The following is a 57,671-nucleotide window of genomic DNA, read 5'->3' on the forward strand; positions in this document are numbered from 1 at the left end:
CAGAAGTGAAACGCCGTAGCGCCGATGGTAGTGTGGGGTCTCCCCATGCGAGAGTAGGGAACTGCCAGGCATCAAATAAAAGCGAAAGGCCCGGTCGAAAGACCGGGCCTTTTGTTTTATCTGTGGTCTGTCGGTGAGCGCTCTCCTGAGGAGGACAAATCCGCCGGGAGCGGATTTGAACGTTGCGCAGCAACGGCCCGGAGGGTGGCGGGCAGGACGCCCGCCATAAACTGCCAGGCATCAAATAAAGTGAAGAAGCCCATCCTGACGGATGGGCTTTTTTGCGTGTGTGCGGGGTAAAAACCGCAGGGCTGAACGTATTGTGCAGGCCTGATAAGCGCAGCGCATCACGCAATTCCGGCGGCAGATTGCTGGATTCGACGTAACCGCCTTAATCGACTAACAAAAGAACACTGTCTCGATCTACTACACGGATCTCTCCCTCGAACATATCTGAATCCTTTCTCTGCTAATTAAAATCGTGATCTTTCCTGCATAATAATATATAACAATTATATAACATTTAATTCACCAAAAAACACACAACCATCATTGATAAATTCATGCGATCGTTGGCAGGGGTACAATTCTAATGGCTGATAGTAGTGTAACTGAGAACGGGGCGCTGGCAGACGGCGATACCCGCCGTCGTATATGGGCGATTGTCGGAGCATCATCAGGGAATCTGGTCGAATGGTTTGATTTCTATATCTACTCTTTCTGTTCTCTTTATTTTGCTCATATCTTTTTCCCATCAGGAAATACCACCACACAACTCTTACAAACTGCCGGCGTGTTTGCCGCAGGCTTCTTGATGCGACCAATTGGAGGCTGGTTGTTTGGCCGTATTGCGGATAAGCACGGGCGTAAAAAGTCCATGTTGCTGTCCGTTTGTATGATGTGTATGGGATCGTTGGTGATCGCTTGTCTACCGGGATATGAAACTATCGGTACCTGGGCCCCTGCGTTATTACTGCTGGCCAGACTATTCCAGGGGTTATCTGTAGGTGGTGAATACGGAACCAGCGCGACCTATATGAGTGAAGTTGCCGTTGAAGGTAAGAAAGGTTTTTATGCTTCATTCCAGTACGTGACGTTAATCGGCGGACAGTTACTGGCATTGTTGGTTGTGGTCATATTACAGCACACGTTAGAAGACTCTGCGCTCAGAGCGTGGGGGTGGCGTATTCCATTTGCGTTGGGCGCCGTGCTGGCTATTGTTGCGCTATGGCTGCGTCGCCAACTGGATGAAACCTCGAAACAGGACGTTCGCGCGCTGAAAGAAGCGGGTTCCCTGAAAGGTCTGTGGCGTAATCGCAAAGCCTTTGTCATGGTGCTTGGCTTTACCGCCGCGGGTTCGTTGTGTTTTTACACGTTCACAACCTACATGCAGAAATACCTGGTCAATACAGCTGGTATGCATGCCAACGTAGCCAGCGGGATTATGACGGCGGCACTGTGTGTGTTCATGCTGGTTCAACCGCTGTTCGGCGCTTTGTCAGATAAGATTGGCCGGCGTACTTCAATGCTGTGTTTTGGCGCGTTGGCTGCGATTTTCACTGTTCCCATTCTGACAGCATTGCAAAGCGTAACATCCCCGTATATGGCGTTTGCTCTGGTGATGAGTGCCCTGTTAATCGTGAGTTTCTATACGTCAATCAGCGGTATTTTGAAGGCTGAGATGTTCCCGGCGCAGGTGCGCGCTCTGGGAGTTGGCTTATCTTATGCGGTGGCTAATGCCCTGTTTGGTGGCTCAGCTGAATATGTGGCGTTATCCCTGAAGTCTGTCGGTATGGAAACGACATTCTTCTGGTACGTCACCGCGCTGGCAGTTGTCGCGTTTTTAGTATCGCTGATGCTGCATGGGAAGGGGAAAGGTCTGCGCCTCTAGTAATGTGCCAGTTGCCAGACCGCATAGCCGGTAGACGCGCCTGCAACATCCCAGGCGAAGTCCTTCCAGCTCCAGCCGCTCCCTGCGGGACGGCTGTCCCACAGTTCTTTTGACGCGCCCAGGCTGACTGAGAACATCAGGCCGATAGCCGCACTGCGATCGCGGCTGTTGCCCTGATGTTGGGCATATTCATTGCCGGCTGCGGCAAGCATGGCGGAGGCGATGAAGTGTTGAGCTTTGTCTTGCCCACTCCACTGGTCGTTAGCCATGTGGCTGCAGCCAGAAATGGCCAGGATGCTGGTAAGAATGAACAGGCGCACCGTTGCCTCCATATGAAAAACCCCGTCACTGGACGGGGTCTTGATTACAGAATACGGCTAATTAATCTGTCGATACGAATACGGCGTAGTCGACGAATGAGCTTACGCACTTTGACTGGATAGTCAGCAATACTTTGCAGGTCGCGATAGTGCTTAACGACGGTAGTATGCGTACGGATAAGCTCCAGCTCTTTCTCGCGCTGGGGAGTCAGCTCTTGCTTAGGATCGTGGATAAGGATGGCGTTTTCCAGATCCAGACGCCAGGCGCGAGGGTTAAGGTTGTTGCCGGTGAGCAGCATCCATTTATCATCAACCCACATACCTTTCAGATGATAGGTGTTGTCATCATCTTTCCATAGGCGTACGACCAGCTGGTCGGTATTCACGTAATACTGCAATCTGCTCAGGAAACGGCGCAGATTTATTTCATACAGATAAGGCAGCGCGCCGATGATCTTGAATGGCTCATCTTCTGGAATGAAAAAGTCGTTGGCGGTTTTATCACCGACAATGATTTCAACCTTTTTCCCTTCACGCAGCAGTTGAATGATATTGCGCACCAGTATGGCGGGCAGGTTGAAATAAGGGGTACAGATTGTGAGTTTGTGCTCCGCGCAGGGCATAAGATGGAAAATGGTCTTATTTAACAGACTGGATTTCCCAAGGCCCACCAGAGGCGTAACCGAAAGCTGTTCGTTATCAGCATCACCCTGAAAATGGAATGACGCATCACGCAGTTCTTGGCGGTACAGGCGGATATCGTTTTTAATTTCCGGGCTTTTAGGTCGGTTGATATCATCAAGGCGGTTAACGCCGCGACCCTTTATCAGGTTCTGCGTAACCCAATCGAACATGATATCGGCCATTTGCGCATTGCGAATCAACTGATAACGGTCATAGCGATATTTATCATGCTGATGCAGGTAAACATCGTTCAGACTGGCCCCGCTGTACAGGACGCTGTCATCGATAATAAAGCCTTTGAAATGCAGGACGCCAAGCGCTTCACGGGTGTTAATCGGAACGCCATAAACAGGAATATCGATACCAGGGTTTTCTTGCGCCATTCGGCAATACCAGTCAGCATTAGTATTGGATGCCGCAGCCCCAATACGACCGCGCTGAGCTCTGTGCCAGTCGACAAGTACCCGGACATCCAGTTCAGGACGCTGCCGTTTTGCCGCATAGAGAGCGTCAAGTATGCCTTTACCACCGTCATCCTGTTCCAGGTACAGCGCAATAATGCAGATCCGTCGCGTCGCGCTGGCTATTTTTTCCAGCAGAGTCTCCCTGAAATTAGCGGGAGCATAAAAGAAATCTACATCATCAACTGACTGAGAAATCTTGGGTAGTTGGGCAAGGTGTTGTTGATGTTTATTACGCTTAAATTTTGACAACATCACAGTGCATTTCTTCTCTGTTCATTGAAGGGTCCTCTGTGCTATGCAGACGACATAAGCGGGCAATGATACCACCAGTACCCATTAATGTGGTCAACATTTCCAGTACCTTACTCACGATTCCTCACATTGGGCCAGATTAAGCGTTAGCCCAACAATTCCCTCTTCGAGCTGGACGTCAACAACAAACCCGAGTTTTCGGGCCAGGGCGACCATCCCACGATTGTTTGGCATCGTAATACCATTCAAACGTATAAGTCCGTGATCTCGGGTATATGCAATTAATTTTTCCATCAATCGGCGACCCAGTCCAAGCCCTTTGAGATCGGAACGAACCAGTACGGCAAACTCAGCATCTACGTTATCAGGATCCGAGATTGCTCGCGTTACGCCGAGGATCTCTTCGTGATTATCTTTACAACGCACCGCAACAAAAGCCATTTCCCGATCGTAGTCGATCTGCGTCATATTGGCTAAATCTTCGTGGGTAAATTCATTGATCTCACTGAAATAGCGATAATAAAGATCTTCTTTTGTCACTTGAGAAATGAACTGCTGTAGATGAGGTTCATCCTCCGGTAAAATGGGGCGGAACAGACAGCGCTCGCCGTTCTTCAACTCCACCCACTCTTCAAGCTGATGGGGGTAGGGACGTACAGCCAGCCTGCTTTCGTTATCTCCCGCGAAAGGGGCAATATCCAGCGTAACGTCCAGCGCGGTAAATTCTTCGGCGGAGGCCAGCAGAGGATGAATATCCAGACGCTGAATTTCCGGGCAGTCGACGATCAAGTTGGAGACCTGCACCAGAAGTTGGCTCAACCCGGCGATATCCAGCGGACGTAGTGCGCTGCGAGCGCGGATCTTTTTATTTTTGATCCCCTGGATCACCAGATAACGCGCCAGATTCATGTTCAATGGCGGCAAGGCCACCACGGCTTGCTCTTCCGGTCGCCACTCAACACCACCTTCACCCAGCATAATCAACGGACCAAATACCGGGTCGTGTTCAACGACGACGCGAAGTTCTTGAGCACCAGCGCGATTCGCCATACTTTGTACTAATAAACCGTGAATGCGTGCCTGCGGCCAGGCCATTTTTACCCGATCGAAAATTGCATTGGCAGCCTGCTGCACTTCTGTTGCTGTACGCAGGTAGAGCATTACCCCCTGAACTTCCGACTTATGCGGGATATCAGGAGAACGCAGCTTGAGCGCCACCGGGTAGCCGATTTGCTCCGCGATGTGTACGGCCTCTGCGCTGTCGCTGGCGATCCATGTCGGCAGTGTATGTAAGCCATAGGCCTGTAAAATAGGCTGAACTTCATGAGTATCCAGCGACGTTGCGCCTTCTGCAATCGCCTGTTGTAACAGATTATGCGCTTCGGCGGTGTTGGTGGTCAGATTGTCGGGTAGCGCAGGCGTTTCACGCAGTTGCTTCTGGTTACGCCGGTACTCCACCATATGCATAAATGCAGTGATAGTGCCTTCAGGCGTGCGGTAGGTTGGTAATCCGGCTTCGCTAAACAGTCTGCGTGCTTCCTGTGAGGAAAACTCTCCGCACCAGTTGGTCAGCAACGAGACGAATTTTCCTCGGGGATGATGCTTTACCGCTTCAATCAATGCCTGTGCGCTTTCGGTTCCGGGAGCGGCTGCGCTGGGTGAATGAATCACCATCAACGCGTCGAAATCCTGGCTGGCGAGCAAAATATCCAGCGTCTTAACGTAGTGTTCGCTGCTGGCGTCATCACGCAGATCCAGTGGGTTGGCGATATCAACATGTTCAGGCAAGGCATCGCGTAATTTCTGGCAGGTGTCTTCATTCAACGTCGCCAACTTGCCATTTTTTGACCACAGTTCATCTAATGCCAGTGCGGCAGGCGCGGCCCCATTGCTGATGATCATTAGCCTGTCGCCACGTAGTGGACGCATGTGGCTCAAGGTTTCGACTGCTGAGAACAGCTCGTGAGTGTCTTGTACGCGCAGTAAACCGGCGCGCTGAATAGCTGCATCCCACGCAGGGTCCATCCCGGCGCTGGTATGCAGTAAACGCTGCGCTGCAGGGCTGCGACCGCTCTTAATCACCAGAATAGGTTTATTGCGCGAGGCGCTACGGGCGGCGGAAACAAAGCGCCGGGCATCACTTAAATGTTCGAGATACAGCAATATCGCGCTGGTTTTACTGTCGCGTGCCAGGTAATCCAGTAGCTCATCAACGTCGATATCCAGGCTATCACCCAGCGCGATAAAGTAAGAAAAGCCCATTTCTCTCTGCTGTGCCCAGTCGAGTATGGTATTGGACACGGCGGCGGATTGAGAGATGAAAGCCAGCTTGCCGCGCTTAATCGGGACGGGGGAAAAGCTGGCGTTAAGTCCTTGCCAGGGTGCGAGAAGTCCCAGGCTGTTGGGACCCAGAAGACGTATGTTGTAGCGTGATGCGCAGGCCAGCAGCTCCGCGTGCTGCGCCGAGGGAGCTGAGAGAATAATGCAGGTTTTACAGCCTTTCTCGCCAAGCGCTTCGAGTAATGCCCGGTTACGGCTGGCATTGGTGCACAACACGGCGAGATCGGGGCTAAAAGGCAGGCTGTTGATATTGGGCCACGCCAGTACGCCCAACACCGCTTTCCATGCGGGCGTCACCGGTAAAACAGGTCCATTGAAACCGCCAGCAAGCAGGTTACGCATCATCAGGTAACCTGCGCGATTAGGCTTCATTGACGCCCCAATCACCGCAATGGATTTCGGTCGCAATAGTGCTTCCAGACCACGCTGACTCATATCGGCTTCCTTAATGACACCAGTGACCGAATGATTTTAAACGTTTTCTGATGAATCTGCTGTGACGTTTCCCTGATGTTGAGTTTTTCCTGCCAGGTAGCGGGTTTTAAAGCGAGTAAAATGATCGCTTAACCCTTCTGCGGCTTGCGTATCTCCCGCCAGATCCAACAAGGCGATGGCCACCTCGGCTGTGCAATATTGCCCTTCGGCGTGAACGCCACGCAGGTGGTAAGCAGAAAGGCGTGATAAATCAACAGAGATCACCGGCAGGTTATCGAGGTACGGGCTTTTGCGGAACATTTTACGCGCCTCAGGCCAGGTGCCGTCGAGCATGATAAACAATGGGGGCTTACCGGCTGGTGGCGTGAAAATCACTTCACGCTCTTCACCCGCATAGGAGGCCGGGAATACAACCATCGGCTGGTAATCCGGATTTTTTACCAGTTCCAGCAGCGCCTGCGGCGGCTCGGTACGTGACCACTGAAAAGCCGTGGTATCGGGCAGAATATCGGCAATTAAACGCCCCGTGTTGCTGGGCTTCATCGGCTCGGTATCAAACATCACCAGACAAAAGCGACTTTTTGCCTCAGAGGGCGCCAGAGTTGCGCACAAGCAGAGCTTCTGCGGCAGCAGGCAGCGTTGACAGCGGCGAACGCGATTACCTCGGGCAAGGAAAGGACGCGTGGCGCGCGCGAGGCGCTCAGCGCGTAACTGAAGAACAGCGTTATCGGTCATGGGGAAACACGTTGAAAAACGCTATTGTCGCAGAGGTGAAAACGGGGCACAAGATGCGCCCCGTAGAGATTATAATGATTCGTTAAGCCAGCTATCAAACGGGGCTTTTGGTACAGCGCCGTTAAGCATGTCGACGATTTCACCTTTTCTGAAGATCATGATGGTCGGAATGCTGCGGATACCGAAACGGGCGCTGAGTTCACGCTCGGCTTCCGTATTCACTTTAACAAAACGCACTTTGCCGCTACGCTCTTCCGCGACATCTTCAAAAATCGGGGCGAAGTTACGACATGGACCACACCAGGGGGCCCAAAAGTCAACGACCACCGGGAGATCGTCTTTTAACAGTTTATCCAGTGTCTCACCGGTCGCATTGATCACCTCCCCATCAAACAGGTCGTGACCACAGCGTCCGCATTTAGCCGCTTCCTGGACACGATCGTCAGGGATGCGGTTGATAGCCTGGCAGCTGGTACAAACGGTATTCATAACTAACCTCTGGATGAGTGGAGTGGACTTCACGGCATAAACGCCAGTATGTTTCTATTATGTTACATATTATCGGAGAGTCTGTTCTAAACAACAATGCGTTTTATTCAATGAGTACAATAGTCCTTAGCTTTTAAATGAAATAATGGCTAACGACGTGCACATCGGGTAATCTGCGCGCTTCGCGCAGAGCAGGTGGAGAAAAACATGAGCGACGAACTGAAGAACAAAAACGGCAAGGTCAAAGTGATGTACGTCCGCAGTGACGATGACTCGGATAAACGCACCCAAAATCCACGTACTGGCAAAGGCGGCGGTCGCCCCGGTACTTCCCGAGCCGAAGGCGGTCGTCGCCCTGCCCGTGATGAACGAAAGGGTCCGAACAGCGAACGTGGTCGTGAACGCGGGCGTGACCGCGATGTAGAACGCGACCGCAGACGTGAAGATTCACCGTGGCGTACCGTTTCCCGCGCACCGAATGATGACGCAGCGGATAAAGCCGATCACGGCGGTATTAGCGGTAAGAGCTTTATCGATCCTGAAGTATTACGCCGTCAGCGCGCGGAAGAAACCCGCGTTTACGGTGAGAATGCCTGTCAGGCTCTGTTCCAGAGTCGTCCGGACGCTATCGTCCGCGCCTGGTTTGTTCAGAGCGTAACCCCGCGTTTTAAAGAAGCATTACGCTGGATGGCGGCAAACCGCAAAGCCTATCACGTGGTTGACGAAGCCGAGCTGGCGAAAGCCTCTGGCACTGAACACCACGGTGGCGTCTGTTTCCTGATCAAAAAACGTAACGGTACTACCGTTAAGCAGTGGGTCGGTCAGGCAGGGGCGCAGGATTGCGTGCTGGCACTGGAAGATATCGCTAACCCGCATAACCTGGGCGGTATGATGCGTAGCTGCGCGCACTTCGGTGTGAAAGGCGTGGTGGTTCAGGATGCGGCGCTGCTGGAATCGGGGGCGGCTATCCGTACTGCTGAAGGTGGAGCAGAGCATGTTCAGCCGATTACCGGTGACAGCATTGTCGATGTGTTGGACGATTTCCGTAACGCGGGTTACACGGTAGTGATGACCTCAAGCGTGAAAGGTAAACCGCTGTTTACTACCACGCTGCCGGAAAAAATGGTGCTGGTATTAGGGCGTGAGCGTGAAGCTTTGCCAGAAGCAGCATGTTCAGCCGACGACCTGTGCGTGGCGATTGACGGTACGGGCAAGGTAGAAACGCTCAATGTTTCTGTCGCGACCGGCGTTTTGCTCGCGGAGTGGTGGCGTCAGAACAAAGCCTGATAATAAAAATGCCAGCGAATCGCTGGCATTTTTTTACTCGCTTTCTGCGGGTAATACCGGCATCCAGTCAATCGGTTTTTCACCTCGTTGTTCCAGCCATTCATTCGCCAGTACAAAGTGATTGCAACCAAAGAAACCGCGATGCGCAGAGAGTGGTGATGGGTGTGGCGCTTTCAACACATGGTGACGCTGCGCATCAATAATCGCGCCTTTCTTCTGTGCGTGAGAACCCCAGAGCAGGAAAACCACGCCTTCCCGATGTTGGTTAATCAGGCTGATGACTTTATCGGTAAATGTTTCCCACCCAAGGCTGGCGTGAGAATGTGCCTGACCGGCGCGAACGGTGAGTACGGTGTTGAGTAATAGTACCCCCTGGCGTGCCCAGTTTTCCAGATATCCGTGTGTGGGGCGGGTGAAGCCGGGAATTGTTGCTTCCAGCTCTTTGTACATGTTCAGCAACGAAGGTGGAGTGGCAATCCCCGGACGAACAGAGAACGCGAGACCGTGTGCCTGGCCTGGGCCGTGGTAAGGATCCTGACCCAGGATGACAACTTTCACGTCACCAAGCTCGGTAAAACGAAACGCGTTAAACACATCTTTTTGCGGCGGATAAATTGTCATTCCTGACTGACGCTCGCCGGCAACAGTATGCAGTGTGTTAACAAAATAAGGCTGCTGTTTTTCTTCAGCCAGCACATCGTGCCAGGTTAATTCGGTGGCCATCTCGCTCTCCTGCGAATTTTCAATCCCCCTAGCTTAACTGCTTCTTTCGACGTCGCAAAATTCTGTACGTTTCTCAATGGTCTACCCCTTAAAGATAGTTGAAAATTTATGTAAAAAGTTTAGCTGTGTACACGGCGTAAGTTGATGTAAAACAATAAAATCCACCTATCACCACTTTTCATGTGTGGTTTTTATTGATTTGAATCAAAGATTCGAGGGTGTGTGAGGGGTATATATACACTCAAGCAACAATGGTTTTACCAATTGGCCGGATGACGGCCAACCGAGATCAAATAATTTTGCCGGGGAGGCATCAAATGATTACAGGTATCCAGATTACTAAAGCTGCAAACGACGACCTGCTGAACTCTTTCTGGCTGCTGGACAGCGAAAAAGGCGAAGCACGCTGCATCGTTGCGAAAGCAGGTTTCAATGCTGATGAAGTCGTTGCTGTCAGCAAACTGGGCGAAATCGAATACCGTGAAGTACCGGTAGACGTACAGCCGGAAGTCCGCGTGGAAGGTGGTCAGCACCTGAACGTGAACGTTCTGCGTCGCGAAACGCTGGAAGATGCAGTTAAGCATCCGGAAAAATATCCGCAGCTGACCATCCGTGTTTCTGGTTATGCAGTGCGTTTCAACTCTCTGACCCCAGAACAGCAGCGCGACGTTATCGCTCGTACCTTTACTGAGAGCCTGTAAGGCTCACGGGGAATAGCCCCGTTTAGCAAAGAATCAAAAAGCGGAAGATGCCAGTGTGTCTTCCGCTTTTTTGCATCCGTTAGTAAAAGATCCTTACCGCGCAATACACCAACAGCAGCGCCAGAATGATATTCAACTGCCGGCCGTAACGGCGAAAAACGCGCTGAAAAAGATGGCCCGCCAGCGCCCAGCAGGCATTTCCGAAGGTGCCGATCAGCGCCAACAGAATACTCACTCCAATCAGCCAGTGTGCGTCCTGAGTGTACGGTAATACAAACGTGGATAACGCGGTAATGCCGTACAAAATGATTTCACGTTAACAAACTGCAAGCCAAAACTCGCCCAGAAGCTAATCGGCTCTGACCGCAAATCATCGTTTGTAGCCGGGCTGGTGGCGATCTTCAGCGCCAGCCACAGGATATAAGCTGCCCCAGCCCAACTGAGCCAATGGATGATGGCAGGATCCATAACCGCCAGTGAAAATGACGGGCGAAACGCTGCTGGCGTATAAAATGCCGCAGGTTTTACAGCGAGTTAAACAACGTGCGCCCCATCTTTACAGCCACTCAATTGTTATGTCATTCGCGATGCGTTGCTCAGTGATGAGGTCGATCTGGGGGTGTTTTATCGGGTGGGTAATGACGATGCCCTTGAGTTGATGCCGCTTGGCGATCAGTCACTGGCATTAGTTGCTTCGCCGCTGCTCCAGCACGTTAATTTTACTCAGTATAACCAGCACATTCCCTGCAGTTTTATCATTAATGAGCCGCAATGTATTTTCAGACAGCGCTTCGAGGGGCTACTGCGTAAACGACAGATTACGCTGGAAAATACCATTGAGTTATGGAGCATTGAAAGCATTAAGCAGTGCGTATCGGCAAATCTTGGGGTCAGCTTTTTGCCGCGTTTTGCCGTTGAGAGGGAGCTACGTTCAGGGGAATTGATTGAATTACCGTACAGTGAACAACCTGAGTTAATTACGGCATTGTGTGGCTATCATGCCGGAAAAGTCGTTAGTCCGGCGATGCGTGTGTTTCTTGAGTGTATTGAAGAGAGTTTTGCATCACGTGAAAAAATGCCGGGCTAAACGGCCCGGCATTCGGTTTACTCTTTGTCGGACTGCTGGGTAGCAGCTCCGCTCGGCTTACGACGTTTGCCGATATTTTTTGCATCGCGGTGACGTTTTTTCACCCGCGGCTTCTCTTTCTCTTTCGCTTTTTTCTCGGCGCGCTTCGCCAGCACTTTCTTAGATGGTTTACCGTTGGATTTCTCACTTGGCGCGCGCGTGGTTGGACGCAGTTCGTCGATGACGCGTGCTTTCAGCGGCTCGTCAATATAGCGGCTCGCTTTGCCGAGAAGCAGATGGTCGTGCGCTTCAACCAAAGAGATCGCAGTACCTTTACGACCTGCGCGACCGGTACGGCCAATGCGGTGCAGATAGGCATCGCCACTGCGCGGCATGTCGAAGTTAAACACATGGCTGACGTCAGGAATATCGATCCCGCGAGCGGCAACGTCGGTGGCTACCAGCACGTTCACGCGGCCATCGGTCAGGCGTTTAATCGCTTCATTGCGTTTGTTCTGCACCATCTCGCCTTCGAGATAGCAGTTGTTAATGCCCGCCTGGCGCAGCCAGCCTGCCAGCTCGTGCACACGCTCGCGTTTACGTACGAAGACAATCGAGCGGGTCGCTTCCGGCTGTTTTAACAGATGGATCAGCAGGGCAGTTTTGTGCTCGATGTCATCAGCACGGTAGTAAAACTGATGGATCTTCTTGCGTTCGCGGGTGGACGGATCCGCTGAGACTTCGACCGGATCTTCCAACAGACGCTCGGCAAAATCTTTAATCGCATCGCCTTCCAGCGTGGCGGAGAACAGCATGGTTTGCTTACGCCAGCGGGTTTCACCGGCGATATGTTCGATGTCCTGGGCAAAACCCATGTCCAGCATACGATCTGCTTCATCGAGAATTAGCGTCTCAACCGCATGGCAGTCGAAGTTTTCTTCTTTAATGTATTGCAGCAGACGACCCGTGGTGGCAACCACGATGTCCTGGTTTTCGCTAAAGACTTCCATGTGGTTCATGTAAGCCACGCCGCCGGTAATGGTCGCGATATCCAGATGCGTATTTTTCGCCAGCTCACGGGCGTGTTCAGCAACCTGCATCGCCAGTTCGCGCGTTGGCGTCAGGATTAAAATGCGCGGCGGACCGGATTTCTTGCGTGGGAAGTCGAGCAGGTGCTGCAACGCTGGCAGCAAATATGCCGCCGTTTTACCGGTGCCTGTCGGCGCAGAACCGAGTACATCACGGCCATCGAGCGCAGGCGGAATGGCGGCAGCCTGAATGGCGGTCGGGCGAGTGAAACCTTTTTCCTGGAGGGCATCCAGAAGGCTTTCATCGAGTTCAAGTTCGGAAAAAGTCGTTACAGTCATGTTCTACCTCTGAGTGGGGCGCTGATTATAGACGTTACGGCTGCAATCTTCATCTGTTTGTATGGATATACCTTCTCAGGTATTGTTTTTATCCTATGTTATCGTTTTTTTTCCAGGAAGGTTGTTCTTCATGCCCCAGTCTACATCCGTACTGAAACGTAATGGATTTACTTTTAAGCAGTTTTTTGTGGCACACGATCGCTGTGCAATGAAAGTCGGAACGGACGGCATTTTATTGGGGGCCTGGGCCCCCGTTGCGGGCGTAAAGCGGATCCTGGATATTGGTACCGGGAGCGGCCTGTTGGCGCTGATGCTGGCCCAGCGCACTGATGAAAACGTCATCATTGACGCCGTGGAGCTTGATGTCGACGCCGCGCAGCAGGCGCAGGAGAACATCGCGCAATCTCCGTGGATGCATCGCGTGAGTGTTCATACAGAAGATGCGCAACAGTGGATACCGCGTCAGACCGTGCGTTTTGATTTGATAATCAGCAATCCTCCCTATTATGAACAGGGCGTGGAATGCGCTACACCGCAGCGCGAGCAGGCCCGCTATACCACCTCGCTCGATCACCAGGCGTTGCTTACGCTGGCGGCGGACTGCATTACGGAAGACGGTTTTTTTTGTGTGGTGCTACCGGAGCAGATTGGTAACGCATTTACTCAGCAGGCGCTTAGCATGGGCTGGCATCTGCGATTGCGCACGGATGTAGCAGAAACCGAGGCCCGTCTACCGCATCGGGTATTGCTGGCATTCTCCCCGCAGGCCGGGGAGTGCTTTAGCGACAGGCTGGTGATCCGTGGGCCAGACCAACGTTACTCTGAAGGTTATACGGCGCTGACCCAGGCGTTCTATCTGTTTATGTGATGACTGAGCGGCGAGAGAATTGACGGGCCCGCCTCTGGAAGCTGTTCTGGGTAATCCAGCGTGTAGTGCAGGCCCCGACTCTCTTTGCGCATCATCGCGCAGCGGACAATCAGCTCGGCAACCTGCACCAGATTGCGCAGCTCCAGTAGGTTGTTCGACACACGGAAATGGGCGTAATACTCGTCGATTTCCTGTTGCAGCATGGTGATACGGCGCAGGGCGCGTTCCAGACGTTTAGTGGTGCGCACAATACCGACGTAATCCCACATGAACAGCCGCAGCTCATGCCAGTTATGCTGGATAACAACCAATTCATCTGGATTTTCTACCCGGCTTTCATCCCAGCCCGGGAGCGTGCTGACGCCGCGTGCATAAGGCATACGCCTGTCGATATCTTCAGCCGCGGACCAACCGTAAACCAGACACTCCAGCAATGAGTTCGATGCCATCCGGTTGGCGCCATGCAGGCCGGTGTAACTCACTTCGCCGATCGCATACAACCCATCGACATCGGTACGGCCAAAGTCATCAACCATCACGCCGCCGCAGGTATAGTGCGCGGCAGGCACGATGGGAACAGGTTCTTTGGTTAGATCAATGCCCAGTCCCAGCAACTTTTCATAAATCATCGGGAAATGCTGACGAACAAATTCTTCCGGTTTATGACTGATATCGAGGAACATGCAATCTGCACCCAGGCGCTTCATTTCATGATCAATGGCGCGGGCGACAATATCGCGGGGAGCCAGTTCGCCACGCTCGTCAAAATCGGGCATAAAGCGTGAACCGTCCGGGCGTTTCAGGTGCGCGCCTTCGCCGCGCAGCGCTTCGGTCAGCAGAAAATTGCGCGCCTGCGGATGATACAGCGCTGTTGGGTGAAACTGGTTAAACTCCAGGTTGGCGACGCGGCATCCCGCACGCCAGGCCATTGCAATTCCGTCACCCGAGGAAATATCCGGATTGGTGGTGTATTGATATACCTTTGACGCGCCGCCGGTGGCCAGCACTACCGACTTCGCATGGCAGGTTTCTACGGCTTCTTTATTACGATTCCAGATCCAGGCACCGACAACCCGACGCGTTCCCGGCAGACCGATTTTATCGGAGACAATCAGGTCGACAGCATTACTGCGCTCGAGAACCCGGATGTTGGGATGATTTTGTGCCTGGCTGACGAGGGTGGTTTCGACTTCTTTGCCGGTAGCATCCGCAGCGTGCAGGATGCGTCGATGGCTGTGACCGCCTTCACGGGTCAGGTGATAGCTCTCTTCACCGTTAGGCTGAACCTGCGTATCAAATAAGACGCCCTGATCGATAAGCCATTGAACGCAGGTACGGGCATTGCTGGCGACAAATTCCACCGCATGGCGATCGCACAGCCCGGCCCCGGCAATCAGCGTATCTTCAACGTGGGAGTCGATACTGTCGGTTTCATCGAAAACCGCGGCAATACCGCCCTGGGCATAAAATGTCGAGCCTTCGCTGACCGGCCCTTTGCTCAGGACAATAACCTGATGCTTTTCAGCCAGGCGCAGCGCCAGTGAGAGTCCGGCAGCCCCGCTGCCAATGATCAGCACGTCACAGGATAATTCAGGAGTCGTATTCATGATTTTTGTTTAATTTACTAAACAGTGTTTGGTCACCATAGCACCACATTGCGCGATACTGCACGTTTTATTTTTAAACGTGTTGCAATGACTAAACATGAAAGAAAAACATGATGAGGGTGAAATAGGCAAAAATATTTTGTGAAGCAGGCCGTTAGCATCAGATTATGTGATGAAATAAAGTGCCCGTTGGGTTACTCTGCAAGCGGTGAAATGGGCATTTCTGTACAGATAGTGCGTTGATCGGGTTATGTAGACTTATAATGAGAGATAAGACCTGTCTACAACATGACAAACAAAAAACAATGCGTAACGGAACTTTACGAAACTTGAGCACTCTAAGCATTTGCTTGCTCATAGTGAAGCTGATGGAGTGGCGTTTCGAAGGCGCGTGGAAATTTGGTTTGGGGAGACTTTACCTCGGATGAGCGAGCAGTTAACGGACCAGGTCCTGGTAGAACGGGTCCAGAAGGGAGATCAGAAAGCCTTTAACCTACTGGTAGTGCGCTATCAGCATAAGGTGGCGAGTCTGGTTTCTCGCTATGTACCATCGGGTGATGTACCCGATGTAGTACAAGAAGCATTTATCAAAGCCTATCGTGCGCTGGACTCGTTCCGGGGGGATAGTGCTTTTTATACCTGGCTGTATCGTATTGCGGTCAATACAGCGAAGAATTACCTGGTCGCTCAGGGGCGTCGTCCACCTTCCAGTGATATAGATGCGATTGAAGCAGAAAATTACGAAAGTGGCGGTGCGCTGAAAGAAATTTCGAACCCTGAGAACTTAATGTTGTCAGAAGAACTGAGACAGATAGTTTTCCGAACTATTGAGTCCCTCCCGGAAGATTTACGCATGGCAATAACCTTGCGGGAGCTGGATGGCCTGAGCTATGAAGAGATAGCCGCTATCATGGATTGTCCGGTGGGTACGGTGCGTTCACGTATCTTCCGAGCGAGGGAAGCTATTGATAATAAAGTTCAACCGCTTATCAGGCGTTGACGATAGCGGGATACTGGAAAAGGTATTAGGCATGCAGAAAGAAAAACTTTCCGCTTTAATGGATGGCGAAACGCTGGATACTGAGTTGCTCAAAGAGCTGGCTCACGACCCGGAAATGCAAAAAACCTGGGAGAGTTATCACCTGATTCGCGATTCCATGCGAGGTGATACTGCCGACGTTCTCCATTTCGATATTTCCGCCCGCGTAATGGCCGCCATCCAGGATGAGCCGGTACGTCAGACGGCGCCATTGATTCCTGAGGCCCAGCCAGCACCGCACCAGTGGCAGAAAATGCCGTTCTGGAAGAAAATGCGTCCGTGGGCCGCGCAGCTTACTCAAATGGGTGTGGCCGCGTGTGTATCACTTGCAGTTATTGTTGGCGTCCAGCACTATAATGGGCAATCTGAAACGTCCCAGCAGCCCGAAACGCCGGTATTTAATACATTACCGATGATGGGTAAAGCCAGTCCGGTAAGCCTGGGTGTACCTTCTGACGCGACGGCCAGCGGCGGTCAGCAACAGCAGGTACAGGAGCAGCGTCGTCGTATTAATGCCATGTTGCAGGATTACGAACTGCAACGTCGACTGCACTCTGAACAGCTTCAGTTTGAGCAGGCCCAGACACAGCAAGCCGCTGTGCAGGTGCCAGGAATTCAAACTTTAGGAACGCAATCGCAGTAATGAAGCAACTTTGGTTTGCCATGTCACTTGTGGCTGGTAGCCTGTTCTTCTCTGTCAACGCCTCGGCCAATCCTGCGTCCGGGGCGTTGTTGCAGCAGATGAATCTGGCCAGCCAGTCGCTCACCTATGAGCTGTCATTTGTCAGCATCAATAAACAGGGTGTTGAATCCCTACGTTATCGCCATGCCCGCCTGGATAACCGTCCGCTCGCGCAACTGTTGCAAATGGATGGTCCGCGCCGGGAAGTGGTACAACGTGGCAACGAAATCAGTTATTTTGAGCCAGGTCTCGAACCGTTCACGCTGAACGGCGACTATATCGTTGACTCACTGCCCTCCCTGATTTACACCGACTTCAAACGTCTTGCTCCCTACTATGATTTTATCTCAGTAGGCCGCACCCGTATTGCCGACAGGCTCTGTGAAGTGATCCGCGTTGTGGCGCGTGACGGCACCCGTTACAGCTATATCGTTTGGATGGACACTGAGACCAAGCTGCCAATGCGTGTTGATCTTCTTGACCGTGATGGCGAAACGCTGGAACAGTTCCGCGTCATCGCGTTTACTGTTAACAACGGTGTCAGCGACAGCATGCAGACGCTGGCGAAAGCCAATCTGCCGCCGTTGTTGTCAGTTCCTGCGGGTGAGAAAACCAACTTCAACTGGAGTCCGTCGTGGTTGCCGCAAGGCTTCAGCGAGGTGTCCAGCAGTCGACGTCCGCTGCCGACGATGGATAACATGCCGATCGAATCACGGCTTTATTCCGATGGTCTGTTCAGTTTCTCCGTGAACGTAAACCGCGCGATGCAAAACAGCGCCGATCAACTGCTGCGCACTGGACGCCGCACGGTTAGCACCAGCGTGCGAGATAACGCCGAAATCACTATTGTCGGTGAGCTTCCGCCGCAAACGGCGAAGCGTATCGCGGATAATATTAAGTTCAGGGCTGCACAATGATTAAAGAGTGGGCGACGGTCGTCTCCTGGCAAAATGGTCTGGCGACGGTCAGCTGTGATGTTAAAGCATCATGTAGCAGCTGTGCTTCCCGGGCCGGATGCGGGAGCCGCGTGCTGAACAAACTGGGACCACAGACCACACACACCATCGTGGTGCCCTGCGACGAACCCTTGACCCCTGGTCAAAAAGTTGAACTGGGCATTGCCGAAGGTAGCCTGCTCGGTTCGGCGATGCTGGTCTACATGTCTCCGTTGGCGGGACTGTTTCTTTTCGCGGCGCTATTCCAGGTACTGTTTGGTTCCGATCTTGCGGCATTAAGCGGAGCAGTGTTGGGGGGCGTGGGCGGATTCCTGATTGCTCGTGGATACTCTCGTAAGCTTGCTGAACGCGAAGCCTGGCAGCCGGTCATTCTGAACGTTGCTCTCCCACCCGATCTTATTCGCGTTGAAACCCAGCAGTGATATCTTTGCCTGATGGCACTGCGCTTATCAGGCCTACAGCGTCCTCAGATGCAGGCGTAGGCCGGATAAGGCGTTTATGCCGCCATCCGACAAAAGTTTCATCGACTTTGCAAAGTTGTTTCCAGTTCCCGCTATCCTTGCTCTATGAACATTTCCTCGCCTCAGCGTTGTAGTGTAGAATGCGGCGTTTCACTTAAACAGACGTTAAGCTCAGAACAGCGACTTCTCAGAGCCTGCTCAGGCGGGCGTAAGGCACAATAATTACACTATATGAAGAACATACGTAACTTTTCAATCATAGCTCACATCGACCACGGTAAATCGACGCTGTCTGACCGTATTATCCAGATCTGCGGTGGCCTGTCTGACCGTGAAATGGAAGCGCAGGTTCTCGACTCGATGGATCTTGAGCGTGAGCGCGGTATTACTATCAAAGCGCAGAGCGTGACGCTCGATTTCAAAGCATCTGATGGTGAAACCTATCAGCTTAACTTTATCGACACCCCGGGCCACGTTGACTTCTCGTATGAAGTTTCCCGCTCGCTTGCCGCCTGTGAAGGTGCACTGCTGGTGGTTGATGCCGGGCAGGGCGTAGAAGCGCAGACCCTTGCTAACTGCTATACCGCCATGGAAATGGATCTGGAAGTGGTGCCGGTTCTGAACAAAATCGACCTACCGGCCGCCGATCCTGAACGCGTAGCGGAAGAGATCGAAGATATCGTCGGTATCGATGCGACAGATGCCGTTCGCTGCTCGGCGAAAACCGGCGTTGGCGTCACTGACGTTCTTGAACGTCTGGTACGCGACATTCCGCCGCCGGAAGGTGATCCGGAAGGCCCATTACAGGCGCTGATTATCGACTCCTGGTTCGACAACTACCTTGGCGTGGTGTCGCTGGTGCGTATTAAAAACGGCACCATGCGTAAAGGCGACAAAATTAAAGTAATGAGCACCGGTCAGGTCTATAACGCCGACCGCCTGGGGATCTTTACGCCAAAACAGGTTGACCGTACCGAGCTGAAATGCGGCGAGGTAGGTTGGTTGGTTTGTGCGATTAAAGACATCCTCGGCGCGCCGGTTGGCGATACCCTGACGCAGGCGCGTAACCCGGCAGACAAACCGCTGCCAGGCTTTAAAAAAGTGAAGCCACAGGTTTACGCCGGTCTGTTCCCGGTCAGCTCTGACGACTATGAAAACTTCCGTGACGCGCTTGGCAAGCTGAGCCTGAACGACGCCTCCCTGTTCTACGAACCGGAAAGCTCTACCGCGCTGGGCTTCGGCTTCCGTTGTGGCTTCCTTGGTCTGCTGCACATGGAGATCATTCAGGAACGTCTGGAGCGTGAATACGATCTGGATCTGATCACTACCGCGCCGACCGTAGTCTACGAAGTCGAAACCACGGCGAAAGAGACTATCTACGTCGATAGCCCGTCCAAGCTGCCGCCGCTGAACAACATCTACGAACTGCGTGAGCCGATCGCTGAGTGTCACATGCTGCTGCCGCAGGCTTACCTTGGCAACGTCATCACCCTGTGTATCGAGAAGCGTGGCGTCCAGACCAACATGGTTTACCACGGTAACCAGGTGGCGCTGACGTATGAGATTCCGATGGCGGAAGTAGTACTCGATTTCTTCGACCGTCTGAAGTCGACCTCTCGCGGCTATGCGTCGCTGGACTATAACTTCAAACGCTTCCAGGCGTCTGACATGGTGCGCGTTGATGTCCTTATCAACAACGAACGTGTCGATGCGCTGGCGCTGATTACTCACCGCGACAACTCCCAGAGCCGTGGCCGTGAACTGGTTGAGAAGATGAAAGATCTAATCCCTCGCCAGCAGTTTGATATCGCGATCCAGGCGGCCATTGGTACGCACATCATCGCGCGTTCAACGGTTAAGCAGTTGCGTAAAAACGTTCTGGCGAAATGCTACGGCGGTGATATCAGCCGTAAGAAAAAGCTGCTGCAAAAACAGAAAGAGGGTAAAAAGCGCATGAAGCAGATCGGTAACGTCGAACTGCCGCAGGAAGCGTTCCTCGCCATTCTGCATGTCGGTAAAGACAGCAAATAATCTTAAGGAGTTGGCATGGCGAACATGTTTGCCCTGATTCTGGTGATTGCCACACTGGTGACGGGCATTTTATGGTGCGTAGATAAATTCATCTTCGCACCAAAACGCCGGGAGCGTCAGGCAGCAGCGCAAGCTGCTGCAGGTGATTCACTGGATAAAGCAACGCTGAAAAAAGTATCCCCTAAGCCGGGCTGGCTGGAAACCGGGGCATCCGTTTTCCCGGTACTGGCGATTGTGCTGGTGGTACGTTCATTTATTTATGAGCCGTTCCAGATCCCGTCAGGTTCGATGATGCCGACGCTGCTTATCGGTGACTTTATCCTGGTGGAGAAATTCGCCTACGGGATTAAAGATCCGATTTACCAGAAAACGCTGATCGAAACCGGTCATCCGAAACGCGGTGATATCGTGGTGTTTAAATACCCGGAAGATCCGCGCCTGGACTACATTAAACGTGCTGTCGGTTTACCGGGAGACAAAGTAACGTACGATCCAGTGGCGAAAGAAGTGACTATTCAGCCAGGATGCCGTTCCGGTCAGGCGTGTGAAAACGCGCTGCCGGTAACGTATTCGGATGTTCAGCCAAGTGATTTCGTACAGACCTTTGCGCGCCGTAACGGTGGGGAAGCGACCAGTGGCTTCTTTGAAGTTCCGCCGAACGAAACGAAAGAGAACGGTATTCGTCTCTCTGAGCGTAAAGAAACGCTGGGTGAGGTTACGCACCGCATTCTGACCGTGCCAATCGCGCAGGATCAGGTGGGAATGTATTACCGCCAGCCTGGTCAGCAACTGGCAACCTGGATCGTCCCGCCAGGGCACTACTTCATGATGGGTGATAACCGTGACAACAGCGCGGACAGCCGTTACTGGGGATTTGTGCCGGAAGCGAATCTGGTGGGTAAAGCGACCGCTATCTGGATGAGTTTCGATAAGCAAGAAGGTGAATGGCCGACCGGTGTGCGTTTAAGCCGTATTGGTGGCATTCACTAATCACCGATAATCGTTCACGTTGTCGTCATTACGGCGGCAGCGTGAATTATTTCTCGGATAAATTCCCGCAGACTAACGACATCCCTTGTCGTTGTGTATAGAATATTCCCCCGAAGTTTTAGGTTGGCACCGACAGGTTGCCACGGCACACGAAACAGCGTTGGTTTGTATATAAAAGCATGCAGGCGAAGCCAGATGGCTCCGCAAAGTGCGTATATCAGGTCTGTTTCGTGTGCTGAATTGTTGACGCATTCATTTATTGGTATCGCATGAACCCCATCGTAATTAATCGGCTTCAACGGAAGCTGGGCTACACTTTTAATCATCAGGAGCTTTTGCAGCAGGCATTAACTCACCGGAGCGCCAGCAGCAAACATAACGAGCGTTTAGAATTTCTGGGCGACTCTATTTTGAGCTTTGTTATCGCTAATGCGCTGTATCACCGTTTCCCACGAGTGGACGAAGGTGACATGAGCCGCATGCGCGCAACGCTGGTTCGCGGCAATACGCTGGCTGAATTAGCCCGTGAGTTTGACCTCGGTGAATGTTTACGTTTGGGGCCTGGTGAGCTGAAAAGCGGCGGCTTCCGTCGTGAATCGATCCTGGCCGATACCGTTGAAGCCTTGATCGGCGGCGTCTTCCTCGACAGCGATATTCAAACCGTTGAGCAATTAATCCTGAACTGGTATCAAACTCGTCTGGATGAAATTAGCCCAGGCGACAAACAAAAAGATCCGAAAACGCGCCTGCAGGAATATTTGCAGGGTCGCCACCTGCCTCTGCCGTCTTATTTGGTGGTACAGGTCCGTGGTGAAGCACACGATCAAGAATTTACTATCCACTGCCAGGTCAGCGGCCTGAGTGAACCGGTGGTTGGCACAGGTTCGAGCCGTCGTAAGGCTGAGCAGGCTGCCGCCGAACAGGCGTTAAAAAAACTGGAGCTGGAATGAGCGAAGAGAAAACTTACTGCGGATTTATTGCCATCGTCGGTCGCCCGAACGTCGGCAAATCCACCCTGTTGAATAATCTGCTTGGGCAGAAGATTTCTATTACCTCACGTAAGGCTCAGACAACACGTCACCGTATTGTTGGCATCCATACTGAAGGCGCGTATCAGGCGATTTATGTTGATACCCCGGGCCTGCATATGGAAGAAAAACGAGCGATCAACCGCCTGATGAACAAAGCGGCGAGCAGCTCGATCGGTGATGTTGAACTGGTTATTTTCGTTGTGGAAGGCACCCGCTGGACGCCGGACGACGAAATGGTGCTCAACAAGCTGCGTGATGGCAAAGCCCCGGTTATTCTGGCTGTGAACAAAGTAGACAACGTTCAGGAAAAAGCCGATCTGTTGCCGCACCTGCAGTTCCTGGCAAGCCAGATGAACTTCCTTGATATCGTGCCGATTTCTGCCGAAACCGGCTTGAATGTCGATACCGTTGCGGGCATCGTGCGTAAGCATTTGCCGGAAGCTATTCATCACTTCCCGGAAGATTACATCACCGACCGTTCTCAGCGCTTTATGGCCTCTGAAATCATCCGTGAAAAGCTGATGCGTTTTCTGGGTGCTGAACTGCCGTACTCCGTTACCGTGGAAATTGAGCGTTTTATCTCCAACGAGCGCGGTGGTTACGATATTAACGGTCTGATCCTCGTTGAACGTGAAGGGCAGAAGAAGATGGTTATTGGCAACAAAGGGGCCAAGATCAAAACCATCGGCATCGAAGCGCGTAAAGACATGCAGGAGATGTTCGAAGCGCCCGTTCACCTCGAACTGTGGGTGAAAGTGAAATCTGGCTGGGCCGATGACGAACGCGCGCTGCGTAGCCTCGGTTACGGCGACGACGTCTAAACCCATCTTCTGAAACACGGCGAGTATATGGAAGGATGGCAACGAGCCTTTGTCTTGCATAGTCGCCCCTGGAGCGAAACCAGTCTCGTGCTGGACGTCTTCACGGAAGAGTCGGGTCGCGTGCGTCTGGTGGCTAAAGGCGCACGTTCCAAACGTTCTAATCTCAAAGGCGCGCTCCAGCCTTTTACCCCGTTGTTGCTTCGCTTTGGTGGGCGTGGAGAGGTCAAAACCCTACGTAGTGCTGAAGCTGTTTCTCTGGCACTCCCTCTTAGCGGTATCACGCTGTACAGCGGCTTGTATATCAACGAGCTTGTCTCGCGCGTACTCGAGTACGAAACCCGCTTTTCTGAACTCTTTTTCGATTACCTGAACTGTATTCAGGCGCTGGCTGGCGCGACGGGTTCGCCAGAACCTGCATTGCGTCGCTTTGAGCTGGCCTTACTTGGACATCTGGGGTACGGCGTCGATTTTACCCACTGTGCGGGCAGCGGCGAGCCGGTAGACGACACTATGACCTATCGTTACCGGGAAGAAAAAGGGTTTATTGCCAGCGTCGTTATTGATAACAATACCTTTACCGGACGCCATCTCAAAGCACTTGAGTCGCGTGAATTTCCTGATGTCGATACGTTACGCGCCGCGAAACGCTTTACCCGCATGGCGTTAAAGCCGTATCTTGGTGGTAAGCCGTTAAAAAGCCGGGAACTGTTCCGGCAATTTATGCCAAAACGCGCAGTAAAAACAAATAATGATTAACGAGGATTGTCATGGCTGAATTACTGTTAGGCGTCAATATTGACCACATTGCCACGTTACGTAATGCACGCGGTACCGCATATCCGGACCCGGTTCAGGCAGCGTTTATCGTTGAACAGGCGGGCGCGGACGGTATTACCGTACACCTGCGTGAAGACCGTCGCCATATCACTGACCGTGACGTACGTATTTTGCGCCAGACGCTGGATACGCGCATGAATCTGGAAATGGCAGTCACCGAAGAGATGCTGGCGATTGCCGTTGAGACTAAGCCGCATTTTTGCTGCCTGGTGCCGGAAAAACGTCAGGAAGTTACCACTGAAGGTGGTCTGGACGTCGCCGGTCAGCGTGACAAGATGCGCGATGCCTGCAAACGCCTGGCGGACGCAGGCATTCTGGTTTCGCTGTTTATCGATGCCGACGAAGAACAGATTAAGGCCGCTGCGGAAGTTGGCGCGCCGTTTATTGAAATTCACACCGGCTGTTACGCCGATGCGAAAACCGACGCAGAGCAGGCCAGCGAACTGGCGCGTATCGCCAAAGCGGCAACTTTTGCCGCCAGCCTTGGCCTGAAGGTGAATGCGGGCCACGGCCTGACGTATCACAACGTTAAAGCTATCGCACGGATCCCGGAAATGCATGAGTTGAACATTGGCCATGCCATTATCGGACGCGCGGTGATGAGCGGTCTGAAAGATGCTGTGGTGGAAATGAAACGCCTGATGCTGGAAGCGCGTGGCTAATGGCGATTTTGGGATTAGGTACGGATATCGTGGAGATTGCCCGCATCGAAGCGGTAATCTCCCGTTCCGGCGACCGCCTGGCAAGACGTGTGCTCAGCGACAACGAATGGGCAATCTGGGAAACGCATCAGCAGCCGGTGCGTTTCCTGGCGAAGCGTTTTGCAGTCAAAGAGGCGGCAGCAAAAGCCTTTGGCACGGGTATTCGCAATGGGCTGGCGTTTAATCAGTTTGAAGTCTTTAATGACGAACTCGGTAAGCCGCGTCTGCGATTATGGGGAGAGGCGTTAAAACTGGCGGAAAAACTCGGCGTCGCGCATATGCATGTGACGCTGGCCGATGAGCGTCACTACGCCTGCGCCACGGTGATTATCGAGAGTTAGATTCTGCACGTTGCCGGATGGCGACGCGGTTAAAGTTTATCGGCGTGGTGCATCAGCACAAACTTATCCCACAACTGCTCTTCTGTTTCGACATGTGCCGGATCTTTCAAAATAGTATTGGGGATCGGGCACACCTTCTGGCAGGTTGGCGTGTCGTAATGGCCTACGCATTCCGTACACTTGTCGCTGTTAATCTCGTAAATGCTATCACCCATCGAAATCGCCTCATTCGGGCATTCGGGCTCGCACATATCGCAATTGATACACTTTTTAGTGATTAACAGGGCCATCAGGAAACTCTCAAAACATCACAAATCGGGCGGGCATTATACGCGCATTCTTTGCTCAGACCAGTTTTTTTACCAGAGCTTCGCTGTGGCGAATACGTTCCGGAGCATGCTCCAGATCCTGCTGCACCAGAGCCATAAACAGTAAATCAGTGAGCATCATTTGCGCATGAGTGGAAGAAATCGCTGCGCTGCGCGTGGCCTGCTCCTCGGCAATCGTGTACAGACAATGACTTGCCCGTTGCTGCAGGGCATTGGGTGTAAATCCAGTGATGGCGAGGATTTTCGCGCCGGTGCGCAACGTTTCATCCGCAGCCAGGTTGAGCTCGCGGCGCTCTCCGGTATACGAAATGGCCAGCAGCAGATCGTTGGGCGAAAGCGCTTGCACCGTCGCCAGCAGGGCGTGCATATCGCGTTCCACCACCGCGTTAAAACCAATCTTCAGCAACTTCCAGGCAAAATTCTGTGCCACCAGACCCGATGCGCCAATCCCGGTCACGATAATGCGCCGGGCTGAGCGCAACATTGTGACGCTCTCCATCAGTTTTTCTTCGCTGTTGACGTCCAGCGTCGCATGCATCGCCGCCACGTTCTCCTGAATCAACTTTTCCCCCACCAGACGCATAGGATCGTCACCGCGAATCTGATTATGTACCGGAATGGAATGGGGGTTGGGATTGCTGGCCAGCGCTTCGCTGATCGCTAGTTTGAGTGCAGGAAATCCTTTAAAACCCATCTTTTGCGCGAACTTCACCACGCTGGACTGGCTGACGCCCGCCTCTGCGGCCAACTGTTGCGAACTGAGATGACGCGCAGTATCCGGCTGGGAAAGGAGATAATCCGCCAATTTTTTATCGCTTTGCGCGAGGTCCGGGTAACGCTGACGAATGCGAATTAAACAGTTCATGCTGTCTCCTGGCGAAAACGTGATGGCGATTACAAAACAAAATTTCATTCGCCTGGATGAATATAATATTCCATTATGGCAGATTATTATGAATTAAAAATTCCTAAGGAACAAAAAATGAATCTAGGTGCATTAGTTTCAGAAACCCGCAATCCACAGACCATGGACCTGGATGCGCTCTCCACGCTGGAGTTGGTTCATCGTTTTAATCAACAGGATACGCTGGTAGCCGAAGCAGTAAAAGCAACTCTGCCTCAAGTTGCGTGTGCGGTCGATGCGGCAGCTAACGCGCTAAAAGCAGGTGGTCGCATTATTTACATGGGAGCGGGGACCAGCGGGCGTCTCGGGGTACTGGATGCGTCTGAATGCCCACCGACCTTCGGCGTTCCACACGGTCTGGTGGTTGGATTGATTGCCGGGGGACCGGGCGCGCTGCTGAAGGCGGTTGAGGGTGCGGAAGATAACCCACAGTTAGGTGAAGACGATCTACGTGCGCTCAATCTTACCGCGCAGGATCTGGTGGTGGGGCTGGCCGCATCTGGTCGCACGCCGTATGTAATTGGTGGGCTGAAATATGCGCGTTCGGTTGGCTGTACGACGGTGGCTATTTCTTGCAATCCGGATTCCCCTATCGCGCATGAAGCGGATATCGCCATTTCTCCGGTAGTGGGGCCAGAGGCGCTGACCGGGTCAACACGACTGAAATCCGGCACCGCGCAAAAGCTGGTGCTCAATATGATCTCCACCGGGGCGATGGTGAAGTTCGGTAAGGTTTATCAGAACCTGATGGTGGACATGCAGGCAACCAACGTCAAACTGATCGATCGGGCGTGCCGCATGGTGGTTGAAGCCACGGGCATTGCGCGTGAACAGGCGCAAGCGCTGCTAAAGCAGACTGATTTTGACGTTAAGCCAGCTATTTTAATGGCGCTCACCGGCCTTGACGCCGCTGCGGCCCGCGAAAAGCTTGCCGCTCACCAGGGTTTTTTACGCGCGGCGTTAGAACACTAAGAGGTGTATATGGATAAGACGGCGGTGCTGGCCAGCGATATTCTACTGGGTGTTGGCGGAGAGAAAAATATTCTGCGCCTGGAAAACTGTATGACCCGCGTCAGGGTTGAAGTTCAGGATGATGGACAGCTCGATATCCCTCGTCTCAAGCAACTGCCCGGTGTCAGCGGCTACGTGAAGCAGGGCGCGCAGCACCAGATTATTGTTGGCCCCGGTAAAGCGGCCAAAGTGGTGGATGCCATGCGTTCCCTGATTGCCGATGGCGGCGAGCGAGCAGGTGCCAATGATATCGAGCGCACAAAGTCAGAGGCCAAAGCGAAGTACAAAGCGCCGATGAGCGATGCGCTGCGCAAGCTGGCGAACGTCTTTATCCCTCTTATTCCGGCGTTTATCGCCTCCGGTTTGATTACCGGCATTATTAACATCCTTAAGCGCCCGGACATCGTGGGGGATTTTGCGACCCACTATCCGAATATGCTGGGGTTGATGGGCATATTTGGCAGCGCCGTGTTTGCCATTATGAATATTCTGGTCGGGGTGAATACCGCCAAAGTTTTCGGTGGTTCCCTGGCGATGGGCGGGGTTATGGCGGGGATCCTCTCCAGCCCGCAACTGGCACAAATCACGCTGTTTGGCGAAGCGTTGCAGCCGGGGCGCGGCGGAGTGATCGCGGTACTGCTGGTGGTGGCGTTGATGTGTTGGATCGAACGCAAATTCCGCGAGCTGTTGCCAGAATCACTGGAGCTTATCCTTAATCCGCTGCTGACTACCATCATTACCGGCGTAATCGCGATTGTGGCGCTGCAACCGCTTGGCGGCTGGATTTCTGAGTCTATTGCTCACGGCGCATCCTGGGCTATCGATCGCGGCGGTTTTCTGGTCGGTGCCGTGCTGGCAGGAACCTTCCTGCCGTTGGTGCTCACTGGACTTCATCAGGGATTGGTGCCCATCCATGTTGAGCTGGTTCAGGCACACGGTTATAACGCGCTCTTTCCGATCCTGGCGATGGCGGGCGTTGGGCAAATAGGTGCTGCGATCGCGGTTCTGATGAAAACCCGAAATGCGCGGTTAAAAAAAGTAATCAAAGGTGCACTGCCTGTCGGACTGCTGGGTATAGGCGAGCCGCTGATTTTTGGCGTAACGCTGCCGTTGGGTAAGCCGTTTATCGGTGCATGTCTTGGTGGCGCGGTTGGTGGAGCGCTTATTAGCTACTGGAAGGTGGCGACGGTCATCACGTTTGGCATCTCCGGATTACCGCTGGCACTGACGATTGTTGCCGGAAAAGTGATGTTCTATCTGTTAGGCTATCTGGTAGCAGTTATCGCCGGGTTCCTGTTTACCTGGCTATTGGGATTCACTGATCCAGAGGAATAAGGTTTGACCAATCACCAGCGCCGCGTTGTCTTTTTTGATTTGGATGGCACGTTACACCAGCAGGATATGTTCGGTAGTTTTATTCGTTATCTGCTGCGTCGCCAGCCGCTGAACGCGTTGCTGGTGCTGCCTCTGCTACCGGTGATTGCGCTGGCATTGCTGATACAAGGGCGCGCCGCCCGCTGGCCAATGAGCCTGCTGTTATGGGGATGCACTTTTGGTCGCAGCGAGGCGCGTCTGAAAGCGCATCAGGCCGACTTTGTGCGCTGGTTTCGCAGTAACGTGACGGCGTTTCCGCTCGTTCAGCAGCGCCTGACAACCTACCTGTTAAGCTCTGACGCTGACATCTGGCTTATCACCGGCTCTCCGCAGTCGTTGGTCGAGCAGGTTTACTTTGATACTCCGTGGCTACCGCGAGTCAATCTGATCGCCAGCAAAATGGCGCGGGGATACGGCGGCTGGGTGCTGACTCTGCGCTGTCTGGGCCATGAGAAAGTGACGCAACTGGAGCGGCAGATTGGCGCACCGTTGTCTCTCTACAGCGGCTACAGCGACAGTAAGCAGGATAATCCGTTACTCTCTTTTTGCCAGCATCGCTGGCGCGTCACGCCGCGCGGAGAGCTGCAACAACTCGAATAGAGTAAACGATAGCGTCTGTGTATAATGCGCCCGCTTTTATTGGTGGAGTAACCCCTTTGTCAGATGTTGAATTTAGCCACGAATACTGGATGCGTCATGCTTTAACGCTGGCTAAGCGCGCCTGGGATGAGCGTGAAGTCCCGGTGGGTGCGGTATTGGTACATAACAACCGAGTGATTGGCGAAGGCTGGAACCGCCCGATAGGTCATCATGATCCGACTGCCCACGCTGAGATTATGGCGCTGCGTCAGGGCGGCCTGGTGCTGCAAAACTACCGTCTGTTAGATGCCACGCTGTACGTCACTCTGGAGCCGTGCGTGATGTGCGCAGGCGCGATGGTGCACAGCCGTATCGGTCGGGTCGTTTTTGGTGCACGCGATGCGAAAACGGGCGCTGCCGGGTCATTAATGGATGTGCTGCATCACCCCGGGATGAATCATCGGGTTGAAGTGACAGAGGGGGTACTGCGGGATGAATGTGCCACGTTGCTCAGTGATTTCTTTCGCATGCGTCGGCAGGAAATCAAGGCCCTGAAAAAATCCGCTAATCAGTAAATACCAATCAGACTACTGGTCCTCTTTCTTCTGTGCCGAAAATAGCAGGGAAGGGGAGTGCGACAGGTAGTTTGACGACGTCTGAGTCAGAAAGGCTGAAAGCGGAAATTTATCTTTACCCAACAGCTCAGCCGGTGACACCGCCGGGTAATCCTGAGCCAGTTGCTGCGTTTCCTGCGCCTGTTTTTCTTTCTCCTGCAGATACCCCACCAGGCTAATCTGGTACTTACGGATATTTTCCACATAGGCGTAAGCTTCGTGGCCACGCGCATAGCCATAGGTCAGCTTGTTGTAATACGGCTTTTGGCTGAGCAGCGGTAGCCGCTGTTTTACGTCGGACCAACTGTTCGGATTGCCTTTGGTTTTCACCGTTAGCGCCCGCGCATCAAGCATGTGCGCATAACCCATGTTATAGGCTGCAAGGGCAAACCAGATGCGTTCTCCTTCGGGGACGGTATCCGGTACTTTACTCATCATATCCTGCAAGTATCGCGCGCCGCCGCTGATGCTCTGTTCTGCATCGGTACGGTCAGTCAGCCCGAGACTTTGAGCAGTATTTTTGGTCAGCATCATCAGTCCGCGTACGCCGGTTGGAGAGGTGGCCTGCGCGTCCCAGTGTGATTCCTGATATGAGATAGCAGCCAGCAGTCGCCAGTCTATCTCCTGCGCATACTTCTCAAACAGCGGCTTAAGGTCCGGCAACACGCTGTCTACGGCGCGCAAAAAGGTGCGGGTATCGACATAGTCAAAATCATCGCCATGCCCGAGATATTTCTCTTCCAGCCGTGCCAGAGAACCGTCTTCATTCATGGTGTTAAAGAAATCCAACAAGGCGGCAGACAGCGTGTTGTCATCGTCCAGACGACTAAACCAGGTCACCGGCTGTTCGTCAGAGACGTCCAGCGCCACGGCCAGCTCAGGATGCACGCGTTGGTATAAGCTGATGGCGACAGAATCTGCAATGGTGTAATCCAGCTTTCCGGCGATTACATCATCGAGCAATTCGGTGGTGCCCTTTTTGTCATCAACTTTCCAGCTCAGATCGGGAAATTTTTTCTCTTTTAGCTGCTGGAGGTCGTTAACCACCACGTGCCCCGGGGCGATAGTCAGTTGGCTTTCGTTCACGGTGGCAAGCGTGCGCGGGCGATATTGCCCAACCCGGTACACCAGCTGTTGTGAAACCGAATAATAGGTCGGGCCCGGCTGGTAATTTTTCACCCGCTCGCTGTTATAGACCAGGCCTGCGGCTAACAGGTCGGCATTGCCGTTATCCAGGTCGTCAAAAAGCTGGCTGATGTTCTGGCGTACGGTAACTTTTAACTTCACGCCTAAGTAGTCGGCAAATTCCTGGGCCAGTTCATAATCCAGGCCGAATTTTTTGCCGTTGAGGGTCGCGTAAGTTAACGGCGAGTCGATGGTACTGACGCGCAGCTCTCCCCGCGACTGAATGGCGGCGATACGATTTTCGGCTTTACCGAACCAGGGAATAGATGGCCAAAGGGCCGCTGCCAACAACAGCGTCAATATGCCGATGAACAGATAATTAATCTTTAATTTTTTCAATTAGTTAATTCTCTGAACCGTACGTTTTCTCTGCCTGCTGTGGTGCTGATTAAGAAGTGAAGTCGTCATTAATGAACGGCATTTTGCTTAAACTTGCGTCAGTTGGCAACTTATTCAGAAATCTGACCGCATTTGATGATAAGTGACGGTCGTGATTTTATTTCGACGCAAACGGTTTCGTCGGCGCGGTAGATTCTTTATAATGACGCCCGTTTCCCCACTTGGGCACACCGAAAGCTTAGAAGACGAGAGACTTATGATGGAAATTCTGCGTGGTTCACCTGCACTGTCTGCATTCCGTATTAACAAACTGCTGGCACGTTTTCAGGCTGCCAACCTCCAGGTCCACAATATTTACGCCGAGTACGTCCATTTTGCCGATCTGAATGCACCGTTAAATGAAGATGAGCACGCGCAGCTTGCACGCCTGCTGAAATATGGTCCTGCTCTGCAAAGCCACGCCCCGGAAGGAAAACTGCTGCTGGTTACGCCTCGCCCTGGCACCATCTCCCCGTGGTCTTCTAAAGCGACTGATATTGCCCACAACTGCGGTCTGCACCAGATTAGCCGCCTGGAACGTGGCATTGCCTGGTATGTAGAAGCCTCTACACTGACCGCTGAGCAATGGCAGATGGTGGCCGACGAACTGCACGACCGCATGATGGAAACGGTTTTCTCTGCGCTGAACGATGCCGAAAAACTGTTTGTCCATCACCAACCGGCGCCGGTCTCCAGCGTTGATCTACTGGGTGAGGGGCGTCAGGCGCTGATCGACGCTAACCTGCGTCTGGGTCTGGCGCTGGCGGAAGACGAAATTGACTATCTGCAGGATGCGTTCACCAAACTGGGGCGCAACCCGAACGACATTGAACTGTACATGTTTGCGCAGGCCAACTCCGAGCACTGCCGCCACAAGATTTTTAACGCCGACTGGGTTATTGACGGTAAACAACAGCCTAAGTCGCTGTTCAAGATGATCAAGAATACCTTCGAAACCACGCCGGACCACGTGCTGTCTGCCTATAAAGACAACGCCGCGGTAATGGAAGGTTCTGAAGTGGGTCGCTATTTTGCCGATCACAAAACCGGCCGCTACGATTTCCATCAGGAACCAGCCCACATCCTGATGAAGGTAGAAACTCATAACCACCCGACGGCTATCTCTCCGTGGCCAGGTGCGGCAACCGGCTCCGGCGGAGAAATCCGCGATGAGGGTGCAACTGGTCGTGGTGCAAAACCGAAAGCCGGGCTGGTAGGCTTCTCCGTCTCCAACCTGCGTATTCCTGGCTTTGAACAGCCTTGGGAAGAGGACTTTGGTAAGCCGGATCGTATTGTCACCGCGCTCGACATCATGACCGAAGGCCCGCTGGGCGGCGCGGCGTTTAACAACGAATTTGGTCGCCCGGCGCTGACCGGCTACTTCCGTACCTATGAAGAAAAGGTCAACAGCCATAACGGCGAAGAGCTGCGCGGTTACCATAAACCGATCATGCTGGCAGGCGGGATCGGTAACATCCGTGCCGATCACGTGCAGAAGGGCGAGATCGTCGTTGGCGCCAAGCTGATCGTCCTCGGCGGCCCGGCGATGAACATTGGCCTTGGCGGCGGGGCAGCCTCCTCTATGGCTTCTGGCCAGTCTGATGCCGATCTTGATTTCGCTTCTGTACAGCGTGACAACCCGGAAATGGAACGTCGTTGCCAGGAAGTTATCGACCGTTGCTGGCAGATGGGCGATGCGAACCCAATTCTGTTTATCCATGACGTTGGCGCGGGTGGTCTGTCTAACGCCATGCCGGAGCTGGTAAGCGATGGCGGTCGCGGCGGTAAGTTCCAGCTGCGCGATATCCTCAGCGATGAGCCGGGTATGAGCCCGCTGGAAATCTGGTGTAACGAGTCCCAGGAGCGCTACGTGCTGGCGGTTGCTGCCGATCAATTGCCGCTGTTTGACGAACTGTGTAAGCGCGAGCGCGCGCCGTACGCGGTCATCGGTGAAGCAACCGAAGAACAGCATCTGACCTTGAGCGACAGCCACTTCGACAACCAGCCGATCGACATGCCACTCGATGTGCTGCTGGGTAAAACACCGAAAATGACCCGCGATGTGCAGACGCTGAAAGCCAAAGGCGATGCACTGGATCGTAGTGAAATCTCGATTGCAGATGCGGTTAACCGCGTGCTGCATCTGCCGACTGTCGCGGAGAAAACGTTCCTCGTGACTATCGGTGACCGTACCGTTACCGGTATGGTGGCGCGTGACCAGATGGTTGGTCCATGGCAGATCCCGGTCGCCAACTGCGCGGTCACTACCGCAAGCCTCGATAGCTACTACGGCGAAGCGATGTCTCTCGGCGAGCGCGCGCCAGTCGCATTGCTCGACTTCTCAGCCTCTGCGCGTCTGGCTGTAGGTGAGGCGCTGACCAACATTGCGGCAACGCAGATTGGCGATATCAAACGCATTAAACTGTCGGCCAACTGGATGGCGGCTGCAGGTCACCCTGGCGAAGACGCCGGACTGTACGAAGCGGTAAAAGCCGTTGGGGAAGAATTATGTCCGGCGCTTGGCCTGACCATTCCGGTGGGCAAAGACTCTATGTCTATGAAAACCCGCTGGCAGGAAGACAACGAACAGCGTGAAATGACCTCGCCGCTATCGCTGGTGATCACCGCCTTTGCCCGCGTGGAAGATGTGCGCCACACCATTACCCCGCAGCTTTCTACTGAAGATAACGCCCTGTTGCTGATTGACCTTGGTCTGGGTCACAACGCGCTTGGTGCGACGGCGCTGGCGCAGGTTTACCGTCAACTGGGGGATAAGCCTGCCGATGTGCGTAACGTAGCGCAACTGAAAGGCTTCTACGACGCCATTCAGGCGCTGGTCGCACAACGTAAGCTGCTGGCCTACCACGATCGCTCCGACGGTGGCTTGCTGGTGACGCTGGCGGAAATGGCCTTCACTGGTCACTGCGGTATTGAAGCTGATATCCACTCTCTGGGTGAAGATCGTCTGGCGGCGCTGTTTAACGAAGAGCTGGGCGCGGTGATTCAGGTTCGCGCAGGTGATCGTGAAGCGGTTGAGGCGTTGCTGGCTCAACATGGCCTGGCCAATTGCGTGCACTATCTGGGGAAAGCCGTGCAGGGCGACCGCTTCGTGGTCGAAGCAGATGGTCATGTGGTGTTCAGCGAAAGTCGCACCACGATGCGTATGTGGTGGGCGGAAACCACCTGGCAGATGCAGCGTCTGCGCGATAACCCGGAATGCGCCGATCAGGAACACGACGCTAAAACCAACGATGCCGATCCGGGTCTCAACGTCAAACTGACGTTCGATATTAACGACGATGTTGCCGCGCCGTATATCGCCACCGGGGCGCGTCCGAAAGTGGCCGTGCTGCGCGAGCAGGGCGTGAACTCCCACGTTGAGATGGCAGCAGCTTTCCACCGTGCGGGCTTTGACGCCATCGATGTACACATGAGCGATCTGCTGGGTGGACGCATCGGCCTGGGTAACTTCCAGGCGCTGGTAGCCTGCGGCGGCTTCTCTTACGGCGATGTACTCGGCGCAGGGGAAGGATGGGCGAAGTCAATTTTGTTCAACAACCGCGTGCGTGATGAGTTCGAAACCTTCTTCCATCGCCCGCAAACCCTGGCGCTCGGAGTGTGTAACGGTTGCCAGATGATGTCTAACCTGCGTGAGCTAATCCCCGGAAGCGACCTGTGGCCGCGCTTTGTGCGTAACAACTCCGACCGCTTTGAAGCCCGCTTCAGCCTGGTCGAAGTGACGCAAAGCCCGTCTTTACTGCTTGCCGATATGGTGGGGTCGATGATGCCGATTGCCGTTTCTCACGGTGAAGGCCGTGTGGAAGTGCGTGACGGTGCGCATCTGGCTCAGCTTGAGAGCAAAGGTCTGGTGGCACTGCGCTACGTCGATAACTTCGGTAAGGTGACCGAGGCTTACCCGGCTAACCCGAACGGTTCGCCGAATGGTATTACTGCTGTGACCACTGAAAATGGTCGCGTCACCATTATGATGCCGCACCCGGAACGCGTGTTCCGTACCGTGAGCAACTCCTGGCACCCGGAAAACTGGGGCGAGGACAGCCCGTGGATGCGTATCTTCCGCAACGCGCGTAAACAGCTTGGATAATTAGCCTATGATCATCAAGCCCCTCTTCGTGAGGGGCTTTTTTTGTCTGCCGCCTGATGACGCTACGCTTATCAGGCTTACGGGGAAATGCGGTTGTAGGCCGGATAAGGCGTTCACGCCGCTATCCGGCAATAAACTCAGCGCTTGCACCTAAAAGTAAAGTGTCGGGAAATGCCGACATAGGTAAGGTTACATTGTCGCCAAAAAGAGACATTTAATTATTTGATTTAAAACGAATTTATTTTTAAGTGTTACAGGTGTTGCTGATTGGCGACGGTGTGGGTGAAAAATGGACAATATCATTTCTCATATAAATAATCATATTTTCTATATTTATCATTGTGTTAATAAAGTGTTTTGAATATTGGCACAGATGCTGCATAATATTAACCAGTGGCTCATTCACCTTCTTATGTCAGCCCCTTCGGGACGTGCTACATAAACTTCGAATGACGCACAACAAGGTGCCTGCCGTCCAACATCTGATATTAGCGAAGCTCATATCAACCTCCGGGCGAAACGTCGAGTTAGGCACCGCCTTATTCCGCAACAAAGCCGGGTTAATCCCGGCTTTGTTGTATCTGGCGTTCCCCTCAGTTAGCATCAACCTATTCCTGTCCATTGAGAGTAACGCCTTGAAGCGCTGGTCAGTTTTCCCCCGATCTTTACGTCAATTGGTGATGTTGGCATTTTTGCTGATCCTGTTGCCGTTGTTAGTTTTGGCCTGGCAGGCATGGCAAAGTCTGAATGCCCTGAGCGCGCAGGCTGCGCTGACGAACCGCACCACGCTGATTGACGCCAGACGCAGTGAAGCGATGACCAATGCTGCGCTGGAGATGGAGCGCAGCTATCGGCAATACTGTGTGCTTGATGACTCAACGTTGGCCAAGGTCTACCAAAGTCAGCGTAAACGCTACAGCGATATGCTGGATGCGCATGCGGGGGTGTTGCCAGATACCAAGCTCTACCAGGCGTTGCGTCAGGATCTTAACGATCTCGCGCAGTTGCAGTGTAAAAACAGCGGCCCTGACAGTGTGTCGGCTGCACGGCTGGAAGCGTTCGCCAATGCCAATACCGAGATGGTGCAAGCGACGCGTACCGTCGTCTTTTCTCGTGGCCAGCAGTTACAGCAGGAAATAGCCGAACGCGGGCAGTTTTTTGGCTGGCAGGCACTGGTGCTGTTTCTCCTTAGCCTGGCGATGGTGCTGTTGTTTACCCGTATGATTATCGGTCCGGTGAAGGGCATCGAACGGATGATCAACCGTCTGGGAGAAGGGCGCTCGTTGGGCGATAGCGTATTATTAACTGGGCCCCGTGAGCTGCGATCCGTGGGGCAGCGTATTATCTGGTTAAGCGAACGCCTCTCCTGGCTTGAGTCGCAACGGCATCAGTTTTTACGCCATCTTTCTCATGAGCTGAAAACACCGCTGGCGAGTATGCGTGAAGGTACCGAATTGCTGGCCGATCAGGTAGTGGGCCCGTTAACACCGGAGCAAAAAGAGGTGGTCGGCATCCTCGATGACAGCAGCCGCAACTTGCAAAAACTGATTGAGCAACTTCTCGATTACAACCGCAAGCTGGCGGATGATGAGGCTGAGCTTGAAAGTGTGGAAATCGCGCCGCTGGTGGAAAGCGTTGTTTCTGCGCATAGCCTGCCCGCTCGCGCCAAAATGATACATACTGATGTTGCGCTTGCGGTGAACGCCTGCCTGGCGGAACCGATGCTGTTGATGAGCGTGCTGGACAATCTTTATTCCAATGCGGTGCACTACGGCGCTGAATCCGGTAACATTTGGATCCGCAGCAGTTTGCATGGATCAACGGTATACATCGATGTAATGAATACCGGCACACCGATCCCAGAAGCAGAACAGACCATGATCTTCGAGCCTTTTTTCCAGGGTAGCCATCAGCGAAAAGGGGCGGTAAAAGGAAGCGGGTTGGGGCTAAGCATTGCCAGAGATTGCATTCGCCGTATGCCGGGCAAACTGTATCTGGTTGATGACCACGCGCAAAACGTTTGTTTTCGCATAGAACTGCCGCTAGCTGCTGCGAAAAATCACTAAAATAAACCTAAGTCTGGTGAGTATGCCATACGTTGTTGCCCGAATGCTTAAACGACATTTTCTTCATCGCGTCATCCTCGCAAGCCTGCCGTGCCTGGCACTGGTTGGTTGCGTCCCGAACGCGGTGAATCACATTATCGGCGATCCTTCGCAGGAGAAAATTCCGCCTAATCAACTGGCGGACTACCTTGCAACCGACTGTACGGATATCTGGTCGCTGTCTGGCCAGTCCACAGAAACCAACCCGCTGTACTGGCTGCGGGCGATGGACTGTGCCGATCGCATGATGCCGGTACAGGCGCGCAGTGAAGCCAGTGCTCAGCTCACGGATACCTGGCAGGGCGCTTTCAAACGCGGGATCCTGCTTGATAACGCCCGCATTACCCCGCCTGAACGGCGAGAGGCAGTTACGCGTCTCGACGCGTTAAGCCCACAAATTCCAAGTCAGGTTCGACCGCTTTATCAGGCCTGGTTCCGTAATCAAATGTTGCAGTTACAGCTTGCCGAAGAGCGCCTGCGCTACAGTAAGCTCCAGCAGTCGTCAGACAGCGATCTCGATACGCTGCGTCAACAGCAACAACATTTGCAGTCCCAGCTCGATCTCACGACCCGCAAGCTGGAGAATCTGACCGATATTGAGCGCCAGCTTTCAACGCGCAAACCCGCCGGTAACTACAATCCTGATGCGCCGCACGGGAACGATAAACTCACTACGCCTGATAACGAAGAAGGCGCAGCGCCGTCTGCCGATGAGGTTACGCCATGATAAGCCGTAAGCCCGCGCATCTGCTGTTGGTGGATGACGATCCGGGCCTGTTGAAATTGCTTGGAATGCGGCTGACCAGCGAAGGCTACAGCGTTGTGACCGCGGAAAGTGGGCAGGAAGGGTTACGGGTACTGAACCGTGAAAAAGTGGATCTGGTTATCAGCGATCTGCGCATGGATGAAATGGACGGCATGCAGCTGTTTACTGAAATCCAGAAAGTGCAGCCGGGCATGCCGGTGATTATCCTGACCGCTCACGGCTCCATCCCGGACGCCGTTGCGGCGACCCAGCAAGGGGTGTTCAGTTTTCTCACTAAGCCAGTCGACAAGGATGCGTTATATCACGCGATTGACGGGGCGCTGGAACAGTCTGCGCCTGCTACTGATGACAGTTGGCGTGAGTCCATAGTCACCCGCAGCCCGCTGATGCTACGTCTGCTGGAACAGGCGCGAATGGTGGCGCAATCGGATGTTAGTGTCTTGATCAACGGCCAAAGCGGAACCGGGAAAGAAGTTTTCGCCCAGGCTATTCACAACGCCAGCCCGCGCAGCCACAAGCCCTTTATTGCCATTAACTGTGGCGCGTTGCCGGAACAACTGCTGGAGTCTGAACTGTTTGGTCATGCGCGTGGCGCTTTTACCGGCGCGGTGAGTAATCGTGAAGGGCTGTTTCAGGCCGCGGAAGGCGGCACGCTGTTTCTCGATGAGATTGGCGATATGCCTGCGCCGTTACAGGTGAAACTGCTGCGCGTATTGCAGGAACGAAAAGTCAGACCGTTGGGCAGTAACCGCGATATCGACATTGATGTGCGGATCGTTTCTGCGACCCACCGCGATTTACCCAAAGCGATGGCTCGGGGAGAATTTCGCGAGGATTTGTACTATCGCCTCAACGTGGTGAGTCTGAAGATCCCTGCTCTGGCCGAGCGTACGGAAGATATTCCGCTGCTGGCGAACCATCTGCTGCGCCAATCTGCTGAACGGCACAAACCGTTCGTACGCGCCTTTTCAACCGATGCCATGAAGCGGTTAATGACCGCCAGCTGGCCGGGCAACGTGCGTCAGCTGGTAAACGTAATTGAGCAGTGCGTGGCGTTGACCTCTTCGCCAGTGATCAGCGACGCGCTGGTGGAGCAGGCGCTGGAAGGGGAAAACACCGCGCTGCCGACATTTGTTGAGGCGCGTAACCAGTTTGAGCTCAACTATCTGCGTAAGCTGCTGCAAATCACCAAGGGCAATGTGACTCACGCGGCAAGAATGGCGGGGCGCAATCGCACCGAATTCTATAAGTTGCTTTCTCGACACGAGCTGGATGCAAACGATTTCAAAGAATAAATCTGCGGATTATGTTAGCTTTATTCGATCAAAAGACAGGCGACCTTTTCAAGGAATAGCATGAAAAAGATTGATGCGATTATTAAACCCTTCAAGCTGGACGACGTCCGCGAAGCGCTGGCAGAAGTCGGTATCACCGGGATGACGGTAACGGAAGTGAAAGGCTTTGGCCGTCAGAAAGGCCATACCGAGCTGTACCGTGGCGCGGAATATATGGTGGATTTTCTGCCGAAGGTAAAAATTGAAATTGTGGTTACCGACGACATCGTCGATACCTGCGTCGACACCATTATCCGTACTGCCCAGACCGGCAAGATCGGCGATGGTAAGATTTTTGTCTTCGACGTGGCTCGCGTTATTCGTATTCGTACCGGTGAAGAAGACGACGCGGCAATCTAAGCCGCGCCGTTAATTTGTCGGCCTGATAAGAGTAGCGCATCAGGCCGAGTGATTGCCGGATGGCGGCGTAAGCGCCTTATCCGGCCTACTCGCATAATACATTACAAGACTTTATGCGGACCGAAGCATTCGTAATGAATGTTCTCGTTTTTCACGCCCAGGCCGACCAGCTGCTTCGCGGCGAACTGCATGAAACCAACCGGACCGCACAGATAAAACTGCATCGCCGGATCGCTGATTGCGCTTTCCAGTTTGTTCAAATCCATCAGACCTACGCTATCAAACGCACCTTTCGCGCGATCGGCTTCGGTTGGCTCACGATACCAGGTGTGTGCACTAAAGCGTGGCAGCGTTTTGCCGAGTTCATTTACTTCATCAGCGAAGGCATGTACATCGCCATTTTCTGCCGCGTGGAACCAGTTAACCTGCGCCGTATGCTTCGCTTTCGCCAACGTGTCCAGCATCGCCAGCATTGGGGTTTGTCCCACGCCCGCGGAGATCAGAGATACCGGGGTGTCGGTCGCAACGTCCATAAAGAAATCGCCCGCAGGTGCGGCCAGGTGAACAACGTCGCCAACATTCGCATGGTTGTGCAGCCAGGTGGAAACCTGACCACCGTCTTCACGCTTAACGGCAATACGATAGCCTTTGCCATCAGGTTTACGGGTCAGTGAGTACTGACGAATTTCCTGATGCGGGAAACCTTCCGGCTTTAACCAGACGCCCAGGTATTGTCCCGGATGATATTCAGCTACTGCGCCACCATCGACAGGTTCAAACTCAAAGCTGGTGATCAGTGCACTGCGTGGGGTTTTTGCCACGATGCGGAAAGGACGGGTACCTTCCCAGCCGCCATTTTTATTGGCATTTTCGCTATAGATTTGCGCTTCACGGTTGATGAAAACGTTCGCCAGTACGCCATACGCTTTACCCCACGCATCCAGAACTTCCTGGCCAGGGCTGAACATCTCGTCCAGCGTTGCCAGCAAATGACCACCCACGATGTTGTACTGCTCTGGTTTAATCTGGAAACTGGTATGCTTTTGCGCGATTTTCTCAACCGCTGGCAACAGCGCCGCCAGGTTTTCGATATTGCTGGCATAGGCGGCAATCGCGTTAAACAGCGCCTCGCGCTGATCGCCATTACGCTGGTTACTCATGTTGAAAATTTCTTTCAGCTCTGGGTTATGCGTAAACATGCGATCATAGAAATGTGCGGTCAGCTTCGGACCTGTTTCAACCAGCAGGGGAATGGTGGCTTTCACTGTAGCGATGGTTTGTGCGTCAAGCATACGGTCTTCCTTTATCTGAGACTTTAATGATGTATGTCAAATACATCTTATAAAAAATACCCCTGCATTGTAAATGGTTCTTTGTAACTTTGCGTTGTAAAGGTTACATCGTGAAAAATCTGCATCACAAACCTGAAAAGAAATCCGTTGAAATTAAGCAGACCTTTGTTCTCCAAAGCCTTGCGTGCCGTGAAGGTAATCGTTTGCGTAAAATCCTTTGTCAAGACCTGTTATCGAAGAATGATTCGGTTATACTGTTGGCCGTCGTCCAACGGGACTGCCTTTTTAGGCCGAAATTCTATTGTTAGCTGAGTCAGGAGATGCGGATGTTAAAGCGTGAAATGAACATTGCCGATTATGATGCCGAACTGTGGCAGGCTATGGAGCAGGAAAAAGTACGTCAGGAAGAGCACATCGAACTGATCGCCTCCGAAAACTACACCAGCCCGCGTGTTATGCAGGCGCAGGGTTCTCAGCTGACCAACAAATATGCTGAAGGTTATCCGGGCAAGCGCTACTACGGCGGTTGCGAGTACGTTGATATCGTTGAACAACTGGCTATCGATCGTGCGAAAGAGCTGTTTGGCGCTGACTACGCTAACGTACAGCCGCACTCTGGTTCTCAGGCTAACTTCGCTGTTTACACCGCTCTGCTGCAACCGGGCGATACCGTTCTGGGTATGAACCTGGCACAAGGCGGCCACCTGACTCACGGCTCCCCGGTTAACTTCTCCGGCAAACTGTACAACATCATCCCTTACGGTATTGATGAGTCCGGCAAAATTGACTACGAAGACATGGCGAAGCAGGCCAAAGAGCACAAACCGAAGATGATCATCGGTGGCTTCTCTGCTTACTCCGGCGTTGTTGACTGGGCAAAAATGCGTGAAATCGCTGACAGCATCGGTGCATACCTGTTCGTCGATATGGCGCACGTTGCGGGTCTGATTGCCGCTGGTGTTTATCCGAACCCGGTTCCACATGCACACGTTGTGACCACCACCACCCACAAAACCCTGGCGGGTCCACGCGGTGGCCTGATCCTGGCGAAAGGCGGTGACGAAGAGCTGTACAAAAAACTGAACTCTGCTGTGTTCCCAAGCGCGCAGGGCGGCCCGCTGATGCACGTGATCGCAGCGAAAGCCGTGGCGCTGAAAGAAGCGATGGAGCCTGAGTTCAAGGTTTACCAGCAGCAGGTTGCTAAAAACGCCAAAGCGATGGTGGAAGTGTTCCTGAACCGTGGCTACAAAGTGGTTTCTGGCGGGACTGAAAACCACCTGTTCCTGCTGGATCTGGTTGATAAAAACCTGACCGGTAAAGAAGCTGACGCTGCGCTGGGCCGCGCCAACATCACCGTCAACAAAAACAGCGTGCCGAACGATCCGAAGAGCCCGTTTGTGACTTCCGGTATCCGTATCGGTTCTCCGGCAATCACTCGCCGTGGCTTCAAAGAAGCGGAAGCGAAAGAGCTGGCTGGCTGGATGTGTGACGTGCTGGACAACATCAATGACGAAGCCGTAATCGAGCGCGTCAAAGGTAAAGTTCTGGATATCTGCGCACGCTTCCCTGTTTACGCGTAAGCCATACTGATTGCTGGATGGCGGTGTAAACACCTTATCCGGCCTACAGGTAACTCACATGTAGGCCGGATAAACGAAGTGCCATCCGGCAGTTATATTGACTTAAGCAAGATTGTTTCATCGACTAAAGCCGCCATTGGTGGCTTTTTCTTTGCCTGAATCCATTTTCTCAATAAACGTATTTCTCGGCCCTGATTCAACGTTACTGCGCCGACAATCACGCCATCCTGCAGGTTAAACCATATTGCTTTATGCGCATCTGAATTGCCGCGTATGAACCAGCTTTCTCCCTGCATTTCGCCAACAAATTGTAGGTTGTCATTAAATTGGTCGGTCCAGAACCAGCCAGGTGTCTTCTCCGGCAACGGCAGATTTAGCATTGCGGCGGCGGCAATTTGTGCCTGAAAATTGGCGTTTTCCCAGCTTTCCATGCGTACTAACGAACCGTCGGACTTGCGCGTTATCGCTACGTCACCGGCGGCGAAAATGTCCGGGTCGGCGGTGGTGCAGGCGCTACCAACGATAATGCCGTTCGCCGTCTCCAGCCCCGCTTCGCGGGCCAGCGCATCATTCGCCACGATACCGATGCCGTAAACCATCACATCGGCCAGCAGCGTCTCGCCGTTTTGCAGCATCAGCGAGAGACACTCTCCCGCTTCGGCGTGTTCAATGGCGCTGTTAAGTAACACCCGCACGCCCGCCTGCTGGTGGCGGGCAAGCAGGTAGTCGCGCACCGGAGCAGGCGCGTTACGGCCCATGACCGTTGGTGCCAGCTCCACCACTGTCACCTGACAGCCTCGTTGAGTCGCGCTGGCCGCCAGTTCCAGACCAATGGTGCCCGCACCGACAATGACAATCGACTTACCCGGCAACAAAGTGTCGCGCAGGCGCTCGGCATCAGCGGCATGACGCAGAGTAAAGCATCGATCGCCCAGCTTATCTAACAGCGGAAGGGGGCGTGCCGCAGCGCCCGTCGCAATCAGTAGCCGATCCCACGGATAACTCTGCCCATCAGCCAGCACCAACTGATGCGTTTGGCGGCCGAGCGTCTGTACAGTAACACCCAGATGCAGCTGTACGTTGTGTTCCCGCCACCAGCCAGCGGGGAGTATCGGCTGAAGTTGCGGATTGTCGTCCAGCAGCATCGCTTTGGAGAGCGGTGGGCGTTCATAGGGCAGATGCTGCTCATCGGAAAACAGGTGTAATTCGCCGTTAAATCCCTGCTGGCGCAGTGCGGCAGCAGCCATAGCAGCAGCCTGGCCGCCGCCGACGATAGCGATAGTTTTTTGGTTCATAACGCCTCCTCAGAGATCCAGTCCGGCGGCAACGTGACGAATACCGCGAATACCCAGACCGGCGTCGGCATTGATCATTACGCCACTTAATGTGCGGTTGTTGCGTTTTGACGCCAGCATCACATACGGACCGGTAAAATCCGCAGGCTCAGGGAAAAACTGTAGCGGCAAAATAGCGGCGATTTTTTCTGGCGTCAGCGACTGCATAATCGATGTATCGTTTTGTCCCAACGCTTGCGGGCCGCGTAGATCTGTCGCCATACCGCACGGACCGACACCGTTAACACGTACCTTTGGCGCCAGCTCGTAGGCCAACTGGCGAATCAGTCCGGTAGCCGCATGTTTAGAGGCGGTATACAGAGGGCCGCCGCCGCCGGGATACCATGACGCATTGGACAAGGTAAAGATGATGCTGCCTTCGCTGGCGATAAGTGCGGGGGCACAGGCTTTCGCCCCCAGCAGATAACCCAGCACGTTGACGTTAAACAGCTCATGAAAGCCGCTCTCCAGTACGTCTGCAGGCGTATTGACCAGCGAGGCGTTGTGATCCCATATGCCCGCATTACCGATAAAACAGTCCAGCTTGCCAAACGCTGTGAGGATTTGATCCACCGCGCGCTGATAGTCGGCGTAGCAGGTGACGTTGCCTTCGATTGCCAGTACATGTTCGCCAAAGCGCTGACGCAGACTGGCAACTTTAGCTGGCGACAGTTCCAGCGTGGCGACCTGCGCACCTTCTTCGATGAAACGCTCGACCAGCGCCAGACCAAGGCCGGAGCCGCCGCCAGTGATAAAGACCACGTTATCGCGTAAATCGCTCATCTGGCGTCCTCCGGAATATCAACAAACACATCGCTACCGTCCACATATACTGCGTAGGTGGTTAGCGGATCGGTGGCGGGTAAACACAACGCCTTGCCGGTTTTCAGGCAGAAGCTGGCGGCATGCAGTGGGCATTCCACCGTAGCGTCTTCTTCCAGATAACCTTCCGACATCGAGGCGTTACCGTGGCTACAGCGATCGTTAATGGCATAGAACTCGCCGCCAACATTGAACAGCGCGATGACGGGCGAGGTATCAAGCCGGAGCGCTTCACCCTCCGGCAAATCCCCTACAGGGCAGGCAAATACACGGCTCATCAGAACAGTACACTCAGGTTATGGGAGGTGATCACCGCTTGATCCAGCACGATCTCACGCGCCAGTAAGCGCCACTCATCGCCGGGCAAATGACGGACTTTGTCCACGCGCGTGCCGACGTAAAAGGTTTCATCGCGCTCTTTTTGCGCGCGATACAGCAGATAGTTGAGGCGCACGGCGAACACGTCGGGCACGTCGGTTTCGCTGATTTGTAAGTTACTAATCAGATGACGGGTACGCGACGGCGGTTCTTCCGCCCAGGCCATGCCGGTTTCCAGCCGCGCGATGCGGCGCTCAAGCTGGTCTTTGTTGTCGTTGAAAATCCAGGTGGTCGGCGGCTGCACGCCTTTGCGACGGTCGCGCGTCTGGGCGTTCACCGTGGTACGCATGGTGTAGCGAATGTCGTCATCCAGTTGCGCCAGCCAGTCGCGAAACTGCCAGTCGTCGAGCATACGCGCTTCTTCATACAGAAACTGGCTGATGCGATGATGCAGTTCGAGAGAAACTAAAGTGCTCATTTCATCACCTCCTGCTGGTAGGCGGCGGTTTTCTCGTGCACTTCCTGCCAGCTTTCGCTGCTGAGCAAATCGGCCCAGCGTTGGTACATGCCACGCGCGGCGGTTTCCGAAAAGATGTAGTTGGTGATCCCCGGAATGCCGTCTTCACGACGTTTCTCCTGGCCAAGCCCCATTTCCAGACACAATTTCGTGTTGCGTGCGCGATGACCTTTCAGCAGTTTTTGAATTTCACACCAGTTTTCCGAGTCGTCCTGCTCCAGGAACCCGGCGGGGCCAAAAGCCCGCGTGGCGCTGTTTTCAAACGCGGCTTTCACTTCATCAGAGGCGGCTTTATCGGTAATACAGAACGCCCACACCTCAACCTGGTCCGGCCCACGCGGGTGCCAGACGCGCAGCGTGGCGGTACCGTTGAGCCAGGAAAGCGTGGGGAAAATGTTGTTGTGACCGGCCAGACGCAGGGCGCGAACCTTGCCCAAGCGTTGTTCGGCTTCCGCGTAGGTGTCGCGGTAGTAGCTGGAGACCTCACCATCGACCCAGACGTTGGCATCAGGATTCTCAGTAAAGAAAAATCCGCTGCCGTGCCCGTCCTGACCGAACTGTAGCGCGTCTTTGGCGGTTTCCCACACCGGGCGGGCGGTCTGACCATCGCCGAGGCGCTTATCGCTACCGTCGTCTTTCGCTCCCAGCACCTGCACCGCAGAGGCATGGCTGAACAGTGCGTGATACTGGTCGCTGGCAAACTGTTCGGCAGGGAATTTCCAGTTACAATCGATGGTCCACTTCTGGACGCCACCGACGATTTCGGTGCCGCCTTCACGACGATCGAGTACGCCGTCGAGATACCAGGCGATGTCGCCGAGATAATCGCCAAGCGCAGGCGCGGAGGTATCCCAGTTACCGAAAATCAGTCCCTTGTAGCTCTCTACGCCAGGCACTTCGTTCAGCCCCCAGTGGGATTTGCATAAACCTTGCGGATAAGCGCGCGGCTCCAGCGGCACGTCGATCAGCTCGCCGTTAATTCCGTAAGACCAGCCGTGATACGGGCAGGTGAAGGCGCGGGTATTGCCGCAGTCGGCGTAGCTGACGCGCATCGCACGGTGGCGACACTGGTTGAGAAACGCTTTGATGCTGCCGTCTTTCTGGCGAACCACCACCACCGCATCCTCGCCCATGTAGGTGTTAAAAAAATCACCGGGTTTAGGGATTTGGCTTTCGTGGGCGAGAAATAGCCAGCAGCGTCCGAAGATGCGTTCCAGCTCCAGTTGGTAAATTTCAGGGTCGGTATAAATTCGTGGGGTTACGCGACCGTTTTGCGTGTCGATCAGTTGGTAGATGTCTAAATTTGAGGGTGTGGTCATATTTTTTAATCCTGAAAGCTAAGATGTATTGACCTTCTTTTTTTGTACCCTAAGGATGTTGCTGGTTAGTTATCAATCTGTGAAATAGTAAATTTCTACCAGTTGAGACATTTTTTCGATAACAAGGAGCAGGGCATGGAACTGAGGCACTTACGCTATTTCGTAGCAGTGGCGCAGGCGCTGAATTTCACCCGAGCGGCAGAAAAGCTGCATACCTCTCAGCCGTCGTTAAGCAGCCAGATCCGCGATCTTGAAACCTGCGTGGGCGTTCCGTTGCTGGTGCGGGATAAACGAAAAGTTGCGCTGACGGCGGCCGGTGAGTGCTTTTTACAGGATGCGCTGGCGATCCTCGAACAGGCGGAAAACGCCAAAGTTCGTGCCCGTAGAACGGTGCAGGAAGATAATCATTTCTCCATTGGCTTTGTCCCTTCCGCAGAGGTCAATCTGTTGCCGAAGGTGCTGCCTTTGTTTCGTTTAAAACAACCGGATACGCACATTGAACTGGTGAGTCTGATCACCACCGAGCAGGAAGAGAAGATCCTCAGCGGAGAGCTGGACGTTGGCTTAATGCGCCACCCGGTGTACAGCCCGGATCTCGATTATCTGGAGCTGATTCATGAGCCGTTGGTAGTTGTGTTACCGGTGAATCATCCGTTAGCTAATGAGCAGGCAATCTCCGCAGAACAACTACACGGCGTGAATTTTGTCAGCACCGATCCGGCCTATTCCGGCGCGTTAGCGATGATTGTCAAAAACTGGTTTCAGCAGCAAAAAAGCCAGCCTAACATTGTGCAAGTGGCAACCAACATTCTGGTGACCATGAACCTGGTCGGCATGGGGTTGGGGGTGACTTTGATACCCGGTTATATGAATAATTTTAATACCGGACAGGTGGTTTTTCGGCCAATTATTGGTGATGTCCCAACCATCGCGTTGCTGATGGCGTGGAAAAAAGGATCTCTCAAACCGGCACTGACCGATTTTATCGCCACGGTACATGAACGTTTGGCCGTGAGTCTGACGGTGTAATGGTTACAACTCGCTGAGCTGTGACTCGACATACAGATAGCCAATTCCCATGAGTTGCTGGGCACGATTGAGCTGGCCGAAGCTTATCTGAGTCGCTCTGGCGCGCGGGTTATCACCGTGATCAAACGGGTTAAACCCAGTTTGCTGCACCAAGGTATTGAGCCAGCTATCGCCAAAAGCACAGCTACGACCGTACAACCATATCTGATTAATATTCAGTATATTCAGAAAGTTATATAAACTAAGCCCAATGGCATTGGCGGCATGCTCGGCCCAGGCCTGAATACGAACATCACCGTTCTGCCAGGCAGTAATAAGCTGGTCGGTGGTGAGCGTTTCCGGATCGTAAAGGGACGTCGGCTGCGATTTCATCCACACGCGGGCCTGTTTTTTCAACGCGCTCAATGACGCCACCGTTTCCAGACAGCCATAGCGACCGCAGTCACAGGCAATTCCATCGGGATGAACGATGGTGTGTCCAATCTGGCCGCTGCCATACAGACTACCGCGCCAGATATTGTCGTTAATCACAAACGATGAGCCGATACCGTAATCAACGTTAATCACGCAAAAATCACCGTTAGCCGCTGGGTTTTGCCATTTTTCGGCCAGCGCCAGCATCACGCAGTCATTGTCCAGGCGGACCTGTACGCCGAGCATCTCTTCCAGCAGATATTTTATTTCCACCGGTGTTTTCCACGGGGCCTGGGGCATGGTTTTTGATGCGCCGGTGATCGGATCAACCTGGCCGTGAACGCCGAGCGCCAGATTAATCGTGACCTCGGGAAATTGTCGACGGTATTCCCGCCAGTGTGCAGCAAGGGCTGACAGCAGCGCTTTGGGGGTTTCCGGCTTAATGACCTCATGACGCCAGTCGCCGATGGCAACCAGCCGTGCGTCCGCCAGTTGGCTGGTGATACTGGTAGGGGTGACGTTGATACATAGCGTCCATGCGCCTTTTTCTGGCAAATGATAGCTGCCGCTGCTCAAACCGCGCTGGCTTAAGGTTTTTCGCGAATGACTAATTCTCCCCTCATCCATCAGCTCTTCGAGGATATTGCTGACCGCCGGGATCGACAGGCCGGTGAGCTGCGCCAGCTGTGACTTGCTGAGCTGCTTTTCCCGCCACAGATGCGACAAAAAGATCTGCTTATTCGCCTGACGAACCCTGGCGTTGTTGAACCCCGAACGCTGCATTCACTTAACTCCCTTAACTATATTGCGTGAGCATTGCGCATTTTAGCGCCACTTAACTGCCGCAGAATAGCATCAAGTTGAATTTTTACTTTTGCTTATTGAGTGGAGAGCGGCATGTACGGTTTAGTTAAAGTCTGGCAAGAAACGATCACCCTCCCAACGTGGACGGCGGGTGAAGAAGATGCCAACCCAATGTTTCTGGAAAAGCGGGTTTACCAGGGATCTTCTGGCGCGGTGTATCCGTATGGCGTGATTGATACGCTGACCGGCAAACGTGAAATGCGCGACTATCAGGCGGTGTGGATGGAGAATGACTTCATTCGCGTCATGCTGTTGCCGGAGTTAGGCGGGCGTATTCATCGAGCGTATGACAAAGTTCAGCAGCGCGATTTTGTCTACTACAACGAAGTGGTGAAGCCCGCTCTGGTTGGTTTGCTTGGGCCGTGGATCTCTGGTGGCATTGAATTTAACTGGCCGCAGCATCATCGCCCAACCACTTTTATGCCAGTCGATTTTACGCAGCAACAGGGTGAACACGGCGAATATACCGTATGGATGGGTGAGGTAGAACCTATGCGCGGTTTACAGGTGATGACCGGATTTACGCTGTATCCGGATCGCGCCCTGATCGAGATAACCGGGAAGGTGTTTAACGGTAACGCTACGCCGCGCCATTTTTTATGGTGGGCGAATCCAGCGGTGAAGGGCGGCGACGATCACCAGAGCGTGTTTCCGCCGGATGTGACCGCAGTATTTGACCACGGTAAGCGTGATGTTTCTGCGTTTCCTATCGCCACCGGTACATACTATAAAGTGGACTACTCGGCTGGCGTGGATATCTCGCGCTACAAAAACGTGCCGGTACCGACCTCCTACATGGCTGAAAAATCAGATTATGATTTTGTTGGCGCATGGCATCACGGTGAGCGAGGCGGTCTGCTACATGTGGCTGACCACCACGTTTCGCCAGGGAAAAAACAGTGGACCTGGGGCTATGGCGACTTTGGCGTTGCCTGGGATCGTAACCTTACCGATGACAACGGTCCTTATATTGAACTGATGACTGGGGTCTTTACCGACAACCAGCCGGATTTCACCTGGCTTGCGCCGTACGAAGAGAAAGTCTTTGTGCAAAACTTCCTGCCCTACAGCGAACTGGGCATGGTGCAAAACGCCAGTACGCAGTTGGCGCTTCGTCTGGTGCGTGAGCGTAGCCAGCTTTCTGTGGGCGTTTATGCGATTGCGCCGCTGCGCGACGTGCAGGTTACGCTTTCTGCCGATGGACAACCGTTCTATGAGCATACGCTGACCCTGGAGCCCGGACAAAGCTGGCTGGCTGATGTGTCTGACGATAACCATGCGCGGGTAACGATGACTGTCACTGGCGCCGATGGCACTACGCTTTTGCAGTACGAAGAGCACATCGCGCAAGAGTTACCACTGCCATCGGCGGCCGTCGCGCCAGCGCTGCCAGAAGCGCTTTCTAATACCGATGAACTCTATTTTATTGGTCAGCATCTGGAGCAGTACAACCATGCCAGCCGCTATGCCGAAGATTATTATCGCCGCGCGCTCGACGTTGATCCGCTGGACTACCGCAATAATGTGGCCCTGGGGACGCTGGCGCTAAACCGCGCGGACTGGGCGCTGGCGGCACAATGTGCCGGCAAGGCGCTGGAGCGGGCGCATAAGCTCAATAAAAATCCGCGTGATGGCGAGGCGAGTATGCTGCTGGCCGCCGCACAGGAACGTCAGGGCGATGATGACAGCGCGTGGGATAATTATTATAAGGCCAGTTGGAGCGGCAACTGCCGGGATGCGGCTTTCTGGTCGTTAGCGCGTCTGGCGATGAAGCGTCAGGACTACGCTGGCGCATTGGAAAAGGTGGAGCAGAGCCTGCGCTTTAACGGCAGTAATAACCTGGCGATGGGGCTGAAAGCGCTGGCGCTGGCAAAGCTTGATCGCAATGCGCAAGCGCTGGACTACATTCGCCAACAGCTGGTGGATTATCCGCTGAGCTATACCCTGCATTATGCACGCTGGGCAATCTGCCAGGACGAAGCGACAGCGCTTGCGCTGATCTCGATTACCGGGCGTCGCGGGACCAACGCGTGTGAACTGGCAGGCTGGCTGACCTCTTTGGGGCAAAAGGATGCTGCCCGTGGCGTGCTGGAACTGCTCGACAGCCAGGAAACGCTGCCGATGCTGTGGCGCGCCTCGCTGAGCGATAATCCACAACCCTTCATTGAACGTGCTCGTGAGTGTCTGCAAAACCGCGTGCGTTTCCCCAATACGCTGGATGAAGTGCAGATGCTGCAAACTCTTGAGCAAAGCGCTTTTGCCCGCTATTTACTCGGCTGTTTCTGGTACAGCAAACGGCGTTATGCCGAGGCGGTTTCCTGCTGGCAGTTCACGCTTGCGCAGGAAGCGGATTTCGCTCCGGCGCATCGCTTACTGGGGATTTACGCCTGGAACAAACTGCACGATGCACAGCAGGCGAAACAGTATCTGTCGCAAGCCGTGGCGCTGGAGCCGCAAAATGCCCGCTTCCTGTTTGAACTCGACTATCTCAACAAGCTGATGGCACAACCGGCTGAACAGCGCCTGCAGCGGCTGGAAGCCAGTAAAGAGATTGTCTTCCTGCGTGATGATCTGACGGTGGAACTGCTCAGCTTGTGGAATGGGTTGGGGCGCTATGATGATGCCGCCGCAGTATTACGTGAGCGGGTGTTCCATCCATGGGAAGGCGGTGAAGGTAAAGCCACCGGGCAATATCTGCTTAATCAATTACATCGTGCGCTGGCTGCCGTGCAGTCCGGCGACCCGCAAACTGCTATTACGCAACTGCAACAGGCGCTGCACTATCCGCAAAACCTCGGAGAAGGCCGTTTGCCAGGGCAAACGGATAACGACATCTGGTATTTGCTGGGGTATTGCGCGCAGCTGCAAGGCCATTTCGAAGAATCTCAGCGCTACTTCTCCCGTGCGACGCGCGGCGGAAGCTCACTGGATGCCGGACGTTACTATAACGACCAGCCAGTGGACTATCTCTTCTGGCAGGGTATGGCGCAGAGAAAACTTGGCGATGATGCAGAGGCGGACGCTCTGTTCAATAGCTTCCTGCAATGGGTTGAGTCGCATCACGACAACGTGCCGGATGTCGATTTCTTTGCCGTATCGCTACCCGACCTGGTGGTGCTGGATACCTCAGCACAAGCAAAACACCAGCAACACTGCCTGTTTATCAATGCGCTCGGGCATCTGGGGCTAGGAAATAGCGCCGCCTGTCAGCGTGAACTTGATGAACTCCTGCAACTCAATCCGGCACATGACAAGGCATTACTGCTGCGTCACGCCATTAACGTAAGGCTTTTCCAGTAATACCCGAAACGGGTGGGGGATAACCTCACCCGAAACCTACTGTACCCTGCGTTTCCCTGAAAGAGGAATCATAATGAATAACGCGCAGACACATTTAAAGATTGGTTATGTCTGGACTATCTGCCTGGTTGCGGCCTGCGGAGGTTTACTGTTTGGCTATGACTGGGTGGTGATCGGCGGGGCAAAACCCTTCTATGAAGCATATTTCTCGATTACCGATCCGGCGCAATCCGGCTGGGCGATGAGTTCCGCGCTGGTTGGTTGTATCTTTGGCGCACTGATTTCCGGCTGGTGCGCCGATAAATTTGGCCGAAAAATGCCGCTGATTCTCTCAGCTATCCTGTTTAGCGCTTCTGCCTGGGGAACTGCCGTCGCCAGCAATTTCGACATGTTTATTGTCTATCGCATTGTGGGCGGCGTGGGGATTGGTCTGGCGTCTGCGCTAAGTCCGCTGTATATCGCCGAGGTCAGCCCCGCTGAAAAGCGAGGTCGCTTTGTTGCCGTTAACCAGCTCACCATCGTCATTGGCGTGCTGGCGGCGCAGCTTATCAACCTGATGATTGCCGAACCTGTTGCCACAGGCGCTACGCAGCAGGCAATTGTTGAAAGCTGGAACGGTCAGACAGGCTGGCGCTGGATGTTTGGTGCTGAATTAGTGCCTGCGGTAATTTTCCTGGTGCTGATGTTCTTTGTACCTGAATCGCCGCGCTGGCTGGTGAAAGCGGGCAAAGCCGATCGTGCGCGTGCCATGCTGCAGCGCATTGGTTCGGCGGAATATGCCGGGCAAACGCTGAAAGAGATTGAACATACGCTGCAAAAAGATAATCACAAGGTCGCGTGGTCAACGCTGTTACAACCGCAGATCAAACCGATCGTGATTATTGGCATGGTGCTGGCAGTGTTCCAGCAGTGGTGTGGGATCAACGTTATTTTCAACTATGCGCAGGAGATCTTCGCCTCTGCCGGATTCGACATCAACGGTACGTTAAAATCGATCGTGGCGACAGGGAGCATCAATCTGGTCTTTACCCTTGCCGCTCTGCCGTTAGTGGACAAAATTGGCCGTCGTAAACTGATGCTGTTCGGCGCGTCAGGATTGACGGTTATCTACGTACTGATTGCCGGGGCGTACGGGTTGGGCATTATGGGCTGGCCGGTTCTGGTTCTGGTGCTGGCGGCAATCGCGATTTATGCTCTGACGCTGGCGCCGGTGACCTGGGTGCTGCTATCAGAAATTTTTCCCAACCGCGTGCGCGGGCTGGCAATGTCGCTGGGGACGCTGGCGCTGTGGATTGCTTGTTTCCTGCTGACCTATACCTTCCCGCTGCTCAATGCGAGTCTGGGCGCGTCGGGAAGCTTCCTGCTGTACGGTGTGATTTGCGCGATGGGCTTCATCTATGTTCTGCGTAATGTACCGGAAACCAAAGGCGTGACGCTGGAAGCGCTGGAAGAACAGCTGGCGGCGCAGCATACAAAAGTCGGTGCATCAACCCAACCGCGAAGCGCCCGCTAATGGATGGTCTGCTGACGCTACAAAACGCACATCTGCGGATGTGCGTCGATCCGCAGGGCGGTTCTCTATTAAGCCTGGTTTCGTTACAACATCAACAGGCCATTTTACGCGAAGGTCATGGTCAGCGGCCTGGTGATTGCGGCCTGTTCCCGATGCTGCCGGTCGCGAATCGGGTGGCGGGAAATCGTTTTATGCTGCGCGGTGAAGAGGTGGTTTTACCTCAGCATGGCGCAGACGACACTTTCTTCCTGCACGGTGACGGCTGGCTGCAACGCTGGCAGATTATTACCGCTACCCAAAGCGGCTGTTTGCTGCAGTTGCGCAGTTGGCACCCCTGCGGCTACGACTATACGGCGCGGCTTTGTTATCAACTGGAAACCTCAAGCCTGCACGCCTCGTTGACGCTCACCCATTGCGGTGAGCAGCCAATGATTTACGGCTGTGGGTTCCATCCATTTTTCGCCTTTGATAAGCGCAGCACGGCGCAGTTCACCGCCGGCGGTTACTGGCCGGAGGGGGAACAGCATCTGCCGCTGGAATGGCAACGCGATATCCCTGCAGTGGCGGATTTCAAGCATGCGCAATACGGTGAGGATAGCTGGCTGAATGTCGGATATTCTGGCTGGAGCGGGCGGGCCGTTATTCAGCGAGATGTGATGAAAGTCACGATTTTAGCGCAAACTCCGTGGTTGATGCTGTTCAGAATGTCGGGTGAGGAGTTCCTGTGCCTGGAGCCGCAAACGCATCCGGTGAATGCCCACAACATGCAGGGGCAGCCGGGATTGCAGGTTTTAGCGCAGGGAGAACGCTGCCATTTTGCGATGCAAATTAGCGTCGAATAGGGCAAAAATCATGTTATCTGCCTGTTAATGCTCTCTTGCGCCAGCCTGCGTTTGTCGCCAGACTATCGCCTCCAAACGGGAGGGATTCATGGCTTTGCATTCCACGCGCTGGCTGGCGCTCGGTTATTTCACCTACTTCTTTAGCTACGGTATCTTTCTGCCTTTCTGGAGCGTCTGGCTCGAAGGGTTAGGGCTGACGCCGGAAACCATCGGCTTACTGCTGGGCGCGGGGCTGATTGCCCGTTTTCTCGGTAGCTTGCTGATTGCACCGCGTGTGAGCGATCCCTCTCGGCTGATCTCAGCGTTACGTATTCTGGCCTTGTTGACGTTGGTGTTTGCGCTGGCCTTCTGGGCGGGGACTAACGTGGCGTGGCTGATGGTGGTGATGGTCGGCTTTAACCTGTTTTTCTCACCGCTGGTGCCGCTGACCGACGCACTGGCCAACACCTGGCAAAAACAGATAACCATGGATTACGGTCGGGTGCGACTGTGGGGATCCGTGGCCTTTGTGATCGGCTCTGCGTTGACCGGCAAACTGGTGAGCCTGTTCGACTATCGGGTGATCCTGGTCCTGTTATCGCTTGGCGCCGCCTCAATGCTGCTGGGCATGATGATTCGCCCGAGCGTGCAACCAGCGGGTGAAAACCGTCAGCAGGAGAGCGCAGGATGGCCCGCCTGGCGCGCGCTAATAACCCAAAGCTGGCGTTTTCTGGCCTGCGTGAGTCTGCTGCAGGGCGCACATGCAGCTTATTACGGTTTCAGCGCCATTTACTGGCAGTCTGCCGGTTATTCCGCTTCGGCGGTGGGCTATTTATGGTCATTAGGCGTGGTGGCGGAAGTGATTATTTTTGCGCTAAGCCACAAGCTGTTTCGCCGCTTTAGCGCTCGCGATCTTCTGCTGCTTTCCGCCGTTTGCGGCGTGGCGCGTTGGGGTCTGATGGGCTGGAGCACAGAGCTGCCATGGCTGATTGTGGTGCAAATCCTGCATTGCGGAACGTTTACCGTCTGCCACCTGGCGGCGATGCGTTACATTGCTGCGCGACAGGGCAGTGAAGTGATTCGTCTGCAGGCGGTATATTCTGCGGTGGCGATGGGCGGCAGTATCGCCATCATGACCGTTTTCGCCGGCTATCTGTACCAGAACCTGGGCAGCGGCGTATTCTGGGTGATGGCGCTGGTGGCGCTACCAGCTATCGTTCTGCGCCCGAAAGTGGTGGCGCAGCCTGCGACGTTATGATTCAAGGATTTTGCGGATTTGCTGCTGCTGGTGAGACGTAAGCGCCAGATCCGCATGAATCAGCGGGGGAGAAAACAGCGGTAGCGGCGTGGTGTACGGTGTAATAATCAGCGTTACGCCACGCGGCGCTCCCTCTTTTTGAAAGTCCTGCATCGGCATGTGTTTTACGTTGAGCGGCAGCAGCGTCAGTTCGCGCAGCTGTTGTTCTATATGCGCTTCAAGTTGTTCGTTACTACCGGTCAGCAGGATAATCTGTTTTTCGTGCAAATCCTTCTCCTGCATCAGCCAGGCGCCGAAAATAACGGCGACCAGGCCGATCTCTTCTTCTGAAAACTGGACATCGTATTCCGCTTCAAAGCCGTGAATCGCCTCGCGGGTAGTTCGAACCAGCCGGGGATAAAGTCGGCTGAACTCCTCCGGTAGCGTGTTATCAATGCCGATGGCAAACACGCTGCGGTTCAGTGCCTGGGCCAGGTGGATATACAACTGGTCATTCAGCCCTTGCTCGTCGCTGAAGCGCACGTTGCCATACTCGCGAAAACGCAGCACCAGCCGCGCAATAGCAAGGCGCAGGCGGCGATCCTGCTGGTGATTATCGCGGATCGGGTCGGGGATGCGGATCATTGAGAATAACAACGCCATAAACAGCGATTCGCCCAGCGGCGCACTTTGCATGACGTGGCGCTGCCAGTGGCGGCCAATTTCCTCGGCGAGCGGATACTCAGCGCAGGATTGTGCCCACCGTTGCTGGAGTGGATTAAACTCCGGGGTGATCCCCGCGTGGTGCTGTAGCAGACAATATTGTAAATACAAGCGCAGGAACTGGATGTCACGACATTCAAACGGCTTCTGTAAGCGCCGGGAGCACAGATTGATGAGCGCATGCAGATTGGTGTCGTCATACAGCGTACGTGCGATACCTTGTTGTTTAAGAGCAATTTTTAAAGTGGGCGTGAAATGCTGAGCGATAAAAGTAGGGCAAATCCGCAGGCCACGACGCAGCCACTGCAACAGACACAGACGCTGATTTAGCGGGGTTCCTTCGATCGCATAGCCACCATTCTGCGCGGTGGCTATCGTGAGCCGGTGATAGCGCTGGATTTCGAGCCCTGCGCCAATAATATCTT

General features: G+C 53.8%; 50 protein-coding genes and 2 pseudogenes (1 of these 52 running past the window's edge). 32 read left to right on the forward strand and 20 right to left on the reverse strand.

Annotated features, from left to right (window positions below):
- The first annotated feature begins 592 nt into the window (after positions 1-592).
- Positions 593-1,891: an MFS transporter gene (locus OGV98_RS03430; RefSeq protein WP_016150786.1), complete on the forward strand. Its 1,299-nt coding sequence runs from the start codon at positions 593-595 to the stop codon at positions 1,889-1,891.
- On the opposite strand, the gene OGV98_RS03435 is transcribed toward OGV98_RS03430, so the two are convergent.
- The 5 genes from OGV98_RS03435 to trxC form a co-directional block, all read right to left on the reverse strand.
- Positions 1,888-2,223, reverse strand: a complete 336-nt coding sequence (locus tag OGV98_RS03435) for a YfiM family lipoprotein (RefSeq protein WP_153687927.1) — start codon at positions 2,221-2,223, stop codon at positions 1,888-1,890. The two genes, OGV98_RS03430 and OGV98_RS03435, sit on opposite strands and share 4 nt — an antisense overlap.
- A 32-nt stretch (positions 2,224-2,255) precedes the next feature.
- A complete protein-coding gene (gene pssA, locus OGV98_RS03440; protein WP_202581319.1) occupies positions 2,256-3,611 on the reverse strand; it encodes a CDP-diacylglycerol--serine O-phosphatidyltransferase in 1,356 nt (451 codons plus the stop codon).
- A 114-nt stretch (positions 3,612-3,725) separates the two neighbouring features.
- Positions 3,726-6,386, reverse strand: coding sequence for a bifunctional acetate--CoA ligase family protein/GNAT family N-acetyltransferase (locus tag OGV98_RS03450; RefSeq protein WP_202581071.1), 2,661 nt, complete (start codon positions 6,384-6,386; stop codon positions 3,726-3,728).
- A 36-nt stretch (positions 6,387-6,422) separates the two neighbouring features.
- Positions 6,423-7,121, reverse strand: coding sequence for a tRNA-uridine aminocarboxypropyltransferase (tapT, locus tag OGV98_RS03455; RefSeq protein ID WP_003847051.1), 699 nt, complete (start codon positions 7,119-7,121; stop codon positions 6,423-6,425).
- Positions 7,122-7,190: 69 nt separating this feature from the next.
- A complete protein-coding gene (gene trxC, locus OGV98_RS03460; RefSeq protein WP_003037559.1) occupies positions 7,191-7,610 on the reverse strand; it encodes a thioredoxin TrxC in 420 nt (139 codons plus the stop codon).
- Between the two features lie 207 nt (positions 7,611-7,817).
- Between trxC and OGV98_RS03465 the strand changes: the two genes are divergently transcribed.
- Complete coding sequence (locus OGV98_RS03465) at positions 7,818-8,897, forward strand: tRNA/rRNA methyltransferase (RefSeq protein WP_003037560.1); 1,080 nt, start codon at positions 7,818-7,820, stop codon at positions 8,895-8,897.
- A 33-nt stretch (positions 8,898-8,930) separates the two neighbouring features.
- On the opposite strand, the gene ung is transcribed toward OGV98_RS03465, so the two are convergent.
- Positions 8,931-9,620, reverse strand: coding sequence for a uracil-DNA glycosylase (ung, locus tag OGV98_RS03470; RefSeq protein WP_286551030.1), 690 nt, complete (start codon positions 9,618-9,620; stop codon positions 8,931-8,933).
- Between the two features lie 317 nt (positions 9,621-9,937).
- Here ung and grcA point away from each other — a divergent pair, with 317 nt between their 5' ends.
- Positions 9,938-10,321 (forward strand): autonomous glycyl radical cofactor GrcA, encoded by a 384-nt coding sequence (grcA, locus tag OGV98_RS03475; protein WP_003037563.1) that lies wholly within the window; start codon positions 9,938-9,940, stop codon positions 10,319-10,321.
- Positions 10,322-10,400: 79 nt separating this feature from the next.
- Here grcA and eamB read toward each other — a convergent pair.
- Positions 10,401-10,807, reverse strand: a pseudogene (gene eamB / locus OGV98_RS03480) (cysteine/O-acetylserine transporter); the annotation flags it as partial.
- Between eamB and OGV98_RS03485 the strand changes: the two are divergent.
- A pseudogene (locus OGV98_RS03485) lies at positions 10,807-11,408 on the forward strand (substrate-binding domain-containing protein); the annotation flags it as partial. The pseudogenes eamB and OGV98_RS03485 sit on opposite strands and share 1 nt — an antisense overlap.
- 17 nt (positions 11,409-11,425) lie before the next feature.
- Here the strand turns inward: OGV98_RS03485 and srmB are convergent.
- Complete coding sequence (gene srmB / locus OGV98_RS03490; protein WP_003037569.1) at positions 11,426-12,754, reverse strand: ATP-dependent RNA helicase SrmB; 1,329 nt, start codon at positions 12,752-12,754, stop codon at positions 11,426-11,428.
- A 130-nt stretch (positions 12,755-12,884) separates the two neighbouring features.
- Between srmB and trmN the strand changes: the two genes are divergently transcribed.
- Positions 12,885-13,622: a tRNA(1)(Val) (adenine(37)-N(6))-methyltransferase TrmN gene (gene trmN, locus OGV98_RS03495; protein ID WP_003037571.1), complete on the forward strand. Its 738-nt coding sequence runs from the start codon at positions 12,885-12,887 to the stop codon at positions 13,620-13,622.
- On the opposite strand, the gene nadB is transcribed toward trmN, so the two are convergent.
- Positions 13,607-15,229 carry an L-aspartate oxidase gene (gene nadB / locus OGV98_RS03500; protein WP_003037572.1) on the reverse strand — a complete coding sequence of 541 codons (1,623 nt, stop codon included), beginning with the start codon at positions 15,227-15,229 and terminating at the stop codon, positions 13,607-13,609. The two genes, trmN and nadB, sit on opposite strands and share 16 nt — an antisense overlap.
- 305 nt (positions 15,230-15,534) lie before the next feature.
- On the opposite strand from nadB, the gene rseD reads away from it, so the two are divergent.
- The 12 genes from rseD (at position 15,535) to acpS (ending at position 25,119) form a co-directional block, all read left to right on the forward strand.
- The gene (gene rseD / locus OGV98_RS03505; protein WP_223306697.1) at positions 15,535-15,657 is read left to right on the forward strand and encodes a rpoE leader peptide RseD; all 123 of its coding nucleotides are present in this window, start codon (positions 15,535-15,537) and stop codon (positions 15,655-15,657) included.
- Positions 15,654-16,229, forward strand: a complete 576-nt coding sequence (rpoE, locus tag OGV98_RS03510; RefSeq protein WP_003037573.1) for an RNA polymerase sigma factor RpoE — start codon at positions 15,654-15,656, stop codon at positions 16,227-16,229. Before rseD ends, rpoE begins: the two co-directional genes overlap by 4 nt.
- A gap of 31 nt (positions 16,230-16,260) precedes the next feature.
- Positions 16,261-16,911, forward strand: coding sequence for an anti-sigma-E factor RseA (gene rseA / locus OGV98_RS03515; protein ID WP_003037574.1), 651 nt, complete (start codon positions 16,261-16,263; stop codon positions 16,909-16,911).
- Positions 16,911-17,867: a sigma-E factor regulatory protein RseB gene (gene rseB / locus OGV98_RS03520; protein WP_003847063.1), complete on the forward strand. Its 957-nt coding sequence runs from the start codon at positions 16,911-16,913 to the stop codon at positions 17,865-17,867. Before rseA ends, rseB begins: the two co-directional genes overlap by 1 nt.
- Positions 17,864-18,328, forward strand: a complete 465-nt coding sequence (rseC, locus tag OGV98_RS03525; protein WP_003037576.1) for a SoxR-reducing system protein RseC — start codon at positions 17,864-17,866, stop codon at positions 18,326-18,328. The genes rseB and rseC overlap by 4 nt, the downstream gene beginning before the upstream one ends.
- Before the next feature lie 270 nt (positions 18,329-18,598).
- Positions 18,599-20,398 (forward strand): translation elongation factor 4, encoded by a 1,800-nt coding sequence (lepA, locus tag OGV98_RS03530; RefSeq protein WP_003037577.1) that lies wholly within the window; start codon positions 18,599-18,601, stop codon positions 20,396-20,398.
- A 15-nt stretch (positions 20,399-20,413) separates the two neighbouring features.
- Entirely contained in the window at positions 20,414-21,388 is a 975-nt protein-coding gene (gene lepB / locus OGV98_RS03535) for a signal peptidase I (protein ID WP_003838377.1), read from the forward strand.
- 269 nt (positions 21,389-21,657) lie between these two features.
- Positions 21,658-22,338, forward strand: a complete 681-nt coding sequence (rnc, locus tag OGV98_RS03540) for a ribonuclease III (protein WP_003037579.1) — start codon at positions 21,658-21,660, stop codon at positions 22,336-22,338.
- Positions 22,335-23,240 (forward strand): GTPase Era, encoded by a 906-nt coding sequence (era, locus tag OGV98_RS03545; RefSeq protein ID WP_003037581.1) that lies wholly within the window; start codon positions 22,335-22,337, stop codon positions 23,238-23,240. Before rnc ends, era begins: the two co-directional genes overlap by 4 nt.
- A gap of 27 nt (positions 23,241-23,267) precedes the next feature.
- Positions 23,268-23,996 (forward strand): DNA repair protein RecO, encoded by a 729-nt coding sequence (gene recO, locus OGV98_RS03550; protein WP_003037583.1) that lies wholly within the window; start codon positions 23,268-23,270, stop codon positions 23,994-23,996.
- 11 nt (positions 23,997-24,007) lie between these two features.
- Positions 24,008-24,739 (forward strand): pyridoxine 5'-phosphate synthase, encoded by a 732-nt coding sequence (gene pdxJ / locus OGV98_RS03555; protein ID WP_003838383.1) that lies wholly within the window; start codon positions 24,008-24,010, stop codon positions 24,737-24,739.
- The gene (acpS, locus tag OGV98_RS03560; RefSeq protein WP_003037588.1) at positions 24,739-25,119 is read left to right on the forward strand and encodes a holo-ACP synthase; all 381 of its coding nucleotides are present in this window, start codon (positions 24,739-24,741) and stop codon (positions 25,117-25,119) included. The genes pdxJ and acpS overlap by 1 nt, the downstream gene beginning before the upstream one ends.
- A gap of 29 nt (positions 25,120-25,148) precedes the next feature.
- Here acpS and OGV98_RS03565 read toward each other — a convergent pair whose 3' ends face one another.
- Both OGV98_RS03565 and OGV98_RS03570 read right to left on the reverse strand, forming a co-directional pair.
- Positions 25,149-25,409, reverse strand: a complete 261-nt coding sequence (locus OGV98_RS03565) for a YfhL family 4Fe-4S dicluster ferredoxin (protein ID WP_003037590.1) — start codon at positions 25,407-25,409, stop codon at positions 25,149-25,151.
- A gap of 55 nt (positions 25,410-25,464) precedes the next feature.
- On the reverse strand, positions 25,465-26,313 hold the full coding sequence (locus OGV98_RS03570; protein ID WP_003037593.1) for a MurR/RpiR family transcriptional regulator: 849 nt from the start codon (positions 26,311-26,313) through the stop codon (positions 25,465-25,467).
- Positions 26,314-26,430: 117 nt separating this feature from the next.
- Here OGV98_RS03570 and murQ point away from each other — a divergent pair, with 117 nt between their 5' ends.
- From murQ to tadA, 4 genes are read left to right on the forward strand one after another with little or no spacing between them, the layout of a single operon-like run.
- On the forward strand, positions 26,431-27,324 hold the full coding sequence (murQ, locus tag OGV98_RS03575) for an N-acetylmuramic acid 6-phosphate etherase (protein WP_032937935.1): 894 nt from the start codon (positions 26,431-26,433) through the stop codon (positions 27,322-27,324).
- 9 nt (positions 27,325-27,333) lie between these two features.
- On the forward strand, positions 27,334-28,698 hold the full coding sequence (locus tag OGV98_RS03580) for a PTS transporter subunit EIIC (RefSeq protein ID WP_049002476.1): 1,365 nt from the start codon (positions 27,334-27,336) through the stop codon (positions 28,696-28,698).
- Between the two features lie 3 nt (positions 28,699-28,701).
- Positions 28,702-29,337: a phosphatidylglycerophosphatase C gene (yfhb, locus tag OGV98_RS03585; protein WP_003037603.1), complete on the forward strand. Its 636-nt coding sequence runs from the start codon at positions 28,702-28,704 to the stop codon at positions 29,335-29,337.
- A gap of 17 nt (positions 29,338-29,354) precedes the next feature.
- Entirely contained in the window at positions 29,355-29,891 is a 537-nt protein-coding gene (gene tadA, locus OGV98_RS03590) for a tRNA adenosine(34) deaminase TadA (protein ID WP_071524296.1), read from the forward strand.
- Between the two features lie 12 nt (positions 29,892-29,903).
- Here the strand turns inward: tadA and mltF are convergent, their stop codons facing one another.
- Positions 29,904-31,454 carry a membrane-bound lytic murein transglycosylase MltF gene (gene mltF / locus OGV98_RS03595; RefSeq protein WP_003838390.1) on the reverse strand — a complete coding sequence of 517 codons (1,551 nt, stop codon included), beginning with the start codon at positions 31,452-31,454 and terminating at the stop codon, positions 29,904-29,906.
- A gap of 256 nt (positions 31,455-31,710) precedes the next feature.
- Here mltF and purL point away from each other — a divergent pair, with 256 nt between their 5' ends.
- The 5 genes from purL (at position 31,711) to glnB (ending at position 40,163) form a co-directional block, all read left to right on the forward strand.
- Positions 31,711-35,598 carry a phosphoribosylformylglycinamidine synthase gene (gene purL, locus OGV98_RS03600; RefSeq protein WP_202581072.1) on the forward strand — a complete coding sequence of 1,296 codons (3,888 nt, stop codon included), beginning with the start codon at positions 31,711-31,713 and terminating at the stop codon, positions 35,596-35,598.
- Positions 35,599-36,233: 635 nt separating this feature from the next.
- Positions 36,234-37,664 (forward strand): two component system sensor histidine kinase QseE/GlrK, encoded by a 1,431-nt coding sequence (gene qseE, locus OGV98_RS03605; RefSeq protein WP_202581320.1) that lies wholly within the window; start codon positions 36,234-36,236, stop codon positions 37,662-37,664.
- 22 nt (positions 37,665-37,686) lie between these two features.
- Positions 37,687-38,430 carry a two-component system QseEF-associated lipoprotein QseG gene (gene qseG, locus OGV98_RS03610; RefSeq protein WP_044714650.1) on the forward strand — a complete coding sequence of 248 codons (744 nt, stop codon included), beginning with the start codon at positions 37,687-37,689 and terminating at the stop codon, positions 38,428-38,430.
- On the forward strand, positions 38,430-39,764 hold the full coding sequence (gene glrR / locus OGV98_RS03615) for a two-component system response regulator GlrR (protein WP_304502307.1): 1,335 nt from the start codon (positions 38,430-38,432) through the stop codon (positions 39,762-39,764). Before qseG ends, glrR begins: the two co-directional genes overlap by 1 nt.
- A gap of 60 nt (positions 39,765-39,824) precedes the next feature.
- The gene (gene glnB, locus OGV98_RS03620; protein ID WP_002914032.1) at positions 39,825-40,163 is read left to right on the forward strand and encodes a nitrogen regulatory protein P-II; all 339 of its coding nucleotides are present in this window, start codon (positions 39,825-39,827) and stop codon (positions 40,161-40,163) included.
- Positions 40,164-40,264: 101 nt separating this feature from the next.
- Here the strand turns inward: glnB and hmpA are convergent, their stop codons facing one another.
- Positions 40,265-41,455, reverse strand: a complete 1,191-nt coding sequence (gene hmpA / locus OGV98_RS03625) for an NO-inducible flavohemoprotein (RefSeq protein WP_003037624.1) — start codon at positions 41,453-41,455, stop codon at positions 40,265-40,267.
- Between the two features lie 326 nt (positions 41,456-41,781).
- On the opposite strand from hmpA, the gene glyA reads away from it, so the two are divergent.
- Positions 41,782-43,035, forward strand: a complete 1,254-nt coding sequence (gene glyA / locus OGV98_RS03630) for a serine hydroxymethyltransferase (RefSeq protein WP_003037627.1) — start codon at positions 41,782-41,784, stop codon at positions 43,033-43,035.
- Between the two features lie 92 nt (positions 43,036-43,127).
- Here glyA and hcaD read toward each other — a convergent pair whose 3' ends face one another.
- Genes hcaD through hcaE form a run of 5 tightly spaced genes read right to left on the reverse strand, consistent with a single transcriptional unit; the run spans position 43,128 to position 47,345 of the window.
- A complete protein-coding gene (gene hcaD, locus OGV98_RS03635; RefSeq protein WP_202581073.1) occupies positions 43,128-44,330 on the reverse strand; it encodes a phenylpropionate dioxygenase ferredoxin reductase subunit in 1,203 nt (400 codons plus the stop codon).
- Positions 44,331-44,339: 9 nt separating this feature from the next.
- Entirely contained in the window at positions 44,340-45,152 is an 813-nt protein-coding gene (hcaB, locus tag OGV98_RS03640) for a 3-phenylpropionate-dihydrodiol/cinnamic acid-dihydrodiol dehydrogenase (protein ID WP_003838406.1), read from the reverse strand.
- A complete protein-coding gene (gene hcaC / locus OGV98_RS03645) occupies positions 45,149-45,469 on the reverse strand; it encodes a 3-phenylpropionate/cinnamic acid dioxygenase ferredoxin subunit (RefSeq protein WP_003838408.1) in 321 nt (106 codons plus the stop codon). Before hcaC ends, hcaB begins: the two co-directional genes overlap by 4 nt.
- The gene (gene hcaF, locus OGV98_RS03650; RefSeq protein ID WP_003847085.1) at positions 45,469-45,987 is read right to left on the reverse strand and encodes a 3-phenylpropionate/cinnamic acid dioxygenase subunit beta; all 519 of its coding nucleotides are present in this window, start codon (positions 45,985-45,987) and stop codon (positions 45,469-45,471) included. Before hcaF ends, hcaC begins: the two co-directional genes overlap by 1 nt.
- The gene (hcaE, locus tag OGV98_RS03655) at positions 45,984-47,345 is read right to left on the reverse strand and encodes a 3-phenylpropionate/cinnamic acid dioxygenase subunit alpha (RefSeq protein WP_003847087.1); all 1,362 of its coding nucleotides are present in this window, start codon (positions 47,343-47,345) and stop codon (positions 45,984-45,986) included. The genes hcaF and hcaE overlap by 4 nt, the downstream gene beginning before the upstream one ends.
- Before the next feature lie 135 nt (positions 47,346-47,480).
- Here hcaE and hcaR point away from each other — a divergent pair, with 135 nt between their 5' ends.
- Positions 47,481-48,374 carry a DNA-binding transcriptional regulator HcaR gene (gene hcaR, locus OGV98_RS03660; protein ID WP_044701979.1) on the forward strand — a complete coding sequence of 298 codons (894 nt, stop codon included), beginning with the start codon at positions 47,481-47,483 and terminating at the stop codon, positions 48,372-48,374.
- A gap of 3 nt (positions 48,375-48,377) precedes the next feature.
- On the opposite strand, the gene OGV98_RS03665 is transcribed toward hcaR, so the two are convergent.
- Positions 48,378-49,571, reverse strand: a complete 1,194-nt coding sequence (locus tag OGV98_RS03665) for an ROK family transcriptional regulator (protein ID WP_044701981.1) — start codon at positions 49,569-49,571, stop codon at positions 48,378-48,380.
- 114 nt (positions 49,572-49,685) lie between these two features.
- On the opposite strand from OGV98_RS03665, the gene OGV98_RS03670 reads away from it, so the two are divergent.
- The 4 genes from OGV98_RS03670 (at position 49,686) to OGV98_RS03685 (ending at position 56,544) form a co-directional block, all read left to right on the forward strand.
- A complete protein-coding gene (locus OGV98_RS03670) occupies positions 49,686-52,952 on the forward strand; it encodes a DUF5107 domain-containing protein (protein ID WP_202581074.1) in 3,267 nt (1,088 codons plus the stop codon).
- A gap of 73 nt (positions 52,953-53,025) precedes the next feature.
- Complete coding sequence (locus OGV98_RS03675) at positions 53,026-54,465, forward strand: sugar porter family MFS transporter (RefSeq protein ID WP_286551034.1); 1,440 nt, start codon at positions 53,026-53,028, stop codon at positions 54,463-54,465.
- Complete coding sequence (locus OGV98_RS03680) at positions 54,465-55,307, forward strand: aldose 1-epimerase (protein ID WP_057101991.1); 843 nt, start codon at positions 54,465-54,467, stop codon at positions 55,305-55,307. The genes OGV98_RS03675 and OGV98_RS03680 overlap by 1 nt, the downstream gene beginning before the upstream one ends.
- Positions 55,308-55,395: 88 nt before the next feature.
- The gene (locus tag OGV98_RS03685; protein WP_003037650.1) at positions 55,396-56,544 is read left to right on the forward strand and encodes a 3-phenylpropionate MFS transporter; all 1,149 of its coding nucleotides are present in this window, start codon (positions 55,396-55,398) and stop codon (positions 56,542-56,544) included.
- Here OGV98_RS03685 and csiE read toward each other — a convergent pair.
- Positions 56,539-57,671, reverse strand: partial view of a stationary phase inducible protein CsiE gene (csiE, locus tag OGV98_RS03690; protein ID WP_003037652.1) — the 3' portion only. Its footprint extends 145 nt past the window's final position; the window shows 1,133 of its 1,278 coding nt (coding positions 146-1,278); its start codon lies beyond the right edge, outside the window; the stop codon is at positions 56,539-56,541. The genes OGV98_RS03685 and csiE overlap by 6 nt on opposite strands.

The sequence above is a fragment of the Citrobacter sp. Cf136 genome (genome assembly GCF_030333815.1).
GTDB classification, from domain to species: domain Bacteria; phylum Pseudomonadota; class Gammaproteobacteria; order Enterobacterales; family Enterobacteriaceae; genus Citrobacter; species Citrobacter freundii.

Excerpts from the sequence above, each read along its gene's own strand:
- OGV98_RS03430 (WP_016150786.1), top strand. The coding sequence starts at position 593 with ATGGCTGATAGTAGTGTAACTGAGAACGGGGCGCTGGCAGACGGCGAT.
- OGV98_RS03435 (WP_153687927.1), bottom strand. The coding sequence starts at position 2,223 with ATGGAGGCAACGGTGCGCCTGTTCATTCTTACCAGCATCCTGGCCATT.
- pssA (WP_202581319.1), bottom strand. The coding sequence starts at position 3,611 with ATGTTGTCAAAATTTAAGCGTAATAAACATCAACAACACCTTGCCCAA.
- OGV98_RS03450 (WP_202581071.1), bottom strand. The coding sequence starts at position 6,386 with ATGAGTCAGCGTGGTCTGGAAGCACTATTGCGACCGAAATCCATTGCG.
- tapT (WP_003847051.1), bottom strand. The coding sequence starts at position 7,121 with ATGACCGATAACGCTGTTCTTCAGTTACGCGCTGAGCGCCTCGCGCGC.
- trxC (WP_003037559.1), bottom strand. The coding sequence starts at position 7,610 with ATGAATACCGTTTGTACCAGCTGCCAGGCTATCAACCGCATCCCTGAC.
- OGV98_RS03465 (WP_003037560.1), top strand. The coding sequence starts at position 7,818 with ATGAGCGACGAACTGAAGAACAAAAACGGCAAGGTCAAAGTGATGTAC.
- ung (WP_286551030.1), bottom strand. The coding sequence starts at position 9,620 with ATGGCCACCGAATTAACCTGGCACGATGTGCTGGCTGAAGAAAAACAG.
- grcA (WP_003037563.1), top strand. The coding sequence starts at position 9,938 with ATGATTACAGGTATCCAGATTACTAAAGCTGCAAACGACGACCTGCTG.
- srmB (WP_003037569.1), bottom strand. The coding sequence starts at position 12,754 with ATGACTGTAACGACTTTTTCCGAACTTGAACTCGATGAAAGCCTTCTG.
- trmN (WP_003037571.1), top strand. The coding sequence starts at position 12,885 with ATGCCCCAGTCTACATCCGTACTGAAACGTAATGGATTTACTTTTAAG.
- nadB (WP_003037572.1), bottom strand. The coding sequence starts at position 15,229 with ATGAATACGACTCCTGAATTATCCTGTGACGTGCTGATCATTGGCAGC.
- rseD (WP_223306697.1), top strand. The coding sequence starts at position 15,535 with ATGCGTAACGGAACTTTACGAAACTTGAGCACTCTAAGCATTTGCTTG.
- rpoE (WP_003037573.1), top strand. The coding sequence starts at position 15,654 with ATGAGCGAGCAGTTAACGGACCAGGTCCTGGTAGAACGGGTCCAGAAG.
- rseA (WP_003037574.1), top strand. The coding sequence starts at position 16,261 with ATGCAGAAAGAAAAACTTTCCGCTTTAATGGATGGCGAAACGCTGGAT.
- rseB (WP_003847063.1), top strand. The coding sequence starts at position 16,911 with ATGAAGCAACTTTGGTTTGCCATGTCACTTGTGGCTGGTAGCCTGTTC.
- rseC (WP_003037576.1), top strand. The coding sequence starts at position 17,864 with ATGATTAAAGAGTGGGCGACGGTCGTCTCCTGGCAAAATGGTCTGGCG.
- lepA (WP_003037577.1), top strand. The coding sequence starts at position 18,599 with ATGAAGAACATACGTAACTTTTCAATCATAGCTCACATCGACCACGGT.
- lepB (WP_003838377.1), top strand. The coding sequence starts at position 20,414 with ATGGCGAACATGTTTGCCCTGATTCTGGTGATTGCCACACTGGTGACG.
- rnc (WP_003037579.1), top strand. The coding sequence starts at position 21,658 with ATGAACCCCATCGTAATTAATCGGCTTCAACGGAAGCTGGGCTACACT.
- era (WP_003037581.1), top strand. The coding sequence starts at position 22,335 with ATGAGCGAAGAGAAAACTTACTGCGGATTTATTGCCATCGTCGGTCGC.
- recO (WP_003037583.1), top strand. The coding sequence starts at position 23,268 with ATGGAAGGATGGCAACGAGCCTTTGTCTTGCATAGTCGCCCCTGGAGC.
- pdxJ (WP_003838383.1), top strand. The coding sequence starts at position 24,008 with ATGGCTGAATTACTGTTAGGCGTCAATATTGACCACATTGCCACGTTA.
- acpS (WP_003037588.1), top strand. The coding sequence starts at position 24,739 with ATGGCGATTTTGGGATTAGGTACGGATATCGTGGAGATTGCCCGCATC.
- OGV98_RS03565 (WP_003037590.1), bottom strand. The coding sequence starts at position 25,409 with ATGGCCCTGTTAATCACTAAAAAGTGTATCAATTGCGATATGTGCGAG.
- OGV98_RS03570 (WP_003037593.1), bottom strand. The coding sequence starts at position 26,313 with ATGAACTGTTTAATTCGCATTCGTCAGCGTTACCCGGACCTCGCGCAA.
- murQ (WP_032937935.1), top strand. The coding sequence starts at position 26,431 with ATGAATCTAGGTGCATTAGTTTCAGAAACCCGCAATCCACAGACCATG.
- OGV98_RS03580 (WP_049002476.1), top strand. The coding sequence starts at position 27,334 with ATGGATAAGACGGCGGTGCTGGCCAGCGATATTCTACTGGGTGTTGGC.
- purL (WP_202581072.1), top strand. The coding sequence starts at position 31,711 with ATGATGGAAATTCTGCGTGGTTCACCTGCACTGTCTGCATTCCGTATT.
- qseG (WP_044714650.1), top strand. The coding sequence starts at position 37,687 with ATGCCATACGTTGTTGCCCGAATGCTTAAACGACATTTTCTTCATCGC.
- glnB (WP_002914032.1), top strand. The coding sequence starts at position 39,825 with ATGAAAAAGATTGATGCGATTATTAAACCCTTCAAGCTGGACGACGTC.
- hmpA (WP_003037624.1), bottom strand. The coding sequence starts at position 41,455 with ATGCTTGACGCACAAACCATCGCTACAGTGAAAGCCACCATTCCCCTG.
- glyA (WP_003037627.1), top strand. The coding sequence starts at position 41,782 with ATGTTAAAGCGTGAAATGAACATTGCCGATTATGATGCCGAACTGTGG.
- hcaD (WP_202581073.1), bottom strand. The coding sequence starts at position 44,330 with ATGAACCAAAAAACTATCGCTATCGTCGGCGGCGGCCAGGCTGCTGCT.
- hcaB (WP_003838406.1), bottom strand. The coding sequence starts at position 45,152 with ATGAGCGATTTACGCGATAACGTGGTCTTTATCACTGGCGGCGGCTCC.
- hcaC (WP_003838408.1), bottom strand. The coding sequence starts at position 45,469 with ATGAGCCGTGTATTTGCCTGCCCTGTAGGGGATTTGCCGGAGGGTGAA.
- hcaF (WP_003847085.1), bottom strand. The coding sequence starts at position 45,987 with ATGAGCACTTTAGTTTCTCTCGAACTGCATCATCGCATCAGCCAGTTT.
- hcaE (WP_003847087.1), bottom strand. The coding sequence starts at position 47,345 with ATGACCACACCCTCAAATTTAGACATCTACCAACTGATCGACACGCAA.
- hcaR (WP_044701979.1), top strand. The coding sequence starts at position 47,481 with ATGGAACTGAGGCACTTACGCTATTTCGTAGCAGTGGCGCAGGCGCTG.
- OGV98_RS03665 (WP_044701981.1), bottom strand. The coding sequence starts at position 49,571 with ATGCAGCGTTCGGGGTTCAACAACGCCAGGGTTCGTCAGGCGAATAAG.
- OGV98_RS03670 (WP_202581074.1), top strand. The coding sequence starts at position 49,686 with ATGTACGGTTTAGTTAAAGTCTGGCAAGAAACGATCACCCTCCCAACG.
- OGV98_RS03675 (WP_286551034.1), top strand. The coding sequence starts at position 53,026 with ATGAATAACGCGCAGACACATTTAAAGATTGGTTATGTCTGGACTATC.
- OGV98_RS03680 (WP_057101991.1), top strand. The coding sequence starts at position 54,465 with ATGGATGGTCTGCTGACGCTACAAAACGCACATCTGCGGATGTGCGTC.
- OGV98_RS03685 (WP_003037650.1), top strand. The coding sequence starts at position 55,396 with ATGGCTTTGCATTCCACGCGCTGGCTGGCGCTCGGTTATTTCACCTAC.